General features: G+C 62.2%; 52 protein-coding genes and 1 pseudogene (2 of these 53 only partly in view). 22 read left to right on the forward strand and 31 right to left on the reverse strand.

Going from position 1 to position 57,671, the window contains the following annotated elements:
* Positions 1–53 carry the 3' end of a tyrosine-type recombinase/integrase gene (locus HWN72_RS27305; protein ID WP_211151885.1) on the forward strand. 1,213 nt of this gene lie to the left of the window's left edge, so the window shows 53 of its 1,266 coding nt (coding positions 1,214–1,266); its start codon lies beyond the left edge, outside the window; its stop codon occupies positions 51–53.
* Positions 54–108: 55 nt separating this feature from the next.
* Here HWN72_RS27305 and HWN72_RS27310 read toward each other — a convergent pair whose 3' ends face one another.
* Both HWN72_RS27310 and HWN72_RS27315 read right to left on the reverse strand, forming a co-directional pair.
* Positions 109–360, reverse strand: a complete 252-nt coding sequence (locus HWN72_RS27310; protein WP_211151886.1) for a hypothetical protein — start codon at positions 358–360, stop codon at positions 109–111.
* A gap of 90 nt (positions 361–450) precedes the next feature.
* Positions 451–633: a DUF6771 family protein gene (locus HWN72_RS27315; RefSeq protein WP_211151887.1), complete on the reverse strand. Its 183-nt coding sequence runs from the start codon at positions 631–633 to the stop codon at positions 451–453.
* Between the two features lie 458 nt (positions 634–1,091).
* Here HWN72_RS27315 and HWN72_RS27320 point away from each other — a divergent pair, with 458 nt between their 5' ends.
* The 5 genes from HWN72_RS27320 to HWN72_RS27340 all read left to right on the forward strand — a co-directional run bounded on the left by HWN72_RS27320 (position 1,092) and on the right by HWN72_RS27340 (position 5,123).
* Positions 1,092–1,700 carry a DedA family protein gene (locus HWN72_RS27320; protein ID WP_211151888.1) on the forward strand — a complete coding sequence of 203 codons (609 nt, stop codon included), beginning with the start codon at positions 1,092–1,094 and terminating at the stop codon, positions 1,698–1,700.
* Complete coding sequence (locus HWN72_RS27325; protein WP_211151889.1) at positions 1,693–2,220, forward strand: MgtC/SapB family protein; 528 nt, start codon at positions 1,693–1,695, stop codon at positions 2,218–2,220. Before HWN72_RS27320 ends, HWN72_RS27325 begins: the two co-directional genes overlap by 8 nt.
* Positions 2,221–2,409: 189 nt before the next feature.
* Positions 2,410–3,555, forward strand: a complete 1,146-nt coding sequence (locus HWN72_RS27330; protein ID WP_248006377.1) for a GGDEF domain-containing protein — start codon at positions 2,410–2,412, stop codon at positions 3,553–3,555.
* 167 nt (positions 3,556–3,722) lie between these two features.
* Positions 3,723–4,739: a MucR family transcriptional regulator gene (locus HWN72_RS27335; protein ID WP_211151890.1), complete on the forward strand. Its 1,017-nt coding sequence runs from the start codon at positions 3,723–3,725 to the stop codon at positions 4,737–4,739.
* A 108-nt stretch (positions 4,740–4,847) separates the two neighbouring features.
* Positions 4,848–5,123, forward strand: coding sequence for an HU family DNA-binding protein (locus HWN72_RS27340; RefSeq protein ID WP_211151936.1), 276 nt, complete (start codon positions 4,848–4,850; stop codon positions 5,121–5,123).
* Positions 5,124–5,672: 549 nt separating this feature from the next.
* On the opposite strand, the gene HWN72_RS27345 is transcribed toward HWN72_RS27340, so the two are convergent.
* The 7 genes from HWN72_RS27345 to HWN72_RS27375 form a co-directional block, all read right to left on the reverse strand.
* A complete protein-coding gene (locus HWN72_RS27345; RefSeq protein WP_211151891.1) occupies positions 5,673–6,392 on the reverse strand; it encodes a M48 family metallopeptidase in 720 nt (239 codons plus the stop codon).
* Positions 6,389–9,601 carry a type I restriction endonuclease subunit R gene (locus HWN72_RS27350; RefSeq protein ID WP_211151892.1) on the reverse strand — a complete coding sequence of 1,071 codons (3,213 nt, stop codon included), beginning with the start codon at positions 9,599–9,601 and terminating at the stop codon, positions 6,389–6,391. Before HWN72_RS27350 ends, HWN72_RS27345 begins: the two co-directional genes overlap by 4 nt.
* Before the next feature lie 153 nt (positions 9,602–9,754).
* The gene (locus HWN72_RS27355) at positions 9,755–10,795 is read right to left on the reverse strand and encodes a serine/threonine-protein kinase (protein WP_211151893.1); all 1,041 of its coding nucleotides are present in this window, start codon (positions 10,793–10,795) and stop codon (positions 9,755–9,757) included.
* 32 nt (positions 10,796–10,827) lie between these two features.
* Positions 10,828–11,295, reverse strand: a complete 468-nt coding sequence (locus tag HWN72_RS27360) for a hypothetical protein (protein ID WP_211151894.1) — start codon at positions 11,293–11,295, stop codon at positions 10,828–10,830.
* On the reverse strand, positions 11,292–12,494 hold the full coding sequence (locus HWN72_RS27365) for a restriction endonuclease subunit S (RefSeq protein WP_211151895.1): 1,203 nt from the start codon (positions 12,492–12,494) through the stop codon (positions 11,292–11,294). The genes HWN72_RS27360 and HWN72_RS27365 overlap by 4 nt, the downstream gene beginning before the upstream one ends.
* Entirely contained in the window at positions 12,487–14,004 is a 1,518-nt protein-coding gene (locus HWN72_RS27370) for a type I restriction-modification system subunit M (protein WP_211151896.1), read from the reverse strand. The genes HWN72_RS27365 and HWN72_RS27370 overlap by 8 nt, the downstream gene beginning before the upstream one ends.
* Positions 14,005–14,006: 2 nt before the next feature.
* Entirely contained in the window at positions 14,007–14,597 is a 591-nt protein-coding gene (locus HWN72_RS27375; protein WP_211151897.1) for a restriction endonuclease subunit S, read from the reverse strand.
* Positions 14,598–15,277: 680 nt separating this feature from the next.
* Between HWN72_RS27375 and HWN72_RS27380 the strand changes: the two genes are divergently transcribed.
* On the forward strand, positions 15,278–17,452 hold the full coding sequence (locus HWN72_RS27380) for a hypothetical protein (protein WP_211151898.1): 2,175 nt from the start codon (positions 15,278–15,280) through the stop codon (positions 17,450–17,452).
* 327 nt (positions 17,453–17,779) lie between these two features.
* On the opposite strand, the gene HWN72_RS27385 is transcribed toward HWN72_RS27380, so the two are convergent.
* From HWN72_RS27385 to HWN72_RS27395, 3 genes are read right to left on the reverse strand one after another with little or no spacing between them, the layout of a single operon-like run.
* The gene (locus HWN72_RS27385; protein ID WP_036530003.1) at positions 17,780–18,544 is read right to left on the reverse strand and encodes an SDR family oxidoreductase; all 765 of its coding nucleotides are present in this window, start codon (positions 18,542–18,544) and stop codon (positions 17,780–17,782) included.
* Between the two features lie 29 nt (positions 18,545–18,573).
* Positions 18,574–19,125, reverse strand: coding sequence for a carboxymuconolactone decarboxylase family protein (locus HWN72_RS27390; RefSeq protein ID WP_036530005.1), 552 nt, complete (start codon positions 19,123–19,125; stop codon positions 18,574–18,576).
* A 25-nt stretch (positions 19,126–19,150) separates the two neighbouring features.
* Entirely contained in the window at positions 19,151–19,954 is an 804-nt protein-coding gene (locus tag HWN72_RS27395) for an SDR family oxidoreductase (RefSeq protein ID WP_211151899.1), read from the reverse strand.
* A 116-nt stretch (positions 19,955–20,070) separates the two neighbouring features.
* Here HWN72_RS27395 and HWN72_RS27400 point away from each other — a divergent pair, with 116 nt between their 5' ends.
* Positions 20,071–21,012 (forward strand): GlxA family transcriptional regulator, encoded by a 942-nt coding sequence (locus HWN72_RS27400; RefSeq protein ID WP_069709738.1) that lies wholly within the window; start codon positions 20,071–20,073, stop codon positions 21,010–21,012.
* Between the two features lie 9 nt (positions 21,013–21,021).
* On the opposite strand, the pseudogene HWN72_RS27405 reads toward HWN72_RS27400, so the two are convergent.
* Positions 21,022–21,210 (reverse strand): annotated as a pseudogene (locus HWN72_RS27405) (putative quinol monooxygenase); the annotation flags it as partial.
* Positions 21,211–21,325: 115 nt separating this feature from the next.
* A complete protein-coding gene (locus tag HWN72_RS27410; protein ID WP_036530009.1) occupies positions 21,326–22,351 on the reverse strand; it encodes a zinc-binding alcohol dehydrogenase family protein in 1,026 nt (341 codons plus the stop codon).
* Positions 22,352–22,452: 101 nt separating this feature from the next.
* Between HWN72_RS27410 and HWN72_RS27415 the strand changes: the two genes are divergently transcribed.
* Entirely contained in the window at positions 22,453–22,800 is a 348-nt protein-coding gene (locus HWN72_RS27415) for a helix-turn-helix domain-containing protein (protein ID WP_036530010.1), read from the forward strand.
* Between the two features lie 170 nt (positions 22,801–22,970).
* On the opposite strand, the gene HWN72_RS27420 is transcribed toward HWN72_RS27415, so the two are convergent.
* The 3 genes from HWN72_RS27420 to HWN72_RS27430 form a co-directional block, all read right to left on the reverse strand.
* Positions 22,971–23,120: a hypothetical protein gene (locus HWN72_RS27420; RefSeq protein ID WP_211151900.1), complete on the reverse strand. Its 150-nt coding sequence runs from the start codon at positions 23,118–23,120 to the stop codon at positions 22,971–22,973.
* An 84-nt stretch (positions 23,121–23,204) separates the two neighbouring features.
* Positions 23,205–24,317 (reverse strand): ATP-binding protein, encoded by a 1,113-nt coding sequence (locus tag HWN72_RS27425; RefSeq protein ID WP_248006378.1) that lies wholly within the window; start codon positions 24,315–24,317, stop codon positions 23,205–23,207.
* Positions 24,314–25,318, reverse strand: a complete 1,005-nt coding sequence (locus HWN72_RS27430; protein WP_211151901.1) for a PQQ-dependent sugar dehydrogenase — start codon at positions 25,316–25,318, stop codon at positions 24,314–24,316. Before HWN72_RS27430 ends, HWN72_RS27425 begins: the two co-directional genes overlap by 4 nt.
* Here HWN72_RS27430 and HWN72_RS27435 point away from each other — a divergent pair.
* Positions 25,317–25,505: a hypothetical protein gene (locus HWN72_RS27435; protein WP_211151902.1), complete on the forward strand. Its 189-nt coding sequence runs from the start codon at positions 25,317–25,319 to the stop codon at positions 25,503–25,505. The genes HWN72_RS27430 and HWN72_RS27435 overlap by 2 nt on opposite strands.
* A 305-nt stretch (positions 25,506–25,810) precedes the next feature.
* Positions 25,811–26,905 carry a VCBS repeat-containing protein gene (locus tag HWN72_RS27440; protein ID WP_211151903.1) on the forward strand — a complete coding sequence of 365 codons (1,095 nt, stop codon included), beginning with the start codon at positions 25,811–25,813 and terminating at the stop codon, positions 26,903–26,905.
* Positions 26,906–27,027: 122 nt separating this feature from the next.
* On the opposite strand, the gene HWN72_RS27445 is transcribed toward HWN72_RS27440, so the two are convergent.
* From HWN72_RS27445 to HWN72_RS27455, 3 genes are all read right to left on the reverse strand, one after another.
* Entirely contained in the window at positions 27,028–27,483 is a 456-nt protein-coding gene (locus HWN72_RS27445) for a substrate binding domain-containing protein (RefSeq protein WP_309141596.1), read from the reverse strand.
* Positions 27,484–27,504: 21 nt separating this feature from the next.
* Positions 27,505–28,458: a formylglycine-generating enzyme family protein gene (locus HWN72_RS27450; RefSeq protein WP_375154550.1), complete on the reverse strand. Its 954-nt coding sequence runs from the start codon at positions 28,456–28,458 to the stop codon at positions 27,505–27,507.
* 236 nt (positions 28,459–28,694) lie between these two features.
* The gene (locus HWN72_RS27455; protein WP_211151905.1) at positions 28,695–30,074 is read right to left on the reverse strand and encodes a carbohydrate porin; all 1,380 of its coding nucleotides are present in this window, start codon (positions 30,072–30,074) and stop codon (positions 28,695–28,697) included.
* A gap of 374 nt (positions 30,075–30,448) precedes the next feature.
* On the opposite strand from HWN72_RS27455, the gene HWN72_RS27460 reads away from it, so the two are divergent.
* Together HWN72_RS27460 and HWN72_RS27465 are read left to right on the forward strand one after the other, a co-directional pair.
* On the forward strand, positions 30,449–31,657 hold the full coding sequence (locus tag HWN72_RS27460) for an L-lactate dehydrogenase (protein WP_309141595.1): 1,209 nt from the start codon (positions 30,449–30,451) through the stop codon (positions 31,655–31,657).
* 14 nt (positions 31,658–31,671) lie between these two features.
* Entirely contained in the window at positions 31,672–33,417 is a 1,746-nt protein-coding gene (locus HWN72_RS27465; protein ID WP_248006379.1) for an FAD-binding protein, read from the forward strand.
* Positions 33,418–33,468: 51 nt separating this feature from the next.
* Here the strand turns inward: HWN72_RS27465 and HWN72_RS27470 are convergent, their stop codons facing one another.
* Together HWN72_RS27470 and HWN72_RS27475 are read right to left on the reverse strand one after the other, a co-directional pair.
* Positions 33,469–34,209, reverse strand: a complete 741-nt coding sequence (locus HWN72_RS27470; RefSeq protein WP_211151906.1) for a TetR/AcrR family transcriptional regulator — start codon at positions 34,207–34,209, stop codon at positions 33,469–33,471.
* A gap of 57 nt (positions 34,210–34,266) precedes the next feature.
* The gene (locus HWN72_RS27475; protein WP_211151907.1) at positions 34,267–35,256 is read right to left on the reverse strand and encodes an NAD(P)H-quinone oxidoreductase; all 990 of its coding nucleotides are present in this window, start codon (positions 35,254–35,256) and stop codon (positions 34,267–34,269) included.
* Between the two features lie 138 nt (positions 35,257–35,394).
* On the opposite strand from HWN72_RS27475, the gene HWN72_RS27480 reads away from it, so the two are divergent.
* Positions 35,395–36,153: an SDR family NAD(P)-dependent oxidoreductase gene (locus HWN72_RS27480; RefSeq protein ID WP_211151908.1), complete on the forward strand. Its 759-nt coding sequence runs from the start codon at positions 35,395–35,397 to the stop codon at positions 36,151–36,153.
* A 112-nt stretch (positions 36,154–36,265) separates the two neighbouring features.
* Here the strand turns inward: HWN72_RS27480 and HWN72_RS27485 are convergent, their stop codons facing one another.
* A complete protein-coding gene (locus HWN72_RS27485) occupies positions 36,266–37,879 on the reverse strand; it encodes a GMC family oxidoreductase (protein ID WP_211151909.1) in 1,614 nt (537 codons plus the stop codon).
* A 196-nt stretch (positions 37,880–38,075) separates the two neighbouring features.
* On the opposite strand from HWN72_RS27485, the gene HWN72_RS27490 reads away from it, so the two are divergent.
* The 3 genes from HWN72_RS27490 to HWN72_RS27500 all read left to right on the forward strand — a co-directional run bounded on the left by HWN72_RS27490 (position 38,076) and on the right by HWN72_RS27500 (position 41,502).
* Positions 38,076–39,662: a long-chain-fatty-acid--CoA ligase gene (locus HWN72_RS27490; protein ID WP_211151910.1), complete on the forward strand. Its 1,587-nt coding sequence runs from the start codon at positions 38,076–38,078 to the stop codon at positions 39,660–39,662.
* Complete coding sequence (locus HWN72_RS27495; RefSeq protein WP_211151911.1) at positions 39,659–40,510, forward strand: enoyl-CoA hydratase; 852 nt, start codon at positions 39,659–39,661, stop codon at positions 40,508–40,510. The genes HWN72_RS27490 and HWN72_RS27495 overlap by 4 nt, the downstream gene beginning before the upstream one ends.
* A gap of 83 nt (positions 40,511–40,593) precedes the next feature.
* On the forward strand, positions 40,594–41,502 hold the full coding sequence (locus HWN72_RS27500; protein ID WP_211151912.1) for an MBL fold metallo-hydrolase: 909 nt from the start codon (positions 40,594–40,596) through the stop codon (positions 41,500–41,502).
* Positions 41,503–41,586: 84 nt separating this feature from the next.
* On the opposite strand, the gene HWN72_RS27505 is transcribed toward HWN72_RS27500, so the two are convergent.
* Together HWN72_RS27505 and HWN72_RS27510 are read right to left on the reverse strand one after the other, a co-directional pair.
* The gene (locus HWN72_RS27505; RefSeq protein ID WP_211151913.1) at positions 41,587–42,933 is read right to left on the reverse strand and encodes an MFS transporter; all 1,347 of its coding nucleotides are present in this window, start codon (positions 42,931–42,933) and stop codon (positions 41,587–41,589) included.
* A gap of 87 nt (positions 42,934–43,020) precedes the next feature.
* Positions 43,021–44,646: a thiamine pyrophosphate-binding protein gene (locus HWN72_RS27510; protein ID WP_211151914.1), complete on the reverse strand. Its 1,626-nt coding sequence runs from the start codon at positions 44,644–44,646 to the stop codon at positions 43,021–43,023.
* Positions 44,647–44,996: 350 nt separating this feature from the next.
* Here HWN72_RS27510 and HWN72_RS27515 point away from each other — a divergent pair, with 350 nt between their 5' ends.
* The 5 genes from HWN72_RS27515 (at position 44,997) to HWN72_RS27535 (ending at position 52,323) form a co-directional block, all read left to right on the forward strand.
* The gene (locus HWN72_RS27515) at positions 44,997–47,810 is read left to right on the forward strand and encodes a TonB-dependent siderophore receptor (RefSeq protein WP_211151915.1); all 2,814 of its coding nucleotides are present in this window, start codon (positions 44,997–44,999) and stop codon (positions 47,808–47,810) included.
* A 181-nt stretch (positions 47,811–47,991) separates the two neighbouring features.
* Positions 47,992–49,389, forward strand: coding sequence for an SRPBCC family protein (locus tag HWN72_RS27520; protein ID WP_211151916.1), 1,398 nt, complete (start codon positions 47,992–47,994; stop codon positions 49,387–49,389).
* 41 nt (positions 49,390–49,430) lie between these two features.
* On the forward strand, positions 49,431–50,204 hold the full coding sequence (locus HWN72_RS27525; protein WP_211151917.1) for an SDR family NAD(P)-dependent oxidoreductase: 774 nt from the start codon (positions 49,431–49,433) through the stop codon (positions 50,202–50,204).
* A gap of 20 nt (positions 50,205–50,224) precedes the next feature.
* Positions 50,225–51,559: an SRPBCC family protein gene (locus HWN72_RS27530; RefSeq protein ID WP_211151918.1), complete on the forward strand. Its 1,335-nt coding sequence runs from the start codon at positions 50,225–50,227 to the stop codon at positions 51,557–51,559.
* On the forward strand, positions 51,559–52,323 hold the full coding sequence (locus HWN72_RS27535) for a ThuA domain-containing protein (RefSeq protein WP_211151919.1): 765 nt from the start codon (positions 51,559–51,561) through the stop codon (positions 52,321–52,323). Before HWN72_RS27530 ends, HWN72_RS27535 begins: the two co-directional genes overlap by 1 nt.
* A gap of 40 nt (positions 52,324–52,363) precedes the next feature.
* Here the strand turns inward: HWN72_RS27535 and HWN72_RS27540 are convergent, their stop codons facing one another.
* The 6 genes from HWN72_RS27540 to HWN72_RS27565 all read right to left on the reverse strand — a co-directional run.
* A complete protein-coding gene (locus HWN72_RS27540; RefSeq protein ID WP_211151920.1) occupies positions 52,364–53,032 on the reverse strand; it encodes a TetR/AcrR family transcriptional regulator in 669 nt (222 codons plus the stop codon).
* A gap of 86 nt (positions 53,033–53,118) precedes the next feature.
* Positions 53,119–53,646, reverse strand: coding sequence for a nuclear transport factor 2 family protein (locus HWN72_RS27545; protein ID WP_211151921.1), 528 nt, complete (start codon positions 53,644–53,646; stop codon positions 53,119–53,121).
* Positions 53,643–54,461, reverse strand: coding sequence for an SDR family oxidoreductase (locus tag HWN72_RS27550; protein ID WP_211151922.1), 819 nt, complete (start codon positions 54,459–54,461; stop codon positions 53,643–53,645). Before HWN72_RS27550 ends, HWN72_RS27545 begins: the two co-directional genes overlap by 4 nt.
* A complete protein-coding gene (locus HWN72_RS27555) occupies positions 54,458–55,900 on the reverse strand; it encodes a dihydrolipoamide acetyltransferase family protein (protein WP_211151923.1) in 1,443 nt (480 codons plus the stop codon). Before HWN72_RS27555 ends, HWN72_RS27550 begins: the two co-directional genes overlap by 4 nt.
* A 17-nt stretch (positions 55,901–55,917) precedes the next feature.
* Entirely contained in the window at positions 55,918–56,931 is a 1,014-nt protein-coding gene (locus HWN72_RS27560) for an alpha-ketoacid dehydrogenase subunit beta (protein ID WP_211151924.1), read from the reverse strand.
* Between the two features lie 8 nt (positions 56,932–56,939).
* Positions 56,940–57,671, reverse strand: partial view of a thiamine pyrophosphate-dependent dehydrogenase E1 component subunit alpha gene (locus HWN72_RS27565; protein ID WP_211151925.1) — the 3' portion only. The gene runs 240 nt beyond the window's last position; 732 of the gene's 972 nt are visible here — the last part of the coding sequence; its start codon lies off the right edge, out of view — the gene reads right to left on this strand; it ends in the stop codon at positions 56,940–56,942.

Consider the following 57,671-nt stretch of genomic DNA (forward strand, 5'->3'; position numbering starts at 1 on the left):
ACCTCGCTGCTGAAAATGGCGCGGCCGGACGGCTGATGAAGAAGCTGGGCTGAGCGCTTAGCAAGCCATAAGGCCCCCGGCGCCCTTCAGAGAGCGCCGAGCCTTGCGTCAGGCCTGGGTCCGCGTGGGTTCGACAATACCGCTAGGCCGTGCGCGCGGCAGCTTTTCCGCCTTCTGGCCGTCGGCATGTTTCTTGGCGGCGTACGCGCCTGCGGCCGCGGCGATCAGCGTGAGCGGACTGAGCCGACGTAGCAGGATCGGCGCTGCGGCACCCAGAAGTGCACCGCCCGTTCCATTGAGGCCTCGCACGTGCTTCGACGCCTGGGTTCCGGCGATCGCTCCGATAATCTTGCCAATCATGCGATTGTCTCCTTCGCCAGGATCAAAGGCAGACGTCCGAAATTGTTCCTGATATTTGGGCTCGCCGATCGCGCAAGGCGAGCCCAGGGTTCAGGCGGAGGGGCCGCCCGGCGTTGCTTCTTTCGCGTCCTGAAGGGCTGCGGCGATCATCGCCGCGAGTGTCTCCTCGGCGCGGGCGCGAAGGGAGTCATCCTTGGATTCGAGATCGTGGCGAACCCACTGCGGCGCGCGCTCGATCACGGCAAGGATGGTGGAAGTCAGCAAGGTCGTCATCGCCTGCCTATGAACGCGCGGCGCGGGATGTGTCCAGCTTGTAGAAGCTCGCGGCTTTTCGCCGCCCAAAAATCGGAAAGCACTGCCGGGCGACGATCAATAGCGCAGCTACGCTTTACCGCTAATCAGAGCCGGCGAGCGCCAAGGCACATTCAGGGGAGGGGTGTGGATAACTTGGAGTATAACCAGCGCAAAATGGGTGGGGAATTGGCGGATACGCGGGGGATTGCTCGATGTTCATCGGTGTTGGGTTTTGCTGCGACACCCAAGTCTCCGGCATGACCATCTTTGCGTGAACGGCACGGACGATCTGAACGCCGAAAAGGCTTCGAAAGAGCACGAGCGCCCATGTCCTCGGGAACGGGGTGGCGCGAAGCCTGTTTGAGAGGAGACGCATGCGGGCCTGACGGGCAAGCGGCGACGCGTGTGAAGTTGTTCAGGCCCTGGGGGCAGCGCAAATGACCGAATGGATCACCGGCATTGTCGAGAAGCTGGGGTACTGGGCCATAGCCCTGCTCATGCTGCTCGAGAATGTCTTTCCCCCGATACCCTCCGAGGTCATCATGCCGCTCGCTGGCTATACGGCGGCCGATGGCGGTCTCAACCTCGCGCTTGTCATTCTTTCCGGCACGCTTGGGACGGTTGCGGGCGCCGCCTTCTGGTGGTGGTTGGCAGGCAAGTACGGTGAGCGGAGACTGAAGGCCCTCGCGGATCGCCACGGCCGCTGGCTGACGTTGTCAGCCGATGAAATAGATCGCATCGATGACTGGTTCGATCGCCATGGCTCCTGGGCTATTCCTCTCGCGCATGTCGTGCCGGGGCTACGTACGTTGATCTCGATCCCGGCTGGCATGTTCGGCACCCGCTTCGCCCGGTTCATCGTCCTGACCACATCGGGATCGGCGGTCTGGAACAGTCTCCTGGCTGGAGCGGGATACCTTCTGGGGAAGCAGTTCTCAGCGGTTGATCGGTACCTAGGGCCTGCGGGCCTCGGGATCATGGGGGCAGTCCTGCTGTACTACATCTACCGCGTCATCACCTTCAGGCCGAGCACGAAAAATGCTTGAGGACGACATCTCCACCACCCTCATGAGGCTTGGGCTTGCGACGATTCTGGGCCTCGCTCTGGGCTTCGAACGCGAGCGCCGGGGCCACGATGCGGGCTTACGCACGCATGGACTTGTCGCGCTGAGCTCGGGAATGCTGACCTTGTCGGCGCTGGAACTCGTGGAACACCATCCAGAAGGCGACCCTGTTCGCGTCATACAGGGGCTCGCCCAGGCCATCGGCTTTATTGCCGGCGGGCTCATTTTTGTGCGCGGCGGAGATGTGCGCAATATGACCACGGCGGCAAGCTTGTGGATGGCGGCCGCTGTGGGCATCACTGCCGGGGCTGGGCAGTATATTCTCGTGCTGGCCGGTACCGCGCTCGCTCTTCTGCTGCTCGTCGCCGCGTCCCTCGTCGAACGGTGCCTTCCGCAGGAGGACGAAACCCCGGATAACCCGAAACCCACGCAAATGCCGAACCGGCGCGGCGCAGTTGTTCCGCCTACTCCTTCCGATCAGCCGCAGGAAAACGACGATTAGGCTTAGACGGAAGGCCTCAAAGACCTTGGAGAGCCCGAGCGTAATGCGGCTGCTCAAGCGATACACACAGCCTGCCTCATTCTGGTCAAATCGTTAATTCTGGATCTGTATGATCGTCTGATGGAGAGACGGACCCCATCCCCCCGCGCGCGATCCCAAGCCACCGTTTTTGCAAGGGCGGCCGATCAGTTGCTGCCGGAGGCCGTCTATCGCGATCTCGTGGCACCTCTTTTTGCCATGGCAACGCCCATACTGGGATTTGGCATTCTCTACGCGGTCGTTGGAATACTGGTCTTCGTCAGTTGGCACAGCCGAGCAGTCCTCGCGCTGGTTGTGTGCTCCAGCATTGTCACCGCCATCCGCCTTCTGATCATTCGCGGGTATCACAGGGCAGGGGGAATGACCCAGGAGGTGTCTGCGCTTCGACGATGGGAGAAGCGCTACACGTGGGCAACATGTGCCTGTGCCGGCCTGATCGCGAGCCTCAATCTGGTGGCGCTCGGAGCGCCTCATCCACTCGTCCATCTGGCCACCGTCAGCCTGATCTTCACCTTTGGCGCCGGGATCGTATCGCGCAATGCGGGCCGACCCCGGCTCTGTCTGCTTGGCCAGACGATCACAGTTGTTCCAGTCTCGCTGGGAATGCTCGTGCATGCGACGCGGATCGGTGCTTCTACCGTCACCGGGCAGTTCTTCATACTTGAGGCCATTCTGCTTCTCGTCGTGGCCGCGATGAGCATCGAATCCGTCCGACATCTTTATCAATCGGCGCTCGAGCATCTGACGACCAAGCATGACCTTGGAAACCTGGCGCGATACGATCCACTCACCGGCCTCGCCAATCGGTTGCTGGTGCGCGAATGCTTTCTGAGACAGGCGCAATCGTGCCGGGTCGATCGCCAGATCGCCATTCACTATCTCGATCTGGACGGGTTCAAGGCGGTCAATGACCAGTTCGGCCATCCCATCGGAGACAGGCTGCTGGTCCAGGTCGCCGGGCGATTGGCGGCTACGGTAAGAGGTGATGATGTCGTCGGCCGACTGGGCGGCGATGAATTTGTCGTGCTTCAGCCTGACGTTCTTCATGCGGACCAGGCGGAGCTTCTTGCGCGCCGGATTATCCGCCAACTCTCCGACAGCTACCACATCGACGATACGGAGATGCAGATTTCCGCCAGCGTCGGGATTTCACTTGCGCCGGTTCATGGTCTCGACCTCGACAGGCTTCTGCAATGTGCCGATGCCGCGCTGTACCGTTCCAAGAGGAAGGGCAAAGCGCAGGTGCATTTCTGCGATGACCCGGTGCCGGGCGACCGGGGAAGGGTGGTTGCGTAGGCCCTCGGATTGAGCGACAGACCTTGGATCCCCCCATCAAGACGTTCCGTCCGCCAAATTCAGGATTCTTGGGCACATTCTGACTTGCAAGATGTTAGTCCGAGCATGACAAGCATGCGGTCGCAAATTGTCGATCCTGATAGGCAGTCTTTGGAGCAGCATCTGTAATGGCCGAACCTGAAAATCCCGCCGATGTCACGGCATTGACGGTGCAGTTGCTGAGCGCATACCTCACCAATAATACCGTTGCTTCGGAGAACCTCGCCGATCTCATCCGCACAACGAGGGAGGCGTTGGCGCAGGATGCCGCTGCTTCAGCGCCAGCTGAGGAGCCTGAGGTGCACACGCCAGCCGTGTCGGTGCGAAAGAGTATATCGTCTCCTGAGTATCTCATCAGCCTCATCGACGGGAAGCGCTACAAGACGCTCAAGCGCCACTTGGCTGCAAATGGATTGACCCCGGAGACCTACCGCGAGCGGTACAAACTGCCGGCGAACTATCCCATGGTCGCCCCGGACTTCGCGGCCAAGCGCCGCGCCATTGCGGAGCAGATTGGTCTCGGCAATCGCCCGAAAACCGCCAGCGCCGTAGGCAATGCGGAGCCCGTTGCAGCGCCCCTGGCCGGGGCAAGCACTGAGCCTGCTGCCGAGAGCAAGCCATCGGCTGCGGAGATCCCTGCGGTCAAACCGCCAATCGCCAGGAAAGGGGCCCCGAAATCCCCAGAACCAGCAGGCAAGGCGAAGCGGAAGGCGGCTACCAAGCCAGTCAAAGCTAAAGATAATACGCCAGTTTCTGCCGCTGCGGAGGGTGACAAGGTTGCTTCGGCCGAGCCAGTCGCACCCGAGGTGAAAGGCAAGCCTAAGCGCAGTCGGACGTCCGCCTCGGTAGTCGCGGCAGATCCACGAAAGAAGCGTGCGAAGAAGGACGCAACGGCTGACGTCGCGCCGACTCCAATCGCCGAAGCAATTCCGGCGGGCGCGCCGGCACCCGCACCGACACCGGTTCGCAAGCCGCGAGGCAAGTTGGGGCTATTCGGCAAAGGACAGGCGACGCCGGGTGACGGTGATCCTGCATCTGAGGGACAAATACCCTCTGAACCCGCGCAGGCCGCGAATCCGACCAAGGCGCCGAGGGCCAAGCGGATGGCACGCGCGCCGAAAGCGACCACGAAAGACGCTGGCTGAGTTTGCGTTCTGCCGTCTCGATAATGTTTGGGCGAGCAGTGTTCGGACGTGACGGATCTGGTCGTCGGCTCTAATGGCCGCCGCCCATTGAAAGAAGAAGGAATTGCTATGAACAACAATGATCTGGCCGATGCGATCGCCACCGATGCCGGCCTAACCAAGGCAGATGCGCGCAAGGTCGTCGACGCCGTGTTCGATGCGATCGCCGATGCGGCTGCCAAGGGCGAAGAGATTTCGCTGAACGGCTTCGGCAAGTTCAAGGTCAAGGACACGCCTGAGCGCGAAGGCCGCAATCCGGCCACCGGCGAAGCGATGACGATCAAGGCCGCCCGCAAGCTGAGCTTTACCCCTGCCAAGGGCATCAAAGACAAGCTTAACGGATAATCATTGGAGAGGCGGCGCCCCAGCGAGGCGTCGCCTTTTGCCCGAGCTACCTGATAGTGCGCTTGTCTTGCAGTCGGTGGCGGTTAAGTGGATGCAATGACTGCATCGGACCTCGAACAGCTGTTGATTGCCCGGCTCATTCGGGAACGCGGTGGCACATCGCAAACATGGCGGCGAGCTCTCGGCAAAATCATCGTTCGCGACGCAAGAACCTATCCTCATTGCAATTGGGATGTCAGGCCCAGCGGGACAGATAGGCAACGTTCCGCCATCGAGCGACTTCTCGACGACGTACGCCTTGAACACTCAATCATCGTTGCCAGCTGAGAGTAGGGCGCACGGGAATGGCCGGGCCTGGGACTTTCCGGAATTTCGGCTTCAAGATCATAGCCTCAAGAAAGCCGACATTCGCAGTCCTCGAACTAACGAATAAGGAACGGCGGTAGAAGCCCCATTCCGGTCATTGGGCTCGCAACCATCGGCCTCAAAAGCGGACATCGGTTCGGTGTGCTAAATTGCTGACCATCGCTAGGCGGCGACACACCCTGACTAAGCCATAGATCTTTCAAGCCTTAGCTTGCGGCGTTCCCAGTCAGGCATGACTTTTGCCAGAAGGTCGTAAAACGCCCGACCATGATTGGCCTCCGTCACATGGCAGAGCTCATGGGTGATTACGTAATCGATAGCGTCAAGCGGAGCTTCGATCAGCCGACAGTTCAGCATGAGTCGCGCACCGGGGGACATGGAGCCCCAGCGTTGCTTCATGTGGCGCACGATCAGCCCTTTAGGGCGGCGTGCATCGCCATCAGGAAACCGGGTAAGGTTCACATCAATCCGTTCGATGAATTTGGCTTGCGCCTTTTGTCTGTACCACGCTTCGACAAGATCCTTGGTCACGTCGGCGCTCAGCGGGTGATGGGTCTGTACGACAATGTACCCACGGGTCATCTTCACGATCTGCTGAACGTGCGGGACCACTTTCAAACGATATTGTCGTCCAAGATAGCGATGAGTTTCGCCAGCCACATATTGCCGCGCCGGGAGCCGGGGCATGAATTGGGCGAAGAAGCGCTGTTGGCGAACAATCCAAGCCGCCCTTTTGCGCACTTTCGCTGCAATCGCATCCGGTGAGGAATCCAGAGGCGCTGCAACAACCACTGACGTGTCGGGCTCCACCGCGATTTCCAGCGTTTTGCGCCCCCGACGCACAACCGCATAATCAAGGTGCATCTCACCATAAGCGATACTGAAATGTTCAACATCAGTCATGGGAAGCGAGCCCGTGCGAGGTCCAGGATTTTTTGTTCAAGATCGTCGAGCATTTCGACCGGGACCCCGATCCCTTTTGCGTCGCGGAGTACGTCGAAAAAATAGTCATCGATGGCGTTGCGCATGTTGTTCTGAGCGACGTCGTTGCTCCAGACCCCCACTATGTGATGGGCCTTGATGATAGCGATGATGTCCAACGCCACTTGCGCTGCGGCGTCCTGATCAATCTCCAAGCCGTCCTCACTGGACAATCGGCCATCGAGCAGGCCGAAAAATGCCTGACCGTCATCATTCCCCTTCACTGCCTCTGGCACTTGGCGGCCACGGTCCTTACGCGCCACCTTGCTGGCCAGATCGACCACACTGTTTAGGTAATCGCGTTCCGAAAGCCTCCGTTCTCGATAGGCGCGTATTGTCTCTTCCAGCAGGTCGGAGAACTGCCGGTAAAATGCCGGATCTTCTTCCATTTTCTCGGTGATCGTGCGGCGAGTGGCGCTGGCGATGCGGTCTGCCTTCGAGCCTTCCGACACGCCATTTTCGTCGACTACAGCCTTTAATGCCTCGGGGTCATTGATGTTCACCACTTCAATGATCGTCTCGACGGGCAAGGCCACAACATGATCGTCAAGCAGCTTCTGTATCTTGGGCTCAAATTCCTTGATGTCGACGATTTCCTGATATCGCAGCTGGACCGAACGCCGCAGTTCCGAAAACCGTTTCCAGTCGCGCTTCATCGTGTCGGTCTTGGCCTCATCGAACACGTCAAGGAATTTATCTGAGGACATGGCGATATGCAGGCACCGGCCATAGTCTTTGAGACGCGCATAGAAATCGTGCCGGATCGCGTCATCGGCCAGGAAACGCTCAAATTCCTCCATGTCCCTCTTGTTGCGGACAGATTTGAACAAATCCCACAGCTGATCGTGGAGCTGCGGCAGTCGGCGTATCTCTTCTCGCACATCATGCACGGTGCCAACGAGGTCCCCGTCGTCATACCCTTCAAAGGCACTGTATGTGGTCAGGGCACTGTCCAGCTCGCCCAGCAACCCTTCATAATCGATTATGAAACCGAACTGTTTTTCAGCGCCGTCCTCTTCAAACAGCCGGTTCACACGCGCGATCGCCTGAAGCAGGTTGTGCTCCTTCAATGGCTTGCACACATACAGCACCGTATTGCGGGGCGCATCGAAGCCCGTCAGCAGCTTCGACACCACGATTAGGATTTCCGGATCACCCGACCCTTTGAAGGTATCAATGATCTGCCGGTTATATTCCTCCTCGGTTTTATAGCGCACCATCTGCTGGTCCCAGAACTTGCGGACCAGGTCTTTCGATTCCTTGTCGACCTCCTCGTTGCCCTCATTATCGTTGGGGGGCGACATGATGATCTCACTAGTGACATGGTCGATCTCGTCCAGCATCTCCTTGAACCGGATTGCTGCGGCCTTCGACGGCGCCACCAACTGCGCTTTGAACCCGGTGCCCTGCCAGTGCTGACGGTAGTGCTCCGAAATATCATAGGCTTTCGCCCGGATTGCTTGGCCGGTCGTGGACAACGCATCCATGTGAGAGAATTTCCGTTTCAGGTCTGCCTTTTGCTGATCGGTCAGTCCTTCACTGATCTTCTCGAACCACTTGTCGATTACGGTGCCAGAAATCTGCTGCTCGACCATTCGGCCTTCATAAAGCAGAGGCACGACGGCCTCGTCGGCCACCGCCTCATTGATGGCATACTTGTGGATCAGGCCGCCGAAGGTCGAAAGGGTGTTCTTGTCCTTCTTCAGCAGCGGTGTGCCGGTGAAACCAAGATAGCAGGCATTTGGGATCAGGCGGCGCATCTTGGTAGCGAACTGGCTGTGCCCGCCTAGCTTGCCCGTCTGGGTGCGATGGCTCTCATCGACCAGGACGAAGATATTTGCGTCCTCATCCGGCTGCACATTACCGCGCAGCGCGGTATCGAACTTGTTGATGATAGTCGTGATCAGCGGCTTCTTTTGCTCGATCAGCTCCAGGAGGTTGGCTCCGGTCGTCGCGCGCACGGGCTCCATCTCGCAGGATTTGAACGTGCCTTTGATTTGCTTGTCGAGGTCATCGCGGTCCGTCACGATGATAATACGCGGGTTCACGATGACCTTGTCTAGCGCCAGCGCGCGACCCAGCATCACCATGGTCAGCGATTTGCCGGACCCTTGCGTGTGCCAGATCACGCCTCCCTTGCGGACGCCATCAATGCCGGACTGTTTGACGCGCTCGACCGCCTTGCGGATGCCAAAAAACTGCTGGTGCCGGGCAACCTTGCGTACACCACCATCAAAGACGGTGAAGCGGCGGATCATATCAAGCATCCGTTCGGGACGACACAAAGCGTAAATTGCCCGGTCCTGCACCGAAACCGTGCGCGGCCCTTCGGCGGCCATGGTGTCGAAATAGCGCCGTGCGCCGGCAAAATCGCCTGAGAACACGGCATCCTTTTCTGCATCGGTTAGCGGTCGATTAGCGAAGGGAGCGATAGTTTCGTCGGTGTCCTCCTCGTCCCGCCATGTGCCCCAGAACTTCTGCGGTGTTCCGACCGTGGCATAACGCGCATCCAGGCGGTTCATCGTCAGAAGCATCTGCGCGAAGTGGAACAGTTGCGGGATGTTGTCTTCGCTTTGATACCCAATCAGCTGACTGCCGGCCTTTTTCAGGCTTTCTGTCGGACGCTTGTTCTCGATTACCAGCACCGGGATGCCATTGACGAAGGCAACGATATCACACCGCTTGGTCTGCGTGCTGCCGCTGCGCTCGACGGAAAATTCCGCAGTGACGTGAAGCGCGTTGTTGCCCGGATTGTCCCAATCAATGAAGCGGAACGAGTAGCTTTTGGAATCGCCGTCGATCGCCTTGGTGATCGTGGTGCCCAGCACCAGCGTATCATAGATATCCTGGTTGGTTGCCTTCAGCCCCCGGATACGATCAGGAGTCGGCTTCACCCGTCGCAAGGCCTCGTGCGCATCCTCCAAGTCGAAAGGATACTCCCGTCCGCGGTGCATGAACCGGTTGATCCGCATCAGGTTTTCGGTCGCGATGTCGTCTAGCACGACATTGCGCAAACGATCACCGCGCAGCGCCAAAGCCCCGGCCTGCGACAGCGGCGTAAATCCAAGCGCCAACAGCATTTGCAGAGCGGGGATCTGGGACTGATGCTTTTCGGCGGCTTCAAAGCTCACGGCCAAACTCCAAAGGGGTGAAACTGACTGAAATCTCATGAGGCTGGGCCGTCTGCCGCCCCAATGATTGGTTTTCCTTGGCCCACGAAAGGGCATTGCGCGCCCAAAGCCCGTTTGCTTTTTTGCCGCCAGGGCAGCGTCGAGCCCAGCCAATCATTTGCCTGTTACCACCATGAGCTTGAACGCATTGATCGCCTTAGCTGCTTCGATGCGGGACACTGCTTTGCGGCAAAACTTGGCCACCCGCTGCGTCTTCCCGGAGGGCTGTCGCATCTGCGTGCAATCCAAGTCGAAAAGCATCCCGCCGACGGCGTTGAGCGAATAGCGGTAGATGCTAGGGCCACTATGGCCGCATTCGTTCCCAGCTGCATCAACGGTCCAAAAGCCGGGATAGGCCAGCTTTTCCAAAGCACGCCGCATGTCCAGTGAACTGGCGTAGCGCTGCGCTGGGTCAGGATGCACTGCCTTCAGAATCACCTTTCTAACTGCCGTTGGAACATGCGCGGGGAAATCAGCGGCGGTCAGCAGATGACCAGAAGCAAGTCGCGCCTCGTAAACGGCTTGGCCGTCCTTCGCCCACAGTGCGCTGAGATGCGTCAATCCGATCAGCAATCGCGCCAATGTCATCCCAACCTGGAAAATGTCAGAGCTGACCCCGACTGTGTTCGTGGCGCGAACCTCAGGCGCACGATGGAGCAGATAGGCATTGGGTGCCGGAACAGGCTGACCATTCTGCGATACGCCCGTGATGCCATAATCCGACAGGAGGGCTTGGCCTTGGCTGCCTATGAGAATGTTGCCCGGCTTGATGTCGTTATGGAAAAAGTTCTTGGAATGCAGGTGGTCGAGGCCCTGCAAAATATCACGACCGATACGCAGCACATCCGTCAGCGGCACAAAGCCTGCGGGATTGGCAAGCCTTTCTACCGAGCCAGCTGGATGGAAATCCATCGCCAGCATCACGAATTCGGAACCGGTATCGCCAACCACATCCGCCTGATGCACATGGACAAGGTTGTTATGGGTCAGCCGATTGCCGATCTGAGCCTCTTTCAACCGCGCATCCACCGTCATACCGGGACGCAGGATTTTCACAGCGAACTCACGGCTCAAGGCAGCGTCCCTTGCCAGCCAGACCTCACCGAAACCGCCGGTGCCGATCAGGCTCAGCAACTGATACTTGTACAGCTGCATGCCCGGCGCAAAGGTAAGGGGGGCTAAGGCGTTCACGGGTGACAAGCCCCCCACCATGCGACGTTGATGGCATCCGCCATGCCGTCATCCCAATATTTTTCAGTCCTGCCAACACGCGCTTCCGCCAGCGCCTTGGTCTTGGCCTTCGTCGCCGCGATCTGGTTGTAAGCCAGCGCACAAACCGGGACGTTCTTGTGGGCAGCAGCCAAAAGGACTGCGGCATCAATGTAGGCTGATTTCCGCTTCGGCTTCGTATCGCTCTGGGTGAACTCGTTGGTCTTGATCATCACCTTGGCGATGTCGGGGTGGGCTTCAAGAATCCGCACGATTTCGGCATAGATCCACTTTAGTCGTTCGCTGTCAGCGTCGTCGCCGATCGCAGCCGGGACGGTCAGCTTGTTATCGCCATTGGCATTTTCGAGCTTGAACGTCGTCCCGTCGTAGGAAAGTACAGCATAACGCGGGGCCTTCGGATTGCCCCGGAAACCGAGAACCTTCATGCTGCAACTCCTTCAATGTTAACGGCCCATTCGCCCGCCAGCAGCTTCTGCATCAGGCCGCGCTTCTGGCGCGTGACAGCGGCGATTTCGCGGTTGGTCAGATCGACATCCGCTTTTGCGGCGTTGAGCACAGCGACAATGGACCGCTGCTCTTCGATCTGCGGCAGGCGGAGCTGTAGAGCAGCCAAGTCGTCGTAATAGGTTCGCTGACGAACGCTGCCGGAGCCGCCGGCGTTGATGTGATGGATCCACCAGCGAGTTTGGCGCAGGTGGTCGAGATAATCTGACTCAAGCCCGTCCGGACAGCAGGCAAACACGACGTAATCCGGGCTAACGAGAAATGTCTCCATGGCCTTGTTCATGGCGATGGAACCAACGTTGATACGCATCGGATTATAGGCGAAGCCGAGTGGAGGAAGCAGCAGGTAGCGGCTGATATCGCCAGCCACGGTCTGTTCGCGCATTGGGACAAGGCCACGCGCGTTACTGACCCCCATTACGGCCGAGCGATCAAACATGTGTTTACTGTTGCGCTGGGTCAGTGCCCGCGTGACCTCCCCCAAACGCCTAATAGGCCAATCTGTATGCGCATTGCCCAATCGCATTGAGCCGAAAAGCAGTGAGACACGCAGCGAGTCTAGACGGCGCTCCTTGGCCTTGCGAAGGAAAGATAGCTTTTCCAGGCACAAATCCCAAGTCCTCAGGATCGCGGCAATCTTGCGCTGTTCAGGGAGGGGAGGAAGGTTGAACCGGAAACCAAGAATATCGCGGAAGATCAGCCCTGGTTGAGCCCCAACCTGCGTTACAGCAGCAATCTGTTTTCGGCCTGCGTGTGATTCAAGCAGCGCAAGAACCAACCTAACTTCTGCTTTGCAAGGGTCTATCGCTAGCCGGGCATTCGTCTGGCTAACGTTCGCGCCTTCTAAGTAATTTGGGACAATCGCTGCGGCACCGACATCACCTTTGATCGTGATTACAATGTCACCTGCCTTCAGGCGAGCCCGCACAAAAGCCCGTTCAATGCTGGGTGCTACCCTTCGGAATTCCTCTATGGGGCGCCATCCGAATGAAAAGTCTCCACCACGAACTAGCGGGATCCCTTCTGGATCATGCTCTCCAGGTTGGACAACACCGTAGGTGATCGGCCGCCGTGGGTCGATTAACTCGCCAAGGAGAAAGAATTTCCATCCTTTACGCATCGACGCCCAGCTCCTTCAAATAAGCCTGCATCTTAGCGCGCACTTCGGTCAATTCGCCCTCAATCCGGTCGATCTCTTCCTGCACGGAAGCGACGTTGATTTCGTCTTCTGCTTCAAAGGTGTCGACATAACGGGGAATATTGAGGTTAAAGTCGTTTTCCGCGATCTCTTCGTGGCTGGCACGGTGCGAGTATTTCGTCTCCTCGGCACGGGCACGATATGTCTCGACGATACGGTCGATATGACCAGCTTCCAGCAGGTTCTGGGTCTTCCCCGGAGTACAATCGCGGCTCGCGTCGATGAACAGCACATCGCGCCGATCGTCGTTTGCACCGCCGTTCTCGCGGCTGCGATCAAACACCAGAATGGCAACAGGAATACCGGTGGTGGTGAATAGGTTGGCAGGCAGGCCAATCACGGCGTCCAGCAGGTTTTCCTCGATCAGCGCCTTGCGGATCGCTCCCTCGGCTCCACCACGGAACAGCACGCCGTGCGGAACGATTACCGCAACGCGGCCAGTTTGGCGCCTAGCGATCTCGATCATGTGGCTGATGAAGCCGTAATCGCCTTTGGACTTGGGCGGAATACCGCGCCAGAACCGCTTGAACTGGTCATCCCCCGCATGTTCCGCACCCCATTTGTCTAGGCTGAACGGCGGGTTGGCCAGCACCACGTCGAACTTCATCAGATGGTCGCCCTCGACCAGCGCGGGGCTATTAAGGGTGTCACACCATTCGATACGCGCGGCATCCTTGGCGTGCAAAAACATATTCATCCGCGCCAGCGCCCAGGTCGCCCCGTTCACCTCCTGCCCATAAAGCGCGAAATTGTCGGACCCCACCTGCTGCGAGGCCTGAATGAGCAATGAGCCGGAACCGCAAGCCGGATCACAGATCGTGTCGCCAGGCTGCGGGTTGGCCAGCTGCGCCAGCAGGCCCGATACGGCAGAGGGCGTGTAAAACTCGCCCGCCTTCTTTCCGGCGTCCGATGCGAAGCGTGAGATCAAATAGATGTAACATTCGCCGATGATGTCTTCCGAAACGCGCGAGGGGCGCAGATCGAGAACCGGTTTGGCGAAATCTTCCAGCAGGTTCTTCAACCGCCGGTTGCGGTCCTTCACCCGCCCCAGATTGGCTTCGGAGTTGAAATCGATGTTGCGGAATACACCTTCCAGCTTGGCGATGTTGGCGGTTTCAATGGCCTCCAACGCCTCATTGATCAGCTCTCCGATGTTCGCTTCGTTGCGGCGTTCGTACAGGTCATAGAAGCTGCCCCCTTCCGGCAGGACGAAGCGCTCGCGTTCAAGCCGGCGACGAATCCGGGCTTCGTCCCCCCCAAATTGCTGACGATAGGCTTCGACATGCTCGTTCCACTGGTCCGAAATGTATTTCAGGAACAGCATGACAAGGATGTAGTCTTTATATTGTCCGGCATCGACAGCGCCACGGAAGGTGTCGCACGCGGCCCAAGCCGTCTGGTTGACCTGCTGCTGAATCTGTTGGTCGGTCATGGTCAAAAGCCTTTCTGCTGGGCACCGGATTGCGCGAGGTCGGCAAGCACGCGGCCGGTAAATTGGGTTCGCCTGTCGGCGAGTTGATGAAGCAGCGCCGCTTCTCTGTTCGCCAGTTCGGCGACCTGAACAATGGAGCGCTGCGTGGAGATGTCGGGCACCGGGATGGTAACGCCCTCAAGACTGCTCTTGGGGATCATGCGTACAGTCTGCCCTTGCGCTCCAAGAGCAAGCTGCCGCTGGGCATCCGGCTGATTGATCGCCCAAGCTAAGTATTCCGCAGTGATGAGTCCCAAATGCGGGCGGAGGACGATCAGGGGAAGCAATGCAACGACGGGATCCGTTATGCTGTCCGGCACGGCGTAGGCTAGATTGACCAGCCCGCGCGATCGAAACACCACGTCACCTGGATTGATAGCGTATCGCTCAACCTGAAGGTCGAGATCGAACCGCTGCAAACCCACAAGGTCAATCGATCCATCATCACGAAGGTCACGAAGCTGCATAGCCAGCACGCCACCCGCAGTAGCTTGGTCGAGCCTGCCCCGCGGGGTGAAGCCAGATTGAAATCGACATACAGCGTCGAGCCGCATAAAATTCTCCTGTAGGATGACTACAGACATAATTCATCGATTCTAATAGTCAATACGCTGTAGGCGACCTATAGCAAGATTTCCGACCGGGTCACTCGGACTGGCGAAAATGCTCGATTTACATCGTTCTACACCGTTATCTGAGCGTCGGGCATCGGACGAGGTGCGCCGTCCGCACACAAACTCGCTTGCTGCGCACAATTCGGATGGCTGCTCGCCACTATCGGAGTAAGATGGAGCCACCCTGATCTGCCCGCTCTAGTCGGCATCGCAACCCGCCCTTGAGCTGAGCAACGCGCCTGTCGCTAGGTATGTGTCCAGAGAAATGATCCGCACGCTACGCCGCTCGAGCAGATGCTATCTTCGCAAGCCGACTCCAAACCGGAAATCGCCTTTCGGCCAGTTTTAGGCATAGAAGATGAAGTAGCAGCTGGGAACTGAGGATCGGCCCCTGAACGGCGACTTTGGGTCGATCCTCCCCCACCGTCCGGCAGCGAGGTGTATAGGTGAAGTATTCATGTCGCTTCCCATAACGACTGGATTAGCGCGTATCGGTTGCTGGGCCACCATCGGTCGTCGCCAGGATGTCGACGCAATGGTTATTTTAACGCCTTCCGTGGCGGTACGTGAGCATTCGCATTATATTAGCACGCCCCGACGCTAAGTAGGAGAAGCGTGAATTGTCGAAGCCACAGCCAGTCGCCGATCTTGCGGCCCGTCTGATCGCCGCCAAGACCCAGACTGCGATGGTCGCGCTTCTGCGCACCGAGGCACGTCCCCCCGCATCGAAGGCGCTCGCGTCGGAGGTCAAGGCGCACGTCAATGTGCTGGAGCGCCATCTGGATGACAACCGGCCGAGCGAGTCCATCGCGACTGCGCTCGCCATGGTCTTCCTGGACGCGGATCACGCGATCGCCTGCGTGAGGCGCGAGGGGGTCCTGCGGGCGTCTCGCTACGGTTTTCGCGGTTCGCTGATCGGAAGGGTCGCCAAGGCCGCGCTTGGTGTCCGCGACCTGCTGGCCGCGTCGCCCGACCGGATCGCGTATCTCGAATCGGTCGAGGCGCTCTCGCGGCTCGCTGGCAACGCCCTCGTCCTGCAGCGGGAGATTGAGGCGACGATCCGGTCGCGCCGCGCCGAGGTGCTGAAGACCGTGTTGGTGATGGTCAACAACCTCTTCTACCACGGCTGGCTGAACGACAACGAGGCGAGTTCCCTGAGCGGCCATCGCTACTCCTCGGAGGAGTATGCCGAGGCAGCGTCGCTGGTCCTGCGCACCTATGCGTCGATGTTCTCTGTCGACGGCGCCAGCTTCGCGTATGTGGACGCGCACGCCGTGGGCAAGAATGCACAAGTCTACGAACGACTTTTGCTCGCCGCGATCCGTCTCACCAAGTTCAGGGAGGCGGAGCTGTTCATCGACGGCCTCCCGTACCGGGTCGACGGCGCGGGCGAGACCATCTCCGTCTCCTCCATCGATTCCGACGTCGAGCGCTCGATCCGTCTCGGCTACATCCAGGCGCAGAACCAACGGATGATACGATTCACCCATCTGCAGGAGGCGGATCCAGCCGTTTCCATGCGGTCGGTGATCGATCGCGGCTTCGACTGTGGCAGCTTCCAGCACCTGCTAGAGCTCCTCGAGCAGCCCGTTCGCCGGTTCGTTCTGAAGCTGCCGGCCGTGCCAGAGCTGTTTGAGCAGTTCTTTGGGCGCGACGATCTGTTCCGTGACGAACTTGAGATGCTGCTCGCGCTCGACGTCGACAACTTCGGCACGTTCGACGAGCTGATCTTCCCGATCACCGACCGCGTGACCTCAATGGATATTTTCAAGGTGCAGCGTTACTTCAACTTCCTCAGCTGCGCCTATCAGCGACGTCTGGCCGACCTCGAGGATCCGGCCGAGCGCGGGGAGCTGACGCTGACCTCGACTCTCCTCGTCATCCGACAGGCCGACCTCGTTGAGCAGATGCGGCTGATCTTCGGCGATGAAGACAAGTCCCGGGAGATCATCTCGCTCCTGACCATGGACCCGACAGAGCCGCACCTCGACCTCCAGTACCGCCCGTTCGTGGGCGCCGGCGGCTACTATGTGATCGCGCCACACGTGGTCGCGGCCTCGAACCTCGTGCGCAACACGATCGTCGCCAACCGCCTCCGCGCCACCGCCATCGGTCCAAGGGACCGCATGGTCCATGCCTTGGCCGAAGCCCTCCGCTCGGTTGGCTTCCTCGTCCGAAACGACTTCAAGACGAAGATCGCCGGCAAGGAGCTGGAGCTGGATGTCGTCGCTTGGCGCGACGGGTCGCTCTTCCTTTTCGAGTGCAAGAACGCCTACCATCCGGTGTCCGTCCACGAGATGCGCAACAGCTGGGACCACATCCGCAGCGCAAGGAAGCAGCTCGACAAGCGGCGCGAGGTCCTTACCGAGGCTGCGAATCAGGCGGCGCTCTTCCAGAAGCTAGGTTGGGAGGTCGACGCACCGTGCGACGTCCACACCGGCATCGTCATCGCGAACCGCGTCTTTCACGGAGCCAGCCTCAACGGCCACCCGATCCGGCAGGCCCACGAGCTGATCAATGTGCTGACCAGCGGGCGCATCGTCGCGGACGAGGACAGCCTGTCGTTCTGGATCGGCCCCGACTTCCAGATCGCTGACTTAATCGCCTATCTCGGCACCGCGTCGATCGCCACCGATCAGCTTGAGATGCTGGATCCTCGCGAGTGGCGCTATTCCATGGGATACCGCGAGCTCGCGTTCTCGTCCTACGTCCTCGACATAGCCAAGTGGGACCGCGAGCTGCGGGCTAGGCATGGCCCTCCGATCCCTGGAGGCCGGCGAGAGGCTGCCGGCTGAAGCATCAGCGAACCGGGCCGCTGCTCTCGCGCAAAAGTGAGGTTTCGGACGGGAGTGATTCATGGCGGAACAGTACCGGGTGAAACGGCGTTTTTTATCATCATTCGCGGGCAAGTGGTCCGCTAATGTAGACAGGATCAGCACTGTCTTTCTGTCTGCTTTAAGGTGCCCGCCATATCGGAAGCGGACAGGCAACTGACGGCCAGTCCAAGGCATCCAGAATGGGAAGAGCTGCCGGTCCGCACCTGGGAGCGTAAAATTGGCGGCTGAATGTCTTGAATGGGTCGGTGGATGAAACGGGACTGACAGGAGCCCCGTTTCAGATTCTCATGCCGCGACCGGGATTGGATTATCCGCAACGCTTTGATTGAAAGCATAAACCAGCGCATGTTCCTGCGCGCCAGGATTGTCGCGCAGCGGCTTTACCGCATCGACCAGCACTTCTGGATCATCCATTTCAAGCGCCACCAGCGTCTGTTCGATGAAGTCGTCGAGCGGCATCGCGCGCGGATCACCGCTTTTGTAGATCAGGTCGGTATCGACCCATGGCGGAGCGATCTCTTGGACCCGCACGCTGCTGTCGCGAAGTTGGAAGCGCTGTGACAGAGCGTAAGAATGCAGCGCTGCCTTGGTTGCCGAATAGATGGCGTTCGTCGCGAGTGGCACAAAGGCAAGCACGCTGGTGGTATAGAGGATAGTGGCTTCGGGCTGAGCCTTGAGCTGTTCGATCAGCGCCGATGTCATGCGGATCGGTCCCAGCAGATTGGTAGTGACGAGCCCCAGTGCCATGCCGTCGTCGATTTTTGCTGCCGCATCGTCGAAAGGCATGATCCCCGCATTGTTCAGCAGCACATTGGTCGCTGGGAAATCGCGCATGACCGCTTCGGCGGCATGAGCGATGCTGGCCGGGTCGGTGATATCCAGTTCGATCGCAGCCATGCCGGGATTGGCGGCCGTGACTTCGTCCAGCAGAGCGCGGCGGCGCCCGGAGATGATGACCTGGTTGCCGCGCTTATGCAGCGCTTCGGCCAGGGCGCGGCCGATGCCGCTGGTGCCGCCAGTGATGAAGATGGTGTTGCCGGTGAGTTTCATCGATTCTGTCCTTCTCTCTGATCGCAGGATCAGGCGGCGGTAGTTCCGACGCGAGCGACGCGCGGGAAGTCGAGGCTGGTGCCGACGATGTTGTTGATGCTGTTGGTCAGGATGCTGACCGCGACATGGGCGATCGTTTCCAGTATCTCGGCGTCGCTCAGGCCGGAGGCCCGGGCCCGATCCAGAACGGCCGTGCCAGCGCGCCCATGATCGGCGTTCACGTCCAGCGCCAGCGCAAGGATCGTTGCGGCATGGCCATCACTGGCCTCGCCGCGCTGGGCATCGGCGAGGTCGGTCGCGGACAGGCCCGCCGCACGCCCGGCCCCCGTGTGGGCGGCAAGGCAATAGTCGCAGCCATTGGCAGCTGCGACGGCAATGGCGATCTGTTCCTGAACCTTTGCGGGGATCACGCCCTCGGCGAGCGCGCCGCGTCCATCCCAGTAGACATCCAGCACAGCCGGGGCCTGTGCCATGACACGGAAGAGGTTGGGCACCTTGCCCATCCGGGCCTTCGCCTCGCGGAAGATGGCGGCGGTGTCGGGCGTGGCATCGGCATCGGAAAGAGGAGTAATGGTCGACATGATCTTGTTCCTTCTTGAAGAGAGTTCAGGCCGCTGTGCGGGCGGCAAGGCCGAAGCGGGCGGCGGGCGTGCTGGCGGGCAACTGGGGGCCAAGAGCGGCGCGGGCGGCTTCGAACGCATCCCAGAGGGCGCCGTCGGCGAGCGCAGGGATCGTGCTGAGCTCGCCGCGATCGAACCCGACCAGCGCGGCATCGACCATGTCCTCGGCGCGCATCACGATTTCCGTAGGCAGGTTTTCGACCGGCAGACCGCCGATTGCCCAGAAATCAGTGGCGGTGGCGCCGGGCAGGACCGACTGGATACGGACACCCTTGTCACCCAGTTCCTTGTGAAGCGACTGGCTGAAGGCCTGAACGAAGGCCTTTGAGCCGCCATAGACGCCGTTCAGTGTTTCAGGCGTAATGGCCACGATCGAGGCAATGTTGATAATCGCGCCCCGTTCGCGCGCCACAAAGGCGGGAGCGGCGGCATAGGCCAGCCGCATGGGGGCGGTGACGTTGAGCCGGACCATCGCCTCCATGCGGTCGACATCGCTTTCCAGCAGGCTGCTGTGCGTCCCGACACCGGCATTGTTGACCAGCATGGTGATGCTGGCGTCGCTGCGCAGCACCGCCTCGACCCGGGCGAGGTCTGCGCTGTCGCCAAGGTCAGCCGCGATAACCTCGACCGCGCGGCCGGTTTCGTCAGAGAGGCTGGCGGCGAGTGATTGCAGCTTGCCTTGGTTGCGCGCAACCAGGATCAGGTCGTAACCGCGACGGGCGAGGCGATCGGCATAGATGGCGCCGATCCCGCTGGATGCGCCGGTGATGAGGGCAGTTCCATGCGACATGGATGTTCCTTTTTCGACAAGCAGTCGGTGACTTTCGACACCCCATTTATGGATCGGATGGACCTTGTCTTAAATGACGTATAATGACATGATTTAGGACATATGGAGATGAACCGATGCCGCATGTCGCGATGGTGCTGACACCGGGCTTCCAGTTTCTGGCGTTGGGCGTGCAGGCTGCCTTCGAACTCGCCAATGTCGTGGTGGAAGAACCTTTCTACACGCTCGGCATCTACTCGATTGACGGCGGGCCGGTCGCCTCATCCAGTGGGTTCGATGTGCCAACTGTGCCTCTTGGCAAGGCCGGGCCGGTCGATACGCTTCTGTTGATGGCTGGCTTGATGCCGCCGCCGTTGCAGGATGCGAAAGCTCTGTTCGCGCTTCATGCCGCCGCGCTGCCCGCACGGCGCATTGCCGGGCTTTGCACCGGCGCCTTTCTGCTGGCGCAGATGGGGCTGCTCGATGGCCGCCGCGCCACGACGCATTGGGCCTATGCGCGGATGATGCGCGATGGCTTTCCGAATATCCGCGTCGAGGAGGATCGCATATTCATCAACGAGGGATCTGTCTGGACATCGGCCGGACTGACCGCTGGGCTGGATGTCGTGGTCGCCATGGTGGAGAAGGATCTGGGGGCGGACGTCGCGCGATCGGTTGCCCGCCGGCTGGTGATGCATCACCGCCGCGCTGGCGGCCAATCGCAGCACAGCGAGATGCTGGACCTGGCTCCCAGCAGTGATCGCATCCAGAAGGCCCTCGTTCACGCCCGCAGTCATCTGCAAAATCCCCTGACGGTCGAGGAACTGGCAGAGGTGGCGGCACTTTCCCCACGCCAGTTCAGCCGGGCCTTCCGTGCAGAAACCGGGCAGTCGCCGGCCAAGGCTGTCGAACAGCTTAGGCTCGAGGCGGCCCGGCTTCTGCTGGAAGATACGCGCCACAGCCTGGAAGCGGTGGCGCGTGAGGTTGGCTTCATCGATCTGCGCCGTATGCGCGAGGTGTTCATGCGCAACTATGGACAGCCGCCTCAGGCCCTGCGCCGGTTGATGCGCACGGCCTGAGGCATCGGCTCAACCGATCCGCCGCAATCGCTCAAGTGACGGCGGCGCAGCGAGCAGGTGCTCGAAGCGAGCGGCAAGCCCGGTAAAGGCTGGTGCAGCGGCATGGGTATCCAGCGCAGCCTGATCCGCCCATGCCTCGATCATGACGATCACGCCCGGCTCATCGCGGCTCTCATGGGCGAGATAGGCGATGCAGCCGGGCTCTGAGCGGACCTATGGCAATATCGCCTTGATCGCGCGCGCCAGTTCGTCCGCCTTGCCCACCTGCGGCACCAGGCGCGCGACTAGATGCACGGTGGCATCGGCCGCCGCATCATTCATGCTGCCAGCCTTCCAGGACGATCTTGCCGCGCGTGGTCGCGCTTTCGATCTGGCGGTGGGCGGCGATCAGATTGGCCGCATTGATCGGCGACAATGTCTGGGTCAGCGTGGTCCTGATCGCGCCCTGATCCACCAGCTTGGCGACCTCGTCGAGCAGCCGCCCCTGTTCTGCGACATCGGGCGTATCGAACAGCGAGCGGGTGAACATCAGTTCCCAATGGACCGAAACGGCTTTCCGCTTGAAAGCGATAATGTCGAGGCTGGCGGGATCGTCGATGAGCGCGAAGCGCCCCTGCGGCGCGATCAGTTCGGCAATGTCGGCCAGATGGTGGTCGGTATGCGTGGTCGAGAAGACGAAGGCTGGTGCATCAAGCCCAAGAGCCGCGATCTGCGGTGCCATGGGCTGGCTATGGTCGATGACATGATGCGCGCCCAGGCCGCGTACCCAGTCCTGCGTTTCGGGGCGCGAGGCAGTGGCGATGACCGTGAGGTCGGTTCCCGCCCGTGCGATCTGGATCGCAACCGAGCCGACGCCGCCCGCGCCACCGATGATCAGCAGGTTGGCCGGCTCTTGTCCCACCTTGTCCTGCACCCGCAGGCGATCGAACAATGCCTCCCAGGCGGTGATCGCGGTCAGCGGCAAGGCGGCGGCTTCGGCCACTGAAAGCGTGGAGGGCGCGCGTCCAACAATGCGCTCGTCGACGAGTTGATACTGGGCATTGCTGCCATCGCGGGCGATGTTTCCGGCGTAGAAAACCGGGTCGCCGACCTTGAAACGGGTGACATCCGGACCAACGGCCTCGACGATGCCCGCCGCGTCCCAGCCCAATATGCGCTCTGCTCTGCCCTCAAAGGGCGGGGCACCGGCGCGGACCTTGGTATCGACGGGATTTACCGATACCGCCTGCACCGCAACCAGCAGATCGCGGCCTGCGGCAACGGGACGTGGCAATTCGACATCCACGAGCGCGTCTGGTCGGTCGAGGACGCCCGCCTGATGATAAGCAATGGCACGCATGAGAGTACTTCCTTTTGCAGTTGCCTTGCCTATGTGGTCACAGTGCATTCCCATGCGATACGCACAAATATCGCCTATAGTGTCGAAAAGGATACCGTCTCTTGGCCAAGCTGCGCCATTCCCGCCTGGACTGCACGCCCGGCTGCGCGGTGGAGGCCGCCATCAGCCTGATCGACGGCAAGTGGAAGGCGGTGATCCTTTATCATCTGCAGGACGGGCCCGTCCGTTTCAACGAGTTGCGGCGTCGTAGCGGAAGCGTGACGCAGCGCATGCTCACGAACCAACTGCGCGAACTGGAAACCGATGGACTGATCGAGCGCGAGGTATTCGCGCAAGTGCCGCCCCGGGTGGAATATCGCCTTTCGGAGCGTGGAGGCACCCTTCTACCGATAATCGAGGCGCTCAAGACATGGGGCGATGCGAACATGGATTTGTTCGCTCGGCGATAGATGATGGGTCCTTGCGGGAACTTGTAAGCGGACAGTCGTTAGCTGAAAGCGAAAAATCGGTGATTGAACGGCAGCAAAAGGTAGACGGCGGGTCGGCAGCCACGTGCCCTGTTCGGCAGCATCAGCCACTTCGATGCAATCCCCAGAAGCTGCCGTCTCCGCCTAACCCGTCAGCCGGTATGAGCCGCCGTCTCTGCGGCGTAGCCCTTGAGCTTGCCTAACGGCTGCTCCTCCTCAGCAGTAGTGTCGGGCGATGTCTGCCGCTCCTGTTCGCAATTCAGCTCGGCACCCAGCAAATTTGCCACAAACGCGCTCTTCAACAGTGGGCGGCTGGAGCCGGGAATGTCGGTTCCGACAAAGCCGGGCGTGGGGACGTCAGGTGCCCGGCGGCCAAGTCGAGTGTATCAAGCAGAAGGGACGCCAATGATCATGTCGTGGACCTTCAATGCCAATGCGTCCGCTGCAAACGGCTTTGTCATCATGTCCATGCCCCCACCTAGAAAGTCCGATCGTATCGCGGCATTCTGCGCGTATCCGGTGATAAAAAGCACTTTGAGCTCTGGTCGTACCTCGCGGGCGATCTCCGCCAATTGGCGGCCGTTCATTCCCGGCAGACCGACATCGGTGACCAGAAGATCGATGCGTTCGTCCGATTGCAGCAGTGGAAGGGCCGATGTTGCGTCGGTGGCCTCGATGGCGTTGTAGCATAGTTCACGAAGGACTTCAGTAACGACGAGGCGCACCGAAGGATCATCCTCTACGACCATTACGGCCTCACCGCTCCCGAGCGGGAACTGGGCCTCGCGCCGCTTCACGACTTCCTTTTCGCCATGGCTGCGAGGTACGAACAGCTTGACCGTGGTCCCAAAGCCAAGCTCGCTGTAAATACGAACATGTCCACCTGACTGCTGGGCAAAGCCGTAGATCATCGAGAGGCCAAGTCCGGTGCCCTGACCGACAGGTTTGGTTGTGAAGAACGGCTCGAACACCTTTTCGATCGTCGATGGGGCCATACCGATCCCGGTGTCGCTGACGCTCAGGATTACGTACTGGCCTGGCTCAAGGCCCGGATGATCTCGGGTGTAATGTTCATCAAGATAGGTATTGTCGGTCTCGATGATGAGGCGGCCACCGTCGGGCATCGCATCTCGGGCGTTGATGCACAAATTGAGCAACGCACTTTCAAGCTGGTTGGTGTCGGTGGAAGCTGCCCACAGATCGGCCTGGAAATGCGTCTCCAACACCGTCTGCTCGCCGAGTGTCCGCTCGAGCAACTCGCTCATGCCGGAGACCAGACCATTGATGTCTGTAGGTTTCAGATCGAGTGATTGCCGTCTGCCGAACGCCAGCAGTCGCGACGTGAGCGCAGCCGCGCGCTGAGCGGAAGCATTACCGGCAATGATGTATCGATCGACCCGGTCAAACCTGCCGGCAGCGATATTGCGCTGGATCAGATCGAGACTGCCGACGATCCCGGTGAGCATGTTGTTGAAGTCGTGCGCGATGCCGCCGGTCAACTGTCCCCATGGATCGGGGTGCCGTCATAGTTGGTGCCATAGGCGACCAGCGGCCAACCGTAGTTGGCGCCGCGCCGGATCAGGTTAATCTCGTCGCCGCCTTGCGGCCCGTGTTCGCCGTCCCACAGATCGCCGGTCTCGGGATGGATTGCGATCCCCTGCGGATTACGCTGGCCATAGCTCCAGATCTCGGCGCGCGTGTGGTTCTCGGCCGCCTGATCGCTCGAGAACGGATTGCCGGGCGCCGGCTTGCCGTCGGTCGTGACGCGCAGGATCTTGCCGAACCAGCTGTACAGCGATTGCGCTTCGTCGCGATACGGCGAGAAGAACCGCTCGGATAGCGACACGTACAGATAGCCTTCCCGATCGAACACCAGACGCGAGCCGTAGTGCTTCCGTCCGACAATGCCCGGCTCTACGCGCAAAATGACGGTTTGATCCTCCAGGCTGTAGCTCGGGCCGTTGTCCGCCGATTGTTGTTGAAGCCTGGCCCTGGCGACGGCGATTCCATTCTCGCCATTCCCGCGCGGCTCTACATAGGTGAAGTAGATCAACCGGTTCGCCGCGAACTGCGGATCGGTCACGACATCGAGCATCCCGGCATCTGCGCCATAGACGACGTTCGGGACTTTCAGGACGTTGCTGATGATCGCGCCCGTCTGCAGGTTCACGATACGCATGGCACCGGGCTTTTCGGTCACGACGGCCCGATGGTCGCCGATGAAGGCGAGTCCCCAGGGGTGGTTGAGATTGGTCGTCACGACGCGAGCGTCGAACGGGGTGCGGGTGACGACCGCTCGCGCGCGAGTCTGGCCCGCAAAAGCCGGCTTCTGGGCAGGCGAGATCGGCGCGTTGCGCGGCAGCGGCTGCCCGACGCGTGCACCAGTCTCTGGGGCCCTGACACCCTTGGTGGGAATGTCTTTCATGTCGATGATCTGCGCTGCCGCGGGCAAGCAGATCAACCCGGCGGCAGTCAGGGCAGATAAGGTGAGCAGGCGCATGATCGGTTCCTCGGGCAATCCACAGCCGATGATCGCTGACGTGCCGCCGGACGCTACGCATCCGGTTGAAGGACGATACGGTCTGCTTGGGCCGGCGCTTGATTGCACCGTTGCTGTCGATAACTCGAAACTGCATCAAAGAGATGCCTCCGGCTGCGCAACTTTTCCTCATCACAGTGCTGAGTAAAGTAGATGAGCCGCAGCATGCGACCGCGCGTTATGCTTTTCCTCCGCCAGCACTTGTGCCCAGTTCGCGAGGGCGATCGGTCTAGTCGTGCCAGCGTTTGCGAACACGAGTGGGCAACCTGCTCAATAAACAGTGCAAGAAAAGGCCCGTCGATGACGTCAATTCGATTTTTGCTCCCTGTTGCGCTTCTCGCGGAAGCGACCTCGTGCTCGTCGGCAGGCGGAAGAACTTCCCGTGCAGGATTTTCGGACGCCACGGCCGCTAATGTTCCGGCCGCGCCCAATCTCCATGCGCTCGACGCCGCGATGCTGGACGTAGACAGCGATGGCGACCTTGATGTCGCGGTCGCAGTCGAGAACGATGTGAGCCGGCTCTACCTTAACGACGGCAAGGGCAAGCTCAGCTGGCGGCAGGGCGCGTTCGGCACCGCGCGCCACGACAATGAGCATGTCGAGACCGCCGACTTCAACAAAGACGGCCATGCCGACCTCATCTTTGTCGCCGAGTACGATCAGGACCACCAGCTCTTCCTTGGTGACGGCCGGGGCGGATTCGTCGACGCGAGCGACCGGCTTCCCGCGCAAAGCCAAGCAAACGGTCTCGCCGTCGGCGACGTAAACGGCGATGGGCTGCCTGACATCGTCGTCGGCAATTCCGCCGAAAGTCGGGCGGAACGGAGAGCGCCCGCCCCCCAGGATTTCCTCTGGCTGAACACGGCGACGAACCCGGGCCACTTTGTCGACGCGACCGCTACCCACATGCCCAAGGATGCGGAATATGCCCAAGGGATCGCGCTCGCTGATCTGGACGGCGATGGCGATCTCGACATGTTCGTGGCCAATGAAACGCCGCCGAACCGCCTCTTCCTCAACGACGGGAAAAGTCATTTTTCGGATGCGTCGGACCGGCTCGATCTGAAGGTGCCGCTCGAGACACGAGAGGTCCATGTCTTCGACGCCAATCGTGACGGCAGGCCCGATATCCTCTTCCTCAATCTCACCAGCAATAATCAGGATTGGGACAAGGACCCGCAGAGCCGCCTGCTGATCAACGACGGCGAAGGCCGCTGGCGGGACGAAACCGACACGCGGCTGCCCAGGCATCGCTTCTCCAGTTGGGGAGGATCGGTCGTCGACTTCGATCACGATGGTGCGCCGGACCTGCTGGTCGGCGCCATCGAGGTGCCTAGCTTCAAGCCCTTGCAGCTTCGCGCGTGGCATAACGACGGGTCGGGACACTTTTCCGACCAAACGGTAAGCGTCGTACCGCAGGCCACGGTCGGCCGTAGCTGGAGTATGGCGCAGGGCGATATCGACGGCGACGGTAAGCCAGACATTTTCATTGGCGGGTGGGGAACGCAGGCTCGTTTACTGCTCTCCGGCTCCGGAAGCGCCCGCTGACCGGATGATGCTTCGGCATCGAATTCGACTATCGAACCAGCCAGAAAGGTGCCCCATGATCGACCGCCGTTCCTTCCTTTCCGCTGCGTCCCTCACCCGCCAAGCGAAACCGGAACTCATGCTCAAGCAGAGTTGAATTTGAGCCGCAAACTTTCGATGAACGCCCGCAGTCGTGGTGGCATTTGCTTTCGACTCGGAAACAAAGCCCAGATATTCAACTCATCCGGGTCAGCGTCAGACAGCTCGATTTGCTCAAGGGTGCCACGCTGAAGATCTCGATGTACATCCCAGTAGGTCATCATCGCCACGCCAACACCGGCGATGGCGGCCGAACGGACGGCATCGACTGTGCTGGTCGATATAGGTCCGTCGATCCGGACCCGCTCTGCAGCGCCCTTCCGGATGAAGGGCCAAGTGTCGATGCCATGGAGCTTGATGCAAGGATAGCTGATGAGATCGGCGATCGTCTCGGGCTTGCCGAACCGTGCAATGTAATCCGGCGCGGCGCAGATGATCCTTGGGTTTGCCGCGATCTTCGTCGCCACCATTTCTGACGGCTCCAGCGGTGAAACGCGGATCTGAGTTGATGGAAAAACTACTTAACGCCGCACGCAGCGAAAGCCGATGTGCGAGGTTGCAGTGTCGACCATCTCTGGATGCCGCGCGGCAGGGCGGTAGCGCTGGCAGTAGTTTGCCGCGCACAAGTGCGAACCGCCCTTCAGCACCTTGCGGCCAATCCGTACACCCGACTGGACGGGGTCGTAGCTATCTCTCAACTTGCCACCGCGCGGATTGCTGCGCGTGCAGCACGACTGGCCCGACTTCTTGCGGGGCGCGTTGGGCTTGTCGCTCCACCAGTCGCTCGTCCATTCCCAGGTGTTGCCGATCATGTCGAACACCCCGTAGCCGTTGGCCGGGTAGGTCTTCACCGGGGAAGTCCGCTCCCAGCCGTCGAGGATCTGGTTGGCAAACGGGAACAGGCCCTGCCAGTAATTGGCCAGCATCGCGCCGCCAGGGGCCAGTTCATCACCCCAAGCATAGTCAGCGCCGTCTAACCCGCCGCGCGCCGCGAACTCGAACTCGGCTTCGGTCGGCAGATCCTTGCCTGCCCAGTGCGCATAGGCCTGTGCGTCAGCATAGGCGATCTGGACGACCGGATGATCCCACAGGCCAAGCGCCTCGACGTCGCGATCCCGCCCCAGTGGATGGCGCCAGTCGGCACCGAAGTCGAACCGCCACCAATTGGCGGGATTGCCGGTATCGACCGGGGCGGCGGTCTTGTGGAAGACCAGCGAGCCGGGCTGCGCCATCTCCGGGGGCATGCCTGGGTACTGCGCGGGATCGGGCGCGACTTCGGCGACGGTGCGGTAGCCGGTCGTTGCGACGAACTGCGCGTACTGACGATTGGTGACGGGCGTGGCATCAATCCAGAATCCGTTGACTGACACTCGGCGCACGGGCGCTTCCTCGGGATAGAATTTTTCCGATCCCATCGCGAACGTGCCGCCGGGTATCCGGACCATCTCGGCTGATACTTCAATCTGCGTACCCATAGCGCGCTGTCATCCTGCAATCAGTGCTTTTTCCCGGGCCTTAATCGCTATGCATGCTCCGGGGGGTAGCGGCGGGTTTCAGGCTTTTCTGCAGGCGCTGCCGCTACTTCGCGCAACACTATGCTCGTCTGCGCTCGATAGTGAAGCCATGCCGCAGCGAAATCACCCAGCTTGGCCGCATGACTGTTGGAAAATACTGTTCCGCTAATTCATTTGGTCTAGAACTGATCCCTTCTCTAGAATATCGTAAATATTGTGATATTAGATAGGAGGGCATTATTGAACCTTCCAATAAAAGAGGGGTTGTGAACCCATGATAGGGAAGGAGTTGCGTAAAGGCCCTTTCCTAGGTGAGCCGTATAAGAGCCGCTGATGCTAGTCTGGTCCGCATTTGCGTGAACATCCATTAAGCTTTGGGCCCGGCGTGCTGCTTCGGAAAATTTGTTGTAGCTCACCTTCAGGCTCATCGCGTCGCGCTTGCGGGAGGGGAACGGGCCTATCGCATAAACGCGCGCTTCATAGCTCTGCGTGAAAACGTTGACTGACGGGTTGCCCCAAAAGGCGCTTGCACCCGCATAAATGCCGGAGGCTGGCCGGCTAGGGTCCTTCTGCGTCAGTTGGAAGTCCGCCGCTGCGTAAGCCGCTTGGTTGGTGCTGGTTCCCCGACCGTCAAAGCGCGTGTAGCCGCTTTCGTTGTACAGGCCGCCGACGCGTAGCCACCGGTGCAGAACGCCCGGTGTCGAGGCACGCAGCACACCCGTTTCGGCGAGGTACAGAGGTTTTGCCTCCGGCATCGTGAAGCGGAAGCCGTTATGGTTGTGTTCTACGTCATAGCCGCGTCCAAGCGGGTGCATGCTGCGCTGGATGCCGGCCCGCACATATTTGCCGCCGCTGCCGTGCAGCGTGATGTTCACGGCAGGCGTCGCCACGGGGTCTGCGCTCATCCCCGCCTGAATCGGAATCACACCCGAAAGTCCGGCGGCCAGAACCGGGCTGCCTCCGGTGAAGAACCCCGCATATTCATACATGTTGGTCAGATAGCCGGCCTTGATCTCCAGCTTTCCCCCGAAGGCTCGGTGATGGATTGACAGTGCTCGCAGTGCGACCGTGGAGGGGGCATTGTCCCGGAAACTGGACGCGTAATACATCCCGCCTGCCGTGAGCGTCGTATCAGGCAGGCCCAGCTTGTCCAGCCGCCAAGCAAGAAGCGCTGTCACCGATGCGGCCTGCAGTGTCGGCCTCTGCCCGTTGTACCGCTGCGGCGAGCGGGGCTGGCCGCTGTCGTTCAGGCTGGTCACGAAGATGTTGGAGCTTCGGAGCGTAAGGCCCACGTTTTCCTTCGCCATGGCGCTGCGCAGGCCACCGGCATCACCGAGGACCGAGTCCGTTGAGCCCGGAAAGGAAGTCACCAGACCAGGTTCGACGAGTTCGTCGAAGTGCTTGTAATCGGGCTGGGCATCAGCAGCTTCCTGCGCTTCGGCATCGGCCCGATCACGTTCCGAATGGGCATTGGCCGTTCCGGCGCAAATACAGGTTATGGCGGCGAAGGTCGTCCCGGCCAGCGCCTTCAGCGTGGGGGTCGGAATTCTGCAAATGCCCAGGATCGTTCTCCACATTGTTATAAGGCGGCTGTTAGCGCCGATGGACGGAAAGGGATGGGGGTATCGACGATGTGCCATAAAAATAGTACGCATTGCACAATGATTGTCACTGCGCATGGTTTCCTGCGGTCGGCGTCGTTTGCAGTCTTCTCTTACCGGTTTCGAATCAAATAATTGATAACGCTGTTTAATTCACACCACTTGCAACTCGAGGAAAAACCGTCCAATCTGTCTGTAGAAAGCATTTCGGATGGTTTGCAGCCAAGGGTAGAGTCGCCGCAGCGTTGCTCCCAGGCTAATTCCATCACGAGTAATAATATTGTGCCGCAGGATGGTTCCCTTGCTTCCAGGGAGGGTGCTCCGGGTGTTGGCGCAAGAAGGAATGGGATGTGGAGCCGGGCGGAATGTCCAGAGCGATTGCTACAGCGGGCGACTTTCGAGCGCGTGCGCGTGCGCGCCTTCCGCATTTCCTGTTCGAGTACTACGATGGGGCTGCATTCGCCGGTGAGACGGCGCGTCTGAACGAGGCCGCTTTCGGCGATGTCAGGCTTCCCCAGAATGTGCTGCGCGACATGTCCTGTGTGAATATCTCGACAACGATAATGGGGCAGGCGTTGTCGCTTCCGCTGGCGTTGTCGCCGGTCGGCCTCGCTGGAAGTGCGCGCAAGCGGGGTGAAGCGCTGGCTGCCCGGGCGGCCATCAGCCGAGGCGTAGGCTTCACGCTGTCGACGACTTCGGTGTGCCGGGCGGAGGAGGTGGCCGGGGTCGCAGCGCCCTGGTTCCAGCTCTACATGCTGCGCGATCGCGCATTGGCCGGGCGGCTGCTGAAAACGGCGTCGGCGCTGGGCTGCGATACGCTGGTGGTGACTGTTGATGTTCCGGTGCTCGGGCGTCGCTGGCGGGATACCTATTCCGGGTTGGGAGCCGCTGGGCCGGCCGGGCTGGTCCGACGCTCGGCGCAGATGATCCGGCGACCGCGCTGGCTGCTGGAGACCGGCGTGCGGGGCGGTCCTCATAACCTCGGCACGATCGCGCGTCTTCTGGGCGACGATGCGTTGCCGTTGTCGGCCTGCATGGCCTTCATGGATGCCAATCTCGCGCCCGGAGTCGATCGGGAATGCCTCGAATGGCTGCGGAGGCAGTGGCGGGGCAACCTCGTCGTCAAGGGTGTGTTGCAGCCGCAGGACGCCTGCGTCGCCATCGATTGCGGGGCCGATGCGCTGATCGTCTCCAACCATGGCGGGCGTCAGCTCGACGGCGTGGATGCGACGGCTCATGCTTTGCCACATGTCGCCCGTGCGGTCGGGGGGAAGGTGCCGTTGCTTGTCGATGGAGGAATTCGTACGGGCCTCGACATTCTGCGTGCGCTTGCGCTGGGTGCCGACGCCGCGATGGTGGGGCGCCCTTGGGTCTTCGCCCTCGCCACCGATGGGGAGCGCGGGGTGGCGCGCATGATCGACCTGATGGCGGAGGAACTGCGCATCGCGATGATCCTCACCGGCTGCCGTGACATTGCCGAGGTGCGCGCGCTTTCAGCGACAGGAAATAGCCGACCGGCGCCGCGCCAGAGCGAATGGTGTGATGCCGGGCAGGTATGACGAAAGGGAAGAGAATGAACATGCAAGCGACACGGCAGAATGCCGCCTCTCAACAGGGCTTCGACAAGACCTGCGATTTGCTGGTCGTCGGCTCGGGCGGTGGCGCGCTGACGGCGGCGGTGACGGCGAAGCGGGCCGGACTTGACGTGATCGTGACGGAAAAGATGCCTTACTTCGGCGGCACCACCGCGACTTCGGGCGGCATGCTGTGGATCCCCGGCAATCACCACTCGCCCGCGCTGCAGGACCGGCTAGACGAACCGGATTCGCTCGATGTGGCAAGGCGCTACATCATCGAGGAAGCCGGGAACTACGCGGATATCGACCGGATCGATGCCTACATCAAATACGGTCCGGAGATGATCGACTTCCTCGAACGCGAAAGCCATGTGCGGTTTTTCGGGCAGGAATACCCTGATTACAACATGGACCACCGCGATGCGCGCCGCACCCGTTCGCTCAGCCCGGTGGAGTATTCGACCAAGCACCTCGGCAAGAATGCCCTCAAGCTGAAGCCGGAACTCAAGCAGTTGCTGTTCCTCGGCTTCGCGGTCGGTTCCTCGGTCGAGATGAAGCAGTTCTTCAAGGCGGGGCGCTCTCCCAAGGCCTTTGCAGGCGTCGCGGTGAAGATGGCGCGCCACTTGCTCGACACCGCGATTCACGGTGCGCCGCGCCGCGTGGTGCGCGGGCGGGCGCTGATTACCCGTCTGGCGCAGACGCTCTTCGAACTGGAAGTGCCGATCCTGCTGTCCTCGCCGGTGGTGGAACTGATCGTCGAGGACGGAGTGGTGCGCGGCGCCGTCATCGAAGGCCCCGAAGGGCGCCGCCGCATCGGCGCGCGCAAGGGCGTGGTGCTGGGATCGGGTGGCTTCCCCTGGGACAACAAGCGCCGTGCCGAGGCCTATCCGGCCAATGCTCAGGACGGTACGCCCCGCTCGGTGGCGAACCCTGGCAATACCGGCGACGGTGCGCGGCTGGCGGAGTCGGTCGGCGGCGTGTTCAGCGCTGAGATCAGCAATGCCGGCGCATGGATGCCGACTTCTGTGCGGCCCGACGTGCAGGGACCGGACGCGGTGTGGCCGCATCTGGTCGATCGCCTGAAGCCCGGCTTCATCTGCGTCAGCCCGTCCGCGCGCCGCTTCGGCAACGAATCCGCGGCCTATTCGGCGTTCGTGCCGATGATGCTGGAAGGGGCCAAGGACGTGCCGATGGCCTTCGCCTGGCTCATCGGCGACAAGCAGGCGGTCGATCGCTGGGGCATCGGCCGGGTCCGTCCCAAGCCGATGCCGCGCAAGAGCTTCATCAAGTCCGGCTATCTGATCGAGGCGAAGTCCATCGAGGATCTCGCCCGGAAGACGGGACTGGATGCGACGCAGCTTCGCGCCACGGTGGAGCGTTTCAACACCGATGCGCGCGTCGGTCTCGACACCGAATTCCGTCGTGGCTCGAATGCGTACGATGCCTATCAGGGCGATGACGATCACACTGGTCCCAACCTGTGCCTGGCACCGCTGGAGCAGGCACCGTATTACGCGATCAAGATGTACCCCGGTGAAATCGGCACTTTCGCGGGCATTCGCACCGATCGTTATGCGCGCGTCGTCGATGAGGCGGGGCAGCCGGTGCAGGGGCTTTACGCCGTGGGCAACGATCAGCTCAACGTGTTCGGAGGGGCCTATCCGGGGGCCGGGGCGACCCTCGGTCCGGGCCTGACTTTCGGCTACGTAGCCGGGCGGCACGCGGCTGGACTGCTCGACTGAGATGGAAAAAGGCGGCCCTGCGGGGCCGCCTTTACCGAGCTTCCGGGATGCTCACCTGTCCTGAGGTGGTTCTCCGGGCGGCAGCAGGACGGGCTTGGGAAATTCCGGCACCAGTCCGGTCCTTCCGATCTGCGCCAGCATTTCCTGCGCGCGCGCCTGCGTCGATCCTTGCGTGGCACCGGCTGCCAGCGACAGGACGGCGGTAATCAGCAGCCGGATGTACGCTTCGTCGTCGATCCGGTCGTTGGCCCAATCGTTGATGACCGAATATTCGATGTTGGCGAACATGTGTGCCAGATCGTCGATTGCGGCCCACGGTTGCAACTCACCGTCGCTCTTCACCTTGTCCAGCCACTGACGCAAGTTGAGGAAGACCATCTCGCGGATGGCCATCCAGACATCCTTGCTGGTGCCCGGCGAGAAGAATATCGACGTCACCGCCCGCGTGTAGTTGCGCGCCTTGAGATTGCGGCGGTTGACGGCGATCAGTCGGTCCACGATCCCGTCGATCGTATCGGCGGACGTGCGATAGCCGATATAGCTGTTGACGTCTTCGTAGGCATTGCGGATCGCCAGCGCGATCAGCCGGTCCTTGCTGTGGAAGGCGTTGTACAGCGTCCTTTGGGCAACATCCGCACGCTTGCACAGCGTGCGGATGCTGAAGCCCTCAAGACCGCTTTCACCGATCATCTTTCGGGTTTCACGCAGAATGCGCTTGCGCCGTTCGAAGATGGTGCTGCTGGAATAGACCAGTTGCTTGTCCGGGTGCGGGCTGAGGATATCGTCGTTCACGTGGATCTGTTCATTCTTTCGCCGGGCAAGCAGATTGTTGCATCTCGTGTCATAATCTTAGGGCATGAGAACGACTTTGCCAAACTGACTTCCATTTTCAAGATGGCGATGGGCTTCGCAAGCCTCGCCGAGCGCGAAAGTGCGATCGACCGGCGGGCGAACCGCGCCCGATTGCACCCAGGGCCAGACATGGTCTTCGATGGCGGCAGCAAGCCGGGCCTTCTCGTCCGCCGGTCGTGCCCGCAGCGTGGATCCGACCACGGTAAGGCGCTTGAACAGCAGTTGCATTAGGTCGAGTTCCACTTTCCCGCCATCGAGCAGCGCAATCTGCGCGAGGCGTCCGTCAGGCTTGAGCGCAGCGACGTTGCGGGGGAAATAGCTGCCGCCGACCATATCGAGCACCACATCGACGCCGCCAAGTTCCTGCGCCACGGCGACGAAGTCTCGCGCCGAAACATCGACAGCGTGGTCGGCTCCCAGTTCCAGCGCTTTTTGCGCCTTCCAGGCGCCGCGGCACGTAGCGATGACGGTTGCGCCTGCGGCCTTCGCCATCTGGATCGCGGTGACGCCGATGCCGCTGTTGGCACCGTGGACCAGCACCGTCTCGCCCGCCTTGAGGCGCGCATTCTCGAACATGTTGATCCACACGGTGAACACGGTTTCGGGCAGGACGGCGGCCTGCTCGAAGCTCACGTCGTCGGGGATCGGCAGCGCGTGACGGGCATCGACGCGGGCATATTGCGCATAGCCGCCGCCGGGCAGCAGCGCGGTCACCCTGTCGCCGACCTTCCAGCGAGGTGCACCGGTCCCCACCGCCGCAACGCGTCCGGCTACTTCGAGGCCGATCACATCGGAAGCGCCCGGCGGCGGCGGATAATTGCCCTCCCGCTGGGAGATGTCGGGCCGGTTCACCCCTGCCGCTACCACTTCGATCAGGATTTCGCCGGGCGAGATTTCGGGGCGCTCGCGTTCTTCCACGATCAGTGCCTCGGCAGGGCCGGTGCCTCCTAGGACACCAATGGCCCGCATGGTTGCCGTCGTGGTCATGCATCGTCTCCGCATATTCGTTTAAAAATGATGCGCGCACTATATTAGGTTGACCTTGGTTCGGCAATGACGATAAGCCGCGTGCCGGAGCCGACCTGAGACGGGCCTGCGGCATCAACGGATAGGAAAGGCGAGACGATGGATCTTGGACTGAAGGGCAAGAAGGTCATTCTCACCGGCGGCAGCCGCGGGCTCGGCCGTGCGGCGCTCGAACTCTTCGCGCAGGAAGGCTGCGATGTGGCGTTCTTCTCGCGCAATGCGGAGCAGGTGGCCGAAACCGTCACGGTGTTGCAGAAGCACGGCGGCAAGGTGCATGGTTCAGCGTTCTCGCTCGACGATCTGGATGCGTACAAGGCATGGCTCGATGCCGCCGCGAAGGAACTGGGCGGCGTCGACATCTTCGTGCACAACGTCAGTTCCTCGGGCGCCGGTACGGGCGGCGACTGGAACGCGACGCTGCAACTCGACATCATGGGTGCGGTTGCCGGTATCGAGGCGCTGGAGCCTTATCTGGAAGCCTCGCCCGACGCTTCGGTGGTGTTCATGTCCTCGACCGCTGCGCTGGAGACGTTCTTCTCTGCAAATGCGTTCAATGCGCTGAAGGCCGCGCTGATCACTTATGCCAAGCAGCAGTCGCAGGCGCTGGGGCCGAAGGGCATCCGCGTCAACGTGATCTCGCCCGGCCCGATCTCGTTCGAGGGCGGCAACTGGGAAAAGATCAAGGCCGCGCGGCCCGAGCTTTACGATGCCACCGCCGCCAAGATGGTGACGGGGCGCTTTGGCACGGCTGAAGAAGTGGCACGCTCCATCGTGTTCATCGCCAGCCCCGCTTCGTCGAACACCACCGGCGCGAACCTGGTGGTCGATGGCGGTTACACCAAGCGCGTACAGTTCTGATCGTCACGCGGTTTCGGTCGCCTGGAGGAGAGCGACTGGAACCGGAACGCCGGAATTGAAGCGTTGTAACGGGAAAGGGTGCGCGGATTTGATCCGCGCACCCTTTTTCGCGTCAGTTGCGGGCGGTGCGGCGGATGACTTCTCCCGCGCGCCAGCCGAGCGCCATGGCCGGGGCGTTGGTGTTGCCGGAAGTCAGGGCTGGCATCGAGGAGCAGTCGACAACGCGCAGGCCGTCGACGCCGCGCACCCGAAGATCGGGATCGAGGACGCTGCCCATCGCGCAAGTACCCACTGCGTGCGTTCCGCAGCGGCCGAACAGTCGCACGGCTTCGGCGAGTTGCTCGTCGGTATCGTATTGCGCGCCAGGCACCAGTTCCTCGCCCAGATAGTGCGCCATCGACGGCTGGCGCAGCATCCGGCGCATGTAGCGGATCGAGGCGATACCGGTCGCGACGTCTTCGGGCGTACGCATCCAGTTCGGCTCGATGACGGGCGGCGCGTCCATGTCGCGGCCGGAGATCGCGATGCTGCCTGTGGACGTCAGGTTCAGCATCTGGCCGTAGATGGTCATGCCGGGTTCGTCGTCGACGGCTGAAAGCTGGACCGGGACATTGGCGTTCGTCACCCGCTTGAAGGTGAAGGCGCTCCAGAACACCTGGAGGTCAGGGCGTGCGATTTCCGGCCTGGTGCGCACGAATGCCCCGACTTCATAAGGGCCGGTGGCCATCGGGCCTTTGTGCGTCAGGTAATATTCGGCCACGCTGCGGGCGAGACCGGCGCCGCGGAAGCGATGGTTGTTGCCCTTGTCGCCGACAAGGCGGTGCGGCAGCGAGAAGCCGAGATGGTCGCGCAGGTTGCCGCCGACGCCGGGGGTGTCCGCCAGCACCGGAATGCCGAGCCGGGACAGCAGGGCTGGATCGCCCACGCCCGACCGCTGGAGGATCATCGGCGAAACCACCGCGCCCGCGCTGAGGATCACTTCGCCGCGCGTGTGGATGGTGCAGCGGATGCCGTTCATCATGACCTCGACGCCGATGGCGCGGCGCCCATCGAACACGACGCGGTCCACCGTCACGCCGGTCATGACCTTGACGTTGGGACGCTTGGTCGCCGGTTCAAGGAAGGCGATCGAGGCGCTCTGGCGGCGGCCCTTGCGGATGTTGTGGGAAAAGTAGCCGATGCCCTCCTGATCCTCGGTGTTGAGGTCCGCCTTGCGCGGCAGGCCCATTTCCTCGCCCGCGTGGATCATGGCTTCCGCCAGCGGATAGCGGAAGGTGCCGGGCGAGATGTGCAGCGGGCCGCCCACGCCGCGACCGTCGCCTTCGCCAAGCTCATGATCTTCGATGGCGCGGAAGGCTTCCTTCATCTCCGACCAGCCCCAGCCGGTGGCACCGTTCTCCACCCAGCGTTCGTAGTCCTCGGGCTGGCCGCGCACGTAGATCATGCCGTTGATGGCGGACGACCCACCGAGGCCCTTGCCGCGCACCCAGCTTTCCGTCGACGGCACGTCCTCGATCCGGCGCTGCTCCACGCCGTAATGCCAGGCGAAGCGCGGGTTGAGCGCCAGCTTGCCGATGCCCTTGGGCATATGCACCAGCGGGCTTTCATTCCGGCCACCGGCTTCGAGTACCAGCACGCGGTTCAGCCCATCGGCGGAAAGCCGTTCCGCCAGCACGCAGCCGGACGAACCCGCGCCGACAATGATGAAGTCCCATTCGCCCGTCATGCCTGTCCCTTTGTTGATCTATAATGTATCACGCGTTTTCTTTTGCATCGGATCATATGCTTTGTCACCCCGCTTGCGACGAGGATCCGCGATGGTGCGACAATTTTCCAAGGCGAGTATGGCCTTGCCGGACGAATCTCGCTAAAAAGAATAACGCGCTATGATTTTGTGATTCAAAAACGGAGGAGAGGCGATTTTGGCGGTCAAGGCCGAGGCGGGCGTCGCCCCCCAGTTCACCAATCTGTCGGACATGGTCGAGCATCAGGCCAATGTCCGCCCCGCCAAGCTGGCGCTGCGTTATGAAGGGCGCGAGACCAGTTATGCGGAGTTTCGCGGCCAGAGCCGCCGGGCGGCCGGGGCGATGGTACGCACCGCGAAGCCCGGTGCGCGGGTGGCCTACCTCGGCAAGAACACCGACGCCTACTATGTGGTGCTGGCAGGTGCGGCGATGGCGGGGCTGACGCTGGTGCCGGTCAACTGGCGGCTTGCGGTGCCGGAAGTGTCCTACATCCTGCGGGACAGCGGTTGCGCGCTGCTGTTCATCACCCCGGAATTCGCGGACGTGGCGCGTGCCGCGCTGAAGGGCTTGCACGAGCAGCCACAGATCGTCGTTATCGGCGGAGAGGGCGATGGCTTTGCCGAATGGTGCCGCGCCTTCGAACTGGTGCCGGAACTGCACAGTCGCGATCCGGAGGCGATCGTCGTGCAGATGTACACCTCGGGCACCACCGGGCGTCCCAAGGGGGCTTTGCTCAGCCAGCGGGCGCTGATGGCGTTCCGCTCGCTGCGGCCCGAAGCGCAACCGGAATGGAACCGGTGGATGCAGGACGACGTCGGCCTGATCGTGATGCCGCAGTTCCATATCGGCGGGACCGGCTTCGGGCTGCAGATCCTGTGTGCCGGTGCGACGGGTCTTGTCGCGCAGGAATTCAGCGTTGAACGGGTGCTCGACGCGATCGAGCATGAGGGGCTGAGCAAGCTGTTCACCGTGCCGTCGGCGCTGCAGATGCTCCTTGCCCATCCGCGCGCGCGCGGGATCGACTACGAACGGATACGTGCGGTGGTCTATGGTGCCTCGCCGATGCCTCTGCCGGTTCTGCGCGATGCGATCTCGGTGTTCGACTGCGGCTTTGTACAGCAGTACGGCATGACCGAGATGTGCGGGACGATCGCCGTGCTGCCGCCCGAGGATCACGACGGCGCGGGCACGGTGCGCATGACTTCGGCGGGGCGCGCTCTGGCCGGGGTGAAGATCGCCATCGCCGGGCCTGACGGGACGCATTTGCCCGCCGGGGAGACAGGCGAAGTCCTGATCCGCTCACCCACCGCGATGAGCGGTTACTGGAACCTTCCGGAAGCGACGGCACAGGCGTTCGACGCGCAGGGCTTCTTCCGCTCGGGCGATGCGGGCTATCTTGATGAGGGCGGTTATCTGTTCCTGCGCGACCGGATCAAGGACATGATCGTCAGCGGTGGCGAGAACGTGTTCCCGGCGGAAGTCGAGAACGCGCTCGCCAGCCATCCCGCCGTGCGCGAAGTCGCTGTGATTGGCGTGCCTGACGCCAAGTGGGGCGAGGCGGTGAAGGCCGTCGTCGTCCTGCGCGATGGCGAGGCAATCGGGCAGGACGCGTTGCGAGGCTGGGCGCGGGATCTGATCGCCGGGTTCAAGGTGCCAAAGTCGATCGATTTCGTCGAGGCTCTGCCGCGCAATGCCGCGGGAAAGGTGCTGCGCCGCGAACTGCGCGCGCCGTACTGGGAAGGTCAGGAGCGCGCGATCGCATGACGCCGGTTTACGAAACGGACGAGCCAGTCATCTACGAACGCCTGGGCGCAGTGGCGTGGCTGACGCTCAACCGGCCGGGTTTTGCCAATTCGCAGAACGGGCAGATGCTCTACGCGCTCGATGCCGCGTTCGCGCGGGCGGTGGATGACGAGGATGTACGCGCCATCGTGCTGCGCGGCGCGGGAAAGCATTTTTCCTCGGGTCATGACATCGGCTCGCCGGGGCGCGATGTCGATCTGCCGCCGCGTGCCGCTGTGACGCTGTGGGGCGACCATACGAAGCTGGATGGTGCCGCGCGGCAATATACGCGTGAGCAGCATCTTTATCTCGGCATGTGTCGCCGCTGGCGTGAGATACCCAAGCCGACAATCGCGGCGGTCCACGGCGGCTGCATCGCAGGCGGGTTGATGCTGGCATGGGTCTGCGATCTGATCGTCGCGACGCAGGATGCCTTCTTCTCGGACCCGGTGCTGCGCATGGGCATCCCCGGCGTCGAGTATTTCGCGCATGCCTTCGAGATGCACCCGCGCGTTGCCCGCGAATTCGTGTTCCTGGGTGAGCGAATGAGCGCGCAGCGGGCCTACGAACTGGGCATGGTCAATCGCCTCGTCCCGGCCGAGGCGCTGACTGAGGAAGTGTCGACACTGGCCGAACGCCTCGCCGCGATGCCGCCGTTCGGGATGACGCTGGCCAAGCAGGCGTTCAACCGCGCCGAAGACCAGATGGGCAAACACGCGACGATGGATACGGTGTTCAACATCCACCACCTCGCCCACGCCCACGCGCAGATGACGACTGGTAGTGCGATCAGCGGCAAGAATGCCCGGTCGATGGCCGACAAGGACTGAAAGGCAACCGCCGTCACAGTGAAAGCCCGGCGGCATCTGGGAGAGCAATGATGAGAGCAAAGGCAGCGGCTGCGGCCCTGTGTATGGGATTGTGCCAAGTCGGCGCTGCGCCGCCGTCTGACGCGATCGCCGGGCATGTCGTGAAGGCCACCAAGGCGGCGGGCAGCGAATATGCGGTGCTGGTCAAGGCGCTGTGCCCCGGTCCGATCGTCAAGTCCGCACCGATCGACAGCGCTGACCGGGACAGCTGGCACGCAGAGCCGGTCCGCGCCTTCGACGACCTGTTCTACGTGGGCCAGAAGACCGTGTCGGCCTGGGCGCTCAGGACATCCGCCGGAATCATCGTGATCGATGCCTTGTTCGACTATTCGGTCGAGGACGAGATCTGGGACGGACTGCGCAAGGCGGGCCTTGATCCGTCCGAAATCCGCTATGTGATCGTTACGCATGGTCACTCCGATCACCTTGGCGGGGCCGCGTTCCTGCAGCGCAAGGGCGCTACGATCGTCTTGGCCGAGGCGGACTGGCCGATCGCCGAGAAGATGGAAGGCCCGCGCCCGACCCGAGATGCGCGCTTCTTGGCGGTTAGCGGAAGGCGGCAATTGACGCTGGGCAATACCACGGTCGATCTGGTGCCGACACCGGGACATACGCCGGGCACGCTCTCGGTGATATTCCCGGTGCACGATGGCAAGGCGCGGCATATGGCCTCGATCTGGGGAGGCACAGGCTTCAATACGCGCACGCCCGAGCAGTTTTCCAGCTATGCCCGCTCGGCCCGTGATTTCGCGCGTGTGGCGCAGCGGGCGAGGGTGGATGTGCCTTTGTCCAATCATCCGGTGGTCGACGATACGTTCCGCAAGGCGGATGCGCTCGCCGGGCGCAAGTCGGGCGATTCCAACCCGTTCGTGACCGGACAGCGCAGCCAGCAGGCGCTGCTGACGACGGCTGCGGAATGTGCGGATGCCAGCCTCATCGCCGGCGGTGGATAGTTCAGCCGCACATATTCGGTGGCATGAAAAAGGGCCGGGGTGGCATGAACCATCCCGGCCTTTTCGTTTGAATCGCGGGGCGCCTCAGGCGGGCGGGTTGATCGCGCTCGCCACGGCTCGGCGCATGGGGGCGCGGCCGAAGTGGAACGATGCCGCCGCGAGAAGCGCACAGGCCGTCCCGAAGATCGCCATCGAAAGGCCGAGGCTCGCTTCATCGGCGAACACGAAATCGGTGATCAGCGCCACGAAGACCGGGCCGAGCATCGTGCCGATGACGGTCAGGAACACCATGTAGACTGACGAGGCCTTGCCCCGAAGCGGCGCGGGCGTCGCGATCTGGAGCGCGGCAGGGCCGACGCTGGCGAACGCCATCACCAGGAAGTAGGCGACGTTGTAGGCGACCACCATCACCATCGCGGACGAGGCGGTATAGGCGATCATCAATGCAGGCGCGGCCAGAAGCGCCATCGCCATGAAGTACACGAGATGTGCGTCGGTGCGGCCGCGCGCGAACATCTTGTCCACCGCCCAGCCGTGGAACACGAGCCCCAGCAGCGCCGAGCCCAGCTGCGTCGCACCCAGCGTATAGCCGATCGTCGCCAAGTCCCAGCCGAAATGCCGTGACAAATAGGCCGAGTTCCATGACTGCAGGCCGACGATCAGCGACATGACAAGGCCGAAGCCGATATGGTGGAGCAGGTAGAACGCCTTGTGCAGCGTGATATGGCGCCAAAGATCGCCGAACCCGGTCTGCACCATGGGTTCCTTGCGCGCCATGCGCGGGTCGCGGGCCAGCCAGATCAGCGGGGCCAGCAGCAGGCCTGGTGCACCGGTGACGACGAAGGCCATCTGCCAGCCCGACAGCGGCCCGACGAAGGGCAGCACATGCTCCGGGTTCGACATGATCCACGCGATCACCGCGCCGCCGACGAGGAACGACATGCCCGAGCCGAGATTGCCGCCAAGGACATAGACGGACATCGGCAGCGCCAGCTTCTTCGGCGGGAACAGGTCGCCCAGCATCGCGTAGCTGGTGGGGTTGAGCGCGGCCTCGAACCCGCCGACCCCCGCGCGGGCGGCGAACAGCCCGCCAAAGCCGCGCGCAAGGCCCGAGCACATCGCCGAAAGGCTCCAGCCGATCGTGCATCCGAACAGGATGAAGCGGCGGCTGATGCGGTCCACCAGCCAGCCCATGAACGGGCTCATCAGCATGTAGAGCAGTCCGAAGCCGAGGCCCTGAATCAGCGAGACCTCGAAATCGCTGAGCGTGAGGTCTTTCTTGATGTCGGGGATCAGCAGCGCTGCGACCTGCCGGTCCAGAGTGCCGAACCAGTAGAGCAGGGTGAGGATCGTGACGGTGCGCCAGGCTCCCGGCAGCGGCGCATCGAGCGGCTGGCTGCGGAAATCCTTTCCCGGGATTGTTCTGTCCATCTTCATGGCTTGCCTTTCACGCGTGTTCGCGTCGCAAGGAGGAAATCGTCGTGATCGTGTGTCGCCGAGGCAAAGGGGCTGCAGGCGTCACGGGAATTCGGGCATGGCGTCGGGATCGAACTTCATGTCGATCAGCACCGGGCCACGGTGGTCCTTCACGGCATTCAGTGCGGTTTGGAGGTCGCCGAAAGTGCTCACCGAGAACCCACGGCCGCCAAGAGCCTCGGCGACTTTGCCGAAGTCCGGCCAGTCGAACATGGAAAGGGCCGGGTCCATTCCCTTGCGGCGGAACTGGATATGCTCGGCGCCATAGGCTGCGTCGTTACACACGATGGTGACGATATCGAGATTGTGACGCACGGCGGTGTTGAACTCTGCCAGGCCGCCCAGCACGAAGCCGCCGTCGCCGGTGAAGTGCACGACCTTGCGATCCGGACGGCCGACGGCGGCGCCGATGGCATGACCCATACCGAGGCCGATCGAGCCGAACGCGACGGTAATCACGAAGTCGGCGGGATCGGCGACGCCGAAGTTCTTCCAGATTTCGCCAAGGAACCGGCCGCCGTCGGTGACGAGCATGCGATCGTCGGCGAATGTCTCGTCGAGCAGTCGCACCGCGCGGGGCATGTCGACGGCGTCTTCGGCAGAGGCGGCAGGGAGCGTGCACCCGGCGGGCGCGGCGCGAACCTGTGCAGCGAAGTCGCTGGTGTTCCAGCCCGAGCCGGGAATCTCCGCCTCATCCAGCCAGTGCGTGAACAGGTCGGCGGTGCGGCCCGCGTCACCGAGCACGTAGGCGTCGCATTCGAGGTATCGGCCGAACTGGGCCGCGTCGGTGTCGATGTGCACGATGCGCTTGTCCTTGGCGAACGCGCCGTGGGACATCGTGTAGTCGTTGAGGCTGGCGCCGAAACAGATGAGGCAATCGGCCTCCATGATCTGTTCGACCGCGAAATCCTGGCTCAGCGTGCCGAAGATGCCGATGTTGCCGTCCGCCTGTGCAAAGAGGTTCTTGGCCTGCAGGGTCGTGGCGAGCGGGGCTTCGAGGCGTGCGGCGAACCGGGCGACGGCAGAGGCGGCGTCCGGCGCGATGGCGCCGCGACCGGCCAGCACCATCGGGCGGCGGGCGGCGGCGACGATGCCGATGGCGTTGTCGAGGTCGTCGCTCTCGGCAACGATCATCCGCTGGTCGGCCCGCTTGAACGGGTGCGGCGCGTAATCGACGTCGAGCCACTGGATCTCGACCGGCATGTTGAGCACGATCGGGCGCCGTTCGGCCCAGGCGCGGCGGATGCAGGTCGCCATGTCCTGCGCAATGGTGGTGGGAGAGCGGAGCTGCTCGAACCCGGCGCCGGTCGCCATTACATGTTCGCGCTGGGGCGTGCTCTGGATGTTGTCGCGGTCGGTCGGATTGGTGTCGCCGCAGATCAGTAGCATCGGCGTGCGAGCCTTGGCGCCGTGGGTGAGGGCGGTCAGCGTGTTCGTCAGCGCCGCGCCGTGTGTCACGGTGGCACAGCCGAGCTTACCGGTAGCGATGGTATAGCCCAGCGCCATCAGCGCGGCGCCTGCCTCGTTGGCGGAAGAAACGAAGCGTCCGCCGCAGTCGCGTACGAAGCTGTCGGCGAAATAGAGGTTCGCATCTCCGATCAGGCCGAACAGGTCAGTGGTCCCGTTGTCGTGGAGGGCGCGGGCAATCGCGGCATGGACTTTCAGCATGATTCTAACCTCAAACCCTTGAAATCAATGAGTCGGCTTCGAACGTCCGACATAAAAGTATCATGCGCTGCATAAAATTCGAAGGCTTGTCGGTCAAGGCGCGGATGCATCCTTCGTGTGTGTCCGGATGAGCACCTGCGCAGGCCCGCAAGCCCCGAAGCTCCAGCTTGGCATAGTGCAAACTCTAGCATCTTCCATAAAACAGTCCATCGTGATTGAAAAAAGTTTTCATGCTTCACGCGGACAACGATGATTGTATCTTGTCTGGGCGGTTACGACTCGCTAAGAAAGTGACACGCGTTATCCAAAAAAGACCGCAGACCACAGGCGGGTATTGGGGAGTTGATGTCATGAACGAGAGCACCCGTTTCCGGTGCGCAGCATCCGTGCTTGCGCTGAGCATTGCCATTCCGGGTCAGGCATGGGCGCAGGATGCAAAGCAGGCGCCGGCCGCCGATACGCAGCAGCAGGACGGCGCCAGCGTCCAGGATATTATCGTCACCGGTTCGCGCCTGAAGACGGCGGGCTTTGATGCGCCGACCCCGGTCAGCGTCATCACCGAAGTCGAAATCCAGCGCGCGGCGCCTGCGACGATTTCGGACTTCGTCAACCAGATGCCTGCGCTTTCGGGCAGTCGTACGCCGCGCACCACGCGCGGTTCGATTTCCGACGGTCTCGCCGGCGGCAACTTCCTGAACCTGCGCAACCTCGGCCTGCCGCGCACTCTGGTGCTGATGAACGGCAAGCGCGTGACCCCGGCAACGCTTACCGGCGCGGCAGACGTCAACACGCTGCCCAGCCCGCTCATCAAGCGCGTCGATGTCGTCACCGGTGGTGCTTCCGCCGCATGGGGTTCGGACGCGGTCGCAGGCGTGGTCAACTTTGTGCTGGACAAGGAGTACGAGGGCATCAAGGGCAGCGTTCAGGGCGGAATCACGACGCTGGGCGATGCGGGCAGCAACTCGATGGATTTGAGCTTCGGCAAGTCCTTCGCCGACGGCAAGGGCCATATCCTGCTGAGCGGACAGTACTCGAAGACCCGGCAGGCGCTCTATCGCGATCGCAAGTGGTTCAATGCAAGCAAGCTGATCCCCAACCCGCAGGCCAACGGTACTGCCGCGCAGCCGACGTATCTGGCTGCGCCGTGGTCTTCGATCCTCGCCAACGACACCGGCCTCGTCGCCACCGGGCCGCTGAAGGGGTACTATTTCGACGCCAACGGTCAACTTGGCGGAACCAACTTCCCGCTCGGCTCGGTCAACAGCAACTATGCCTATGGTAGCGAGGCGACGTATAACCGTCTCTACGACCAGGCGCAGAATTCTCAGGCGACCACGCCGATGGAGCAGAAGTCGCTCTACGGCCGCCTGTCCTACGAACTGTCGGATGCGATTTCGGTCTATGCCGAAGGGACTTACGCCAGGTCGAGTTCGTCCGCCAAGGTTGCCAGCTATCAGCGCACCGGCTCGCCGGTCAACGTCGCGATCGACAACTACTACCTGCCTGACGACGTTCGCGCAGCGATGGTGACGGCCGGGATCACGACGTTGCCCGTCAATATCGCCACCGCCAACATGGGCGTGATCGACAATCACATCTCGCGCGAGAACATTCGCGGACTGGGCGGTGTCGAGGGTGAATTCGGCAATGGCTGGAAGTGGGACGTGAGCTATCAGTTCGGCCGCGTGAATTCCAAGATCCGTGCCGAGAACATGCCGATCCCCGGTCACTACAACCTTGCGGTCGATGCGATCGCGGACCCGAACAATCCGGGTCAGGTGATCTGCCGCTCGTCTCTGACCGCGCCGACCAACGGCTGCGTGCCTATGAATCCGCTCGGCTCGCAGGCGCTGAGCGCCGAGCAGCTTGCCTATGTCACCGGTACGTCGGCGCAGGACATTCGCTATACGCAGCAGGTTGCTTCGGCGAACATCGCGGGCGACATCCTGACCCTGCCGGCCGGTCCGCTCAGCTTCGCGGGCGGTGTGGAGTATCGCAGCGAAAAGGCTATTGCCGAGGCCGACCCGATCTCGCAGGCCAGCCAGTTCTGGGCGGGCAACTTCAAGAACTTCACGGGCAAGTACAACGTGAAGGAAGTCTACGGCGAAATCGGCGTGCCGCTGCTGAAGGACGCGCCGTTCGCCCGCTCGCTGAGCCTTAATCTCGCCGGGCGCCTGACTGACTACAGCACCAGCGGTTCGGTGGTGACCTGGAAGGCGGGCGGTCGCTATGAGCCGATCGACGGTCTGGAATTCCGCGTGACCCGTTCGCGTGACATTCGCGCGCCGAACCTGCAGGAACTGTTCCAGCCGGGCCTTCTCACCAACCAGGAAGTACTCGACCCGCAGAATGGCAACACCCGCGTTCGGCTTGTCCAGACGCTGAGCGGCAACGCCAGCCTCAAGCCGGAAAAGGCCGATACGCTGACGGCGGGTATCGTGCTGCGGCCTGCGTTCGCGCCCGGACTGCGTGCATCGGTCGATTACTACGATATCAAGATCAACGACGCGATCACAACCAACTCCGCGCAGACGACGATCAATCGCTGCCACGACGGACTGACCGAATACTGCAGCGGCATCACCCGCGACGGCAACGGTATGCTGACGGCCATCACGCTGTTCCCGTTCAACGCGCTGGAAGAGCAGGCGCGCGGCGTGGACATCGAGGTGTCGTACACGATGCCGGTGGGCAGCGGCTCGCTCGATATGCGCGTCATGGCCAACTACGTCGACAAGCTGGATATCGTCACGCCGAACGCGGTCATCCACCGCGCGGGCGAAGTTGGCAACAACACCGGCGCGGCGGAAGGCGTTCCCAGCTGGCGCGCGGTGGCTACCGTCACTTACGATCGCGATCCGGTGACGCTGCAACTCAAGGGACGCTTCATCAGCGCCTCGCGCGTCGACGATGCCTGGGGTCCGACCGTGCTCGACAAGTACAAGGTGCCCGCGATCTTCTACCTCGATGCCTATCTCGGCTTCAAGGCGGGCAGCATCGCACCGGGCGGCGAGTTCTTCCTCGCAGCGGACAACATCCTGAACAAGGCACCGCCGACCGTGGTGTTCTCGGACAACGCGAACTCGGTTTCTTCCGGCACCAACGTCTACGTCTACGACGTGCTGGGTACGTCTTTGCGCGCAGGCTTCCGCTTCCAGTTCTGACGACTTCTCGGGGAGAGAGGGGTGGGGCCGTCGGTGTTTCGACACCGGCGGCCTTTTTCGTCCATCGGCCGGTAACGGTCATGAAAAAGACGCTTTAAAAAACCGGACGGCTGGCTTATATAAATCAAGATTGATTTGAAAATGGATGGACGCCGAATCCGGCGCGAAGAGAGGATCCGCAATGGCAACGCAAATCTCCCGGCCCGATGCGGACGTGCCCACGCCGGAAACCCATGGTGGACCGACCTGGGATGAACTGGCCGACCGCGATTCCCGGGCCGTTCCCGAATATCTGCGCGGCAATGCTCAGGCGGATCTCGGCACGGCGCCGCTTGACGTGGCGCGCTATGTCTCGCCGGAGTTCCACAAGCTCGAATGCGAGCGGATGTGGCCTTACGTGTGGCAATTCGCCGCGCGCGAGGAGGATATTCCCGATGCGGGCGACTACATCGTCTACGAGAACGCCGGGCGCTCTTTCCTCGTGGTGCGTCAGGCCAATGGTTCGGTGCGGGCCTTCCATAATGTCTGCCTCCATCGTGGTCGCCAGCTGCGCGAGAGCGACGGCAGCACCGAGGAATTCCGCTGCGCTTATCACGGTTTCAGCTGGAACACCGACGGCACCATGCGCCGCCTGCCGTGCCAGTGGGATTTCGGACAGTTGAAGGACAAGGACATGTCCCTGCCCGAGGCCGAAGTGGATTGCTGGGCAGGCTACATCTTCCTGCGCGAGAAGAGCGGCGGTCCCACCTTGCGCGAATATCTCGCCCCGTTGCCCGATCATTTCGAGCGCTGGGGGCATGAGGATGCCTATACGACCAAGTGGGTCGCCAAGGTCATCCCGGCCAACTGGAAGGCCTGCGCCGAAGCCTTCATGGAAGCCTTCCACGTCAACTCGACGCACCCGCAGATCACTCCGTTTACCGGCGACGTGAACTCGAAGTACATGATGTGGGGCGACCATGTGAACTTGGCGATCACGCCGTTCGGGGTCGTCTCTCCCGAAGTCGAGCCGATGCACGGCGAGCAGGGGATCATCGACAATTTCCTGAAATACAACAGCCGCGTCGTCGAGCCGGGCATGACCGTGAACCTCGAAGACGACCAGTCGGCCCGCGCGGCGATGGGCGAGATCAACCGCAAGCGCTTCGGCGTGATGTTCGGCCGCGATCTGGACCATATCAGCGACAGCGAAGTGCAGGACGCGCTGACTTACAACGTGTTCCCCAATTTCTCGCCCTGGGGCGGGATGCAGCCCACGGTGGTCTATCGCTGGAGGCCCTGGCACGATGCCGACCACTGCCTGATGGAAGTGCGCCTGATGTCGCGCCGCAAGCCGGGGGAAGAGGTGGAGCCGGCGACGATGCTGCTGCTTGACCCTTCGGACTCGTTCCAGGACGAACTGGGGCAGCTTGGTGCCATTCTCGAACAGGACATGGGCAACCTGCCGTACGTGCAGAAGGGCATGAAGCAGTCCGCCAACCGCGAACTGCAACTGGCGCAGTATCAGGAAAGCCGCATCCGCCACTTCCACCATACGCTCGACAAGTATCTGGAGCGTAATGCGCCACCGGCCGACTGACGCGGCGGAACAGGAAATCATTACATAAGAAGGATATGAACGTGAGCGGATCTACACTTGAAGGCAAGAAGGCAGTCGTCGTCGGCGGATCGGCACCGGACGGGATCGGCTTCGCGATCGCGCGGCGCTTCCGCGAGGAAGGTGCGCAGGTTGTGATCGCGGGTGTCGAACTGGAGCAGACGCAGCAGGTGGCGCCGACCATCGGCGCGGGCGCGGCCTTCCTCGACATGCTGGACGAAAAGAGCATCGAGGCCGGTATCGCTGATGCGAAGGCGCACATGGGCGGGCTCGACATCGTCGTCAACGCGGCGGGCGTGAACCGTGCGCGGCTGGTGGCCGAGGAAGACGCTGCCGGGCTCGACTTCATTTCCCGCCTGCACTTCGTAGGCACCGTGCTGCTGTTCCGCTATGGCGCGGCAGCGATGAACGACGGCGGTGCGATGCTGACGCTGTCGAGCGTCACCGCCGAGCGTCCGGGCTTCAACCTCGCGGGGTACGCGGGCTCAAAGGCGGCAGCGGACGCGGTGGTCAAGGTCGCCGCGCAGGAATACGGCGCGCGCGGCATTCGCGTGAACGCGATCGCGCCGGGCCTGACGCACACGGCTATGACCGATGCCTACTTCAGCAACGAGAAGACCGTGCGAGCCTTCGAGAACGAGATCCCGATCGGCCGCATGACCACGGTTCAGAACGTGGCCGACACTGCTGCATGGGTCGTCAGCGACGCCTGCATCTCGACGGGCGAGCGCATTCGTGTCAGCGGTGGCATGCACTTGCGCCGCCTGCCGGGCGCCCGCGATTTCGAACTCGCCTGAGAGCGTGGAAGGAGAGGACCATGGAAGACACTCTGACCCGCCCGCGCCCTTACGGCGTCGATCTGTCCAAGGCGCCCGAGCCGGTGCTCGGCGACGCGGCGATCGACAAGGAACGCTATTACAGCCGCGATTTCTGGCAGCAGGAATGGGACAAGGTCTGGACGAAGACCTGGCAGGTCGCGGCCATGGTCAACCAGTTCCAGAAGCCGGGCGACTATGTGACGCTGCCGTTCGGGCGCGAGCAGATTTTCGCGGTCATGGGCAATGATCGCAAGATCCGCTGCTTCTACAATGTCTGCCAGCACCGGGGCATGATGCTGCTGACCGAGGAGGTAGGCACTGCCCGCCGCCTCGTGTGTCCGTACCACGCCTGGGCTTACGATCTCGAAGGGGTGATCCGCACGATCCCGGACGAGAAGGACTTCCCCGAGGGGACCAAGTGCGACAAGCGCAATCTCGTCGAGATCAAGAGCGACACCTGGGGCGGGCTCGTCTGGTTCAACATGGACGACGACTGCGGCCCCTTGCGCGAATTCCTCTCGCCGGTGGCCGATCATCTCGACGCTTATCCCATGGAAGAGATGATCCGCGTCAGCTGGGTGACGATCGAGGGCGATTTCAACTGGAAGCTGGTGCAGGACAATTTCAACGAGTCCTACCATGTCTTCCACGCGCACCCGCAGCTCAAGTACGTCGCCGAGTTCTCGTACCGCCACTCGCAGTTCGACATGTACCCTTCGGGCCATGCGCGCATGTTGATGGCGGGCGGCGCGCCGAGCCAGACGTTGCGCGGCGTCGATGACGAGGTGATCCGCCAGCTGGGCGAGCACATGCGCTTCTGGGGGCTGGAGCCCGACGACTATCGCGGGCGCATCCAGGATGTCCGCCCCGCGCTGCAGGTGCAGAAACGCAAGCTGGGTGCGGAAAAGGGCTATGACTTCTCCAGCTATGACGACGTCATGCTGACGGACAACTGGCACTACACGCTGTTCCCGAACCTGTCGTTCAGCCTCAAGCCCGACGGCAACATTTTCCTGCGCGCCCGCCCGCACGAATCCGACCCGGAAAAGTGCTACTTCGACATGTGGTACCTGAACCTCTTCCCCGAGGGCGAGACGAAGTACTACTCGCCGACGATGCGCGATTTCGTGAGCATGGACACGCCCGCGCCGCACCTGCAGGAGAAGGGCGGGCACCCCGCGATGGGCCCGACGATCAACCAGGATCTCGCGCTCTGGTCGAACCAGCAGAAGGCGCTGCATTCGCGCGGCTACCGGCGTGAGACGTTGGCGGGGCAGGAATCGCGAGTGCGCTACTTCCATGAGAACCTCGACCGGATGATGGCGGCCGACTGATGGCGGATGACAACGGGGGCGGGACCAATCCGCCCCGCATCGACTGCGTGCTGGTCGCCGCAGGGCTGTGGCACGACATCGACTATGCGCGCCTCGAACTGCTCAAATTGCTGGGCGCCGAGCCGCGCATCCGCACCCGTGTGTTCGAAGACTTCGAGAACATCGAGGCGATCCGCAAGGCCGATATCCTCATCACCTACACCTGCGACGTCGTGCCTTCGCTGGCGGCGCAGGAGGCCTTGCGCGACTGGCTCGATGCAGGCGGGCGCTGGCTGGCACTGCACGGGACGAATTCGATCCTGCGGATGATGGAGGACGGCAAGTGGCACGCGCCGCGCCATGCGCCGCTTTTCATGGAACTGCTGGGCAGCCAGTTCCTGTCGCACCCGCCGATCGCGCCCTACCGGGTGACGGTGGCCGATCCCGACCACGCGCTGACGCGCGGCATAGAACCGTTCGAGACGGTGGACGAACTATACCACATGGACCTGCACGGCGACCTGCACGTCCTGCTCGAAACCGAATGCACCGAGCCCGCGCCGCACTTCGCCGAAGGGATGGAGGCACCCGGTACGCATCCGGTGATGTACATCGCGCAGCGCGGGACGGGCGCGGTGCTCTACAACACGCTGGGTCATTGCCGGGGACATTACGACATGCAGCCGACGATGGAATGGTGGCCCAAGGTGGACCGCTGTGCGTGGGAACTGCCGGTGTTCCACGATCTGCTGGCGCGCAGCCTGACGTGGCTAATGGTGCGGTGAACTTGTCGTCGTCCCGGCCTTATCCGGGACGACGTATCTTTCAGAACGCGATCTTGTCTTCGCGGATCGAGATCAGCAGGCGGGTCAGGAACTCAAGGATCGTCTGTTCCATCGCCGGATCGCTCCAGACGTCGCGGTTGACGATCATGCCGGTCATGATGGCCTGCGTCAGCCGCCGGGCCTTGTCGAGCTTTTCGGGCGAATTGGCCCACTCGGGGAAATTGGCGATCAGTTCCTGCCGCCAGAAATGGTCGTGGCGCTGCGCCTTTTCGACGAACAGCGACTTGAGATCGGGATCGGTCCGCGCGGCGTTGTTGAGTTCCAGATAGGCCTGGAAGTCGCGCGTGTTGTGACATTCCCAGTCCACCGTGATGCCGACGTTGAGCGACGTGCGCTCCTGCTCGGTCAGGCTGCGGATGGCTTCGCTGAAAGTCTTCATCAGGCGGAAGAAAGCGTAGTCGATCACCGCCGTGATGAGGTCCTGCTTCGTCGCATAGTGATGCAGCATCGCCCCGCGCGAGATGTTCGCCTGCTTGGCGATCAGGTGCGTGGTGGTGTCGCTGTAGCCATGCTCGGCGAGGCACTCGATCGCGGCGTCGAGGATCAGCAGCCGCGTCTCGGCGCTGCGACGGTGCTGGAGCCCTTCAGATTCCGGGATCATCCCGGCAGGACTGAGTTCGTAAAAGTCGGGCAATCCGGTTTCAGACAATTCGCACTACCTTCGACAAACTCGTAATGATCTTTAATGGATGACGCGACAGGGGACGTCAATATTTGCGCCCCCTGTCGTAACTGTCAGTCCGGTGAATTCAGCCGCTCTGCAAAGGCAAAGACGCTGTCGGATCGGTCCGGCTTGCCGAAATCGCGCGGTGACGATGCGGAGCGGTCCCAGTTGTCGGTGCGCGGTTCGTTGGCGTTCCAGTCGTAGACGGCGCGGCGGTGAAAGATGCGCCATTGGCCTTCGTGCTTGCGGAACTCGTCGAGATAGCGTCCCGCCGTCGTCATGCGCGCAGGGTTGCCGGAGGTGTCGGTGAGATCGTGCGAGGCGACGAAGTAGGATTCCGCCACGGCGCGCGTCCCCTGCACCTCGACCAGCACATTGCCGATCAGGTGCTGCGTGCGTTCCATGCCCGCCAGCAGCGGCAGCACCCATGTCACGAAATCCGCGCCGGTGCCGGTCCAGTAGCCGTGATCGTCGGTGCCCTCGGGATGGAAGACGCAGCGCAGGGTTTCCTCGTCACGCCGGTCGAGGCCGCGCGCGAAACGGTAGACCAGTTCGGTGCAGGCCTGCTTGGCCAGCAGGGTTTCCAGTTCCGCGCTCATTCCGCCGCCTCCTGTGCGTGCTCGGCGATCGAGCGGACGATGTCCTCGCGCGTCGGGTTGGCGCGCAGGGTCAGGCCGCCGTTCACCTGCAGGTTCTGACCGGTCATGAAGCAGGTGTCGCTGGCCAGCCAGCAGGCTGCCTCGGCGATGTCATCGCACGTCCCGATCCGGCCGAGGGGGTAGGCCTTGCGATAGGCTTCGACAAGGCCGGGAATGGCCGCGCGTTTCGCGGTCATCGGCGTCATCGTCATGCCCGGCGAGATCGAGTTGCAGCGGATGCCCTGCGCGCCGAACTCATGCGCGATGCAGCGCACGAGGTGATCGCCGCCCGCCTTGGCGCCCATGTAGGCGGCATGGTCGTTGAGCATGATCGTGGCGGTGGCCGAGCTGATCTGGATGATCGAACCGCCGTCCTCCATCGCCGCGACGAGGCTCTGGAACAGGATGAACGGGCCGGTGAAGCTCACCTGCGTCATCTGTTCCAGTTCGGCCTCGGTGGTTTCGAGGAAGGGTTTCAGCAGCCCCCATCCGGCCGCGTTCACGGCAATGTCGATGCCGCCCATCTGTGCCGCGGCTTCGGTCACTGCCTTGCGGATGGAGGTAGGATCGCTGAGATCGCACAGCACAAAGCCGCCACCCAGTTCGGTGGCGATCTGCGCGAGTTCCTCCGCGCCGCGCCCGGCGACGACGACTTTCGCGCCTTCGCCCTGCATCTGGCGGGCGATCACTTGTCCCATGTTGTCGCGCCCGGCCGCGCCGAGCACGAAGGCGCGTTTGCCCTTCAGGCGGTTCGGGTTGATGCTGGCATTGTTCATCGCGTCAACTCCTGCGGATTTTCGAGAAGGCGTGTCAGTTCCGCCAGGAAAGATGCGCCCACGGCGCCGTCGATGGCGCGGTGATCGCACGAAAGCGACATGTGGATGCGCCGCGCGTTCACCAGCGCGTGATCCTGATGGAACGTCTCGGACCGCGCTGCGCCCACGGCAAGGATTGCGCCCTGCGGCGGGTTGATGATCGCGTCGAACTGGGTGATGCCGTGCATGCCTAAGTTCGAGATCGAGAAACTGCCGCCCTTGAACTCCTCCGGCGCCAGCTTGCCTTCGCGGGCTTTCGCCGCCAGCGCCTTCACCTCGGCCGAGATGCGCGCGACGGACTTGGTCTGCGCGGCGCGGACGATCGGGGTGATGAGGCCCTTGTCCGTGGCGACGGCGATGGCGATGTCGCTGTCGACGAAGCGGTGGATCTCGCCTTCATGGACCTGCACGTTGCAGTCGCGGTGCTTCTGCAGCGCGAGCGCCACGGCGCGCACGATGTAGTCGTTGACCGAGGGCGCTTCGCCGGTCGCGCGCTTGGCATCCTCGCGCATGGCGAAGAGGGCATCTACGCGGGCCTCATTGCGCAAGTAGAAGTGCGGGATCGTGCTCTTGGAGTAGGCGAGCTGGCGCGCGATGGCCTTGCGCATCGACGACATCTTGACGATCTCGCGCTCCCCGTCCCCGGCGCTGCCTTCGACGGTGAAGCTGGCGGGAGCTGGGGCAGGGGCCTGTACGGCCGGAGCCTCCACCACGGCGGGCTTTATCAGGGCTTCGACGTCGGCCTTGCAGATGCGTCCGCGCGGCCCGGTGCCGGTGACACCGTCGAGCGAGAGCGCATTCTGCACCGCGATCCGTTTCGCCAGCGGCGAGGCATAGACGTTATCGAGCGCGGCGTCGGTCGGGGCGATGTCCACCGCTGCGCCTTCGGTGAGCGTCTGCGCACCGGCCTTTGCCTTGTCCACGTCCTGCAGGGTGACGCGGCCGTTGCGGCCCGATCCGGCTATGGCGCTGACGTCCACTCCGGCATCCTCGGCCTTGCGGCGCGCTTCGGGGCTGATCGCCATGTCGGCGGGAATTTCTACTGGCTTCGCAGCAGGGGCGGGCGCCGGAGCGCTTGCCGGTTCCGCCTTGGGCGCAGCAGATGCCGTCACGCCCTTGCCGGAGAGGAATGCGTCGATCTCGTTCGCGCTCGCGTCGCCCTCGGAGAAGACGCCGAGGACGGTGCCAACCTCCACCGTATCGCCCTGTGGTACGATGATGCGGGCGAGGACGGCGTCGAACTCGGCTTCGTATTCGTTAGTGATCTTGTCGGTCTCGATGAGGGCGATCACCTCGCCTTTGCGGAATGCGGCGCCTTCGGCCACGTTCCAGTCGGCGATGGTTCCCTCGGTCATTTCGATACCCCACTTGGGCATCGTGAATGCGCGCAGTTTGGCCATTGTCAGCATCCTCCCCCTCAGCCTCGGAAGCCGACCGTCGCCTCGATCGCGGCGGTGATCCGCTCGACCGAAGGGAGGTAGGCGTTCTCCAGCGCAGGCGCGAAAGGCACCGGCGTATGCGGCGGCGTCACTTGCGCGATCGGGGCCCTGAGCGCGGTGAACGCCTGCTCGCTGACGAACCCGGCGATGTCGCGGGCGAGGCCGCAGCGCGGCGGGTTCTCGTCCACCACGATCAGGCGGCCGGTCGCCTCGACCGAATCGAGGATCGCTTCCTCGTCCATCGGGCTGGTGGTGCGCAGGTCGATCACGTCGCACGACATGCCGCGCTGGGCGAGGGCATCGGCAGCCGCCTCGGCGCGGGCGACAAGCTGGCCGCAGGTGACGATCGTGGCGTCGTTGCCTTCGCGCACCATGCGGGCATGGCCGAAGGGGATGGTGTAGTCCTCCACAGGCACTTCCTCGCGCATGGCGTAGAGCGCCTTGGGCTCGAAGAACAGCACCGGATCGTCATCGCGGATCGCCGTCGCCAGCAGGCCCTTGGCCTCGCGCGGTGAGGACGGGATCACGACCTTGAGGCCGGGGATCGCGGTCATCATCGCATAGGCGGCCTGGCTGTGCTGCGGTCCGGCGTTGCGGCCCGCGCCATAGGCCACGCGGATGACGGCGGGGCATTTGGTGGCGCCGCCGAACATGTAGCGGAACTTGGCCATCTGGTTCCAGATCTGGTCGAGGCACACGCCGATGAAGTCGGCGAACATGATCTCGGCCACCGGGCGCAGGCCGGTGAGGGCAGCGCCCGCCGCCGCACCGATGATCGCGCTTTCGGAAATCGGCGTGTCGATCACGCGCCCGGCGCCGAACTGGCCATAGAGACCTTCGGAGGTTTTCCAGATTCCGCCGATGGCTTCGGGACCGCCGGCGGTGCCCATGCCGCCGACGACGTCCTCGCCAAGAAGGATCACGTGGGGGTCACGCTCCATCTCCTGACGCAGCGTGAGATTGATGGCTTCGCGAAACTGCATTCTGGTCATGGCGGGCCTCAGTAGGAGACGTAGACGTTGGTAAGGACGGCGGCGGCATCCGGCACGGGCGCGGCGCGTGCGTCGACCACCGTCTGATCGATGAGCTGCGCGACCTCGGTGTCGATGAGGTCCAGTTCGGTGCCGCCCAGTACCTTTGAGCCTGTCACGCTTTCGCGGAAGATTTTCAGGCAATCGCGCTCCGCACGGATACGGTCCAGCTCGCCTTTTCCGCGGTAACGCTGGGGGTCGCCTTCGAAATGGCCGAAGAATCGCTCGGTATCGAACTCGATCGCTGCGGGCTTGCCGGTCTCGCGCACATAGGCGAGCAGATCGCGGAAGGTGGCCTCTACCTCGAAGAAATCGCAGCCGTTGGCGCGCCATACTTTCATGCCGAACGCCTCGGCACGGCTGGCGATGTCGCCTGCGGTGGAGGTGGCGTATTCGGGGCCGGTGTGCTCGGAATAATGATTGTTTTCAAAGACGAAGATCGCCGGCACTTGCAGCGCCACGGCCATGTTCATAGCCTCGAACGTGGTGCCCTGGTTGCACGCACCGTCGCCCGAGAACGCGATCGAGACCGCGCCCTTGCCGCGCAGCTTGGCGGTGATCGCCGCGCCCACCGCAATCGGCGCCCCTGCCCCGACGATGCCGTTGGCGCCCAGCATGCCCTTGCTGACGTCGGCGATGTGCATGGAGCCGCCCTTGCCGTGACACAGCCCATCGGCGCGGCCGTAGATCTCCTTCATCAT

Origin of the sequence: Novosphingobium sp. HR1a (assembly GCF_015594425.1) — a bacterium.
Classification (GTDB): Bacteria; Pseudomonadota; Alphaproteobacteria; order Sphingomonadales; family Sphingomonadaceae; genus Novosphingobium; species Novosphingobium resinovorum_A.

Bases quoted from the DNA above. Each gene is read 5' to 3' on its own strand.
- HWN72_RS27450 (WP_375154550.1), bottom strand. From the start codon at position 28,458: ATGGGTACGCAGATTGAAGTATCAGCCGAGATGGTCCGGATACCCGGC.
- HWN72_RS27515 (WP_211151915.1), top strand. From the start codon at position 44,997: ATGAACGAGAGCACCCGTTTCCGGTGCGCAGCATCCGTGCTTGCGCTG.
- HWN72_RS27505 (WP_211151913.1), bottom strand. From the start codon at position 42,933: ATGGACAGAACAATCCCGGGAAAGGATTTCCGCAGCCAGCCGCTCGAT.
- HWN72_RS27345 (WP_211151891.1), bottom strand. From the start codon at position 6,392: ATGACTGATGTTGAACATTTCAGTATCGCTTATGGTGAGATGCACCTT.
- HWN72_RS27385 (WP_036530003.1), bottom strand. From the start codon at position 18,544: ATGAAACTCACCGGCAACACCATCTTCATCACTGGCGGCACCAGCGGC.
- HWN72_RS27375 (WP_211151897.1), bottom strand. From the start codon at position 14,597: ATGCGGCTCGACGCTGTATGTCGATTTCAATCTGGCTTCACCCCGCGG.
- HWN72_RS27545 (WP_211151921.1), bottom strand. From the start codon at position 53,646: ATGAGCGCGGAACTGGAAACCCTGCTGGCCAAGCAGGCCTGCACCGAA.
- HWN72_RS27320 (WP_211151888.1), top strand. From the start codon at position 1,092: ATGACCGAATGGATCACCGGCATTGTCGAGAAGCTGGGGTACTGGGCC.
- HWN72_RS27410 (WP_036530009.1), bottom strand. From the start codon at position 22,351: ATGCGTGCCATTGCTTATCATCAGGCGGGCGTCCTCGACCGACCAGAC.
- HWN72_RS27370 (WP_211151896.1), bottom strand. From the start codon at position 14,004: ATGACCGACCAACAGATTCAGCAGCAGGTCAACCAGACGGCTTGGGCC.
- HWN72_RS27395 (WP_211151899.1), bottom strand. From the start codon at position 19,954: ATGTCGCATGGAACTGCCCTCATCACCGGCGCATCCAGCGGGATCGGC.
- HWN72_RS27360 (WP_211151894.1), bottom strand. From the start codon at position 11,295: ATGAAGGTTCTCGGTTTCCGGGGCAATCCGAAGGCCCCGCGTTATGCT.
- HWN72_RS27520 (WP_211151916.1), top strand. From the start codon at position 47,992: ATGGCAACGCAAATCTCCCGGCCCGATGCGGACGTGCCCACGCCGGAA.
- HWN72_RS27465 (WP_248006379.1), top strand. From the start codon at position 31,672: ATGAACATGCAAGCGACACGGCAGAATGCCGCCTCTCAACAGGGCTTC.
- HWN72_RS27355 (WP_211151893.1), bottom strand. From the start codon at position 10,795: ATGCAGCTGTACAAGTATCAGTTGCTGAGCCTGATCGGCACCGGCGGT.
- HWN72_RS27535 (WP_211151919.1), top strand. From the start codon at position 51,559: ATGGCGGATGACAACGGGGGCGGGACCAATCCGCCCCGCATCGACTGC.
- HWN72_RS27390 (WP_036530005.1), bottom strand. From the start codon at position 19,125: ATGTCGACCATTACTCCTCTTTCCGATGCCGATGCCACGCCCGACACC.
- HWN72_RS27480 (WP_211151908.1), top strand. From the start codon at position 35,395: ATGGATCTTGGACTGAAGGGCAAGAAGGTCATTCTCACCGGCGGCAGC.
- HWN72_RS27340 (WP_211151936.1), top strand. From the start codon at position 4,848: ATGAACAACAATGATCTGGCCGATGCGATCGCCACCGATGCCGGCCTA.
- HWN72_RS27550 (WP_211151922.1), bottom strand. From the start codon at position 54,461: ATGAACAATGCCAGCATCAACCCGAACCGCCTGAAGGGCAAACGCGCC.
- HWN72_RS27365 (WP_211151895.1), bottom strand. From the start codon at position 12,494: ATGCGTAAAGGATGGAAATTCTTTCTCCTTGGCGAGTTAATCGACCCA.
- HWN72_RS27430 (WP_211151901.1), bottom strand. From the start codon at position 25,318: ATGCGCCTGCTCACCTTATCTGCCCTGACTGCCGCCGGGTTGATCTGC.
- HWN72_RS27555 (WP_211151923.1), bottom strand. From the start codon at position 55,900: ATGGCCAAACTGCGCGCATTCACGATGCCCAAGTGGGGTATCGAAATG.
- HWN72_RS27500 (WP_211151912.1), top strand. From the start codon at position 40,594: ATGGGATTGTGCCAAGTCGGCGCTGCGCCGCCGTCTGACGCGATCGCC.
- HWN72_RS27530 (WP_211151918.1), top strand. From the start codon at position 50,225: ATGGAAGACACTCTGACCCGCCCGCGCCCTTACGGCGTCGATCTGTCC.
- HWN72_RS27315 (WP_211151887.1), bottom strand. From the start codon at position 633: ATGACGACCTTGCTGACTTCCACCATCCTTGCCGTGATCGAGCGCGCG.
- HWN72_RS27495 (WP_211151911.1), top strand. From the start codon at position 39,659: ATGACGCCGGTTTACGAAACGGACGAGCCAGTCATCTACGAACGCCTG.
- HWN72_RS27310 (WP_211151886.1), bottom strand. From the start codon at position 360: ATGATTGGCAAGATTATCGGAGCGATCGCCGGAACCCAGGCGTCGAAG.
- HWN72_RS27335 (WP_211151890.1), top strand. From the start codon at position 3,723: ATGGCCGAACCTGAAAATCCCGCCGATGTCACGGCATTGACGGTGCAG.
- HWN72_RS27435 (WP_211151902.1), top strand. From the start codon at position 25,317: ATGATCGGTTCCTCGGGCAATCCACAGCCGATGATCGCTGACGTGCCG.
- HWN72_RS27510 (WP_211151914.1), bottom strand. From the start codon at position 44,646: ATGCTGAAAGTCCATGCCGCGATTGCCCGCGCCCTCCACGACAACGGG.
- HWN72_RS27475 (WP_211151907.1), bottom strand. From the start codon at position 35,256: ATGACCACGACGGCAACCATGCGGGCCATTGGTGTCCTAGGAGGCACC.
- HWN72_RS27455 (WP_211151905.1), bottom strand. From the start codon at position 30,074: ATGTGGAGAACGATCCTGGGCATTTGCAGAATTCCGACCCCCACGCTG.
- HWN72_RS27440 (WP_211151903.1), top strand. From the start codon at position 25,811: ATGCTGGACGTAGACAGCGATGGCGACCTTGATGTCGCGGTCGCAGTC.
- HWN72_RS27560 (WP_211151924.1), bottom strand. From the start codon at position 56,931: ATGACCAGAATGCAGTTTCGCGAAGCCATCAATCTCACGCTGCGTCAG.
- HWN72_RS27400 (WP_069709738.1), top strand. From the start codon at position 20,071: ATGCCGCATGTCGCGATGGTGCTGACACCGGGCTTCCAGTTTCTGGCG.
- HWN72_RS27485 (WP_211151909.1), bottom strand. From the start codon at position 37,879: ATGACGGGCGAATGGGACTTCATCATTGTCGGCGCGGGTTCGTCCGGC.
- HWN72_RS27325 (WP_211151889.1), top strand. From the start codon at position 1,693: ATGCTTGAGGACGACATCTCCACCACCCTCATGAGGCTTGGGCTTGCG.